The organism is Allobosea sp. TAF32, assembly GCF_052113585.1.
Taxonomy (GTDB): Bacteria; Pseudomonadota; Alphaproteobacteria; order Rhizobiales; family Beijerinckiaceae; genus Allobosea.
Genome location: NZ_JBFRDM010000004.1, coordinates 115344 through 171066 on the forward strand (window position 1 = coordinate 115344; position 55723 = coordinate 171066).

Annotated in this window: 54 protein-coding genes (3 of these 54 cut by a window edge); 32 read left to right on the forward strand and 22 right to left on the reverse strand. The window is 66.1% G+C overall.

The features are described from left to right. The 3 genes in view from AB4Z16_RS10510 to AB4Z16_RS10520 are tightly spaced (each overlapping or abutting the next) and all read left to right on the forward strand, a layout consistent with a single transcriptional unit that may run on beyond the window. Positions 1-78 carry the end of a phosphoadenylyl-sulfate reductase gene (locus AB4Z16_RS10510; protein ID WP_441511532.1) on the forward strand. Its footprint begins 693 nt before the window's first position, so the window shows 78 of its 771 coding nt (coding positions 694-771); its start codon lies beyond the left edge, outside the window; the stop codon is at positions 76-78. Next, entirely contained in the window at positions 75-977 is a 903-nt protein-coding gene (gene cysD, locus AB4Z16_RS10515; protein ID WP_441511291.1) for a sulfate adenylyltransferase subunit CysD, read from the forward strand. Before AB4Z16_RS10510 ends, cysD begins: the two co-directional genes overlap by 4 nt. Further along, positions 977-2632 (forward strand): sulfate adenylyltransferase subunit 1, encoded by a 1656-nt coding sequence (locus AB4Z16_RS10520; protein ID WP_441511292.1) that lies wholly within the window; start codon positions 977-979, stop codon positions 2630-2632. Before cysD ends, AB4Z16_RS10520 begins: the two co-directional genes overlap by 1 nt. Before the next feature lie 77 nt (positions 2633-2709). On the opposite strand, the gene AB4Z16_RS10525 is transcribed toward AB4Z16_RS10520, so the two are convergent. The 7 genes from AB4Z16_RS10525 to AB4Z16_RS10555 all read right to left on the reverse strand — a co-directional run bounded on the left by AB4Z16_RS10525 (position 2710) and on the right by AB4Z16_RS10555 (position 8925). Further along, positions 2710-3342: an EF-hand domain-containing protein gene (locus AB4Z16_RS10525; RefSeq protein ID WP_441511293.1), complete on the reverse strand. Its 633-nt coding sequence runs from the start codon at positions 3340-3342 to the stop codon at positions 2710-2712. Positions 3343-3479: 137 nt separating this feature from the next. Continuing rightward, positions 3480-3887: a RidA family protein gene (locus AB4Z16_RS10530; RefSeq protein ID WP_441511294.1), complete on the reverse strand. Its 408-nt coding sequence runs from the start codon at positions 3885-3887 to the stop codon at positions 3480-3482. A 47-nt stretch (positions 3888-3934) separates the two neighbouring features. Continuing rightward, positions 3935-5575 (reverse strand): benzoate-CoA ligase family protein, encoded by a 1641-nt coding sequence (locus tag AB4Z16_RS10535; protein ID WP_441511295.1) that lies wholly within the window; start codon positions 5573-5575, stop codon positions 3935-3937. After that, on the reverse strand, positions 5541-6785 hold the full coding sequence (locus tag AB4Z16_RS10540) for an acyl-CoA dehydrogenase family protein (protein ID WP_441511296.1): 1245 nt from the start codon (positions 6783-6785) through the stop codon (positions 5541-5543). Before AB4Z16_RS10540 ends, AB4Z16_RS10535 begins: the two co-directional genes overlap by 35 nt. Position 6786: 1 nt before the next feature. Further along, positions 6787-7620 carry an enoyl-CoA hydratase family protein gene (locus AB4Z16_RS10545; RefSeq protein ID WP_441511297.1) on the reverse strand — a complete coding sequence of 278 codons (834 nt, stop codon included), beginning with the start codon at positions 7618-7620 and terminating at the stop codon, positions 6787-6789. Then, positions 7620-8168, reverse strand: a complete 549-nt coding sequence (locus AB4Z16_RS10550; protein WP_441511298.1) for a MarR family winged helix-turn-helix transcriptional regulator — start codon at positions 8166-8168, stop codon at positions 7620-7622. The genes AB4Z16_RS10545 and AB4Z16_RS10550 overlap by 1 nt, the downstream gene beginning before the upstream one ends. Position 8169: 1 nt before the next feature. After that, positions 8170-8925, reverse strand: coding sequence for an SDR family NAD(P)-dependent oxidoreductase (locus AB4Z16_RS10555; protein ID WP_441511299.1), 756 nt, complete (start codon positions 8923-8925; stop codon positions 8170-8172). A 236-nt stretch (positions 8926-9161) separates the two neighbouring features. Here AB4Z16_RS10555 and AB4Z16_RS10560 point away from each other — a divergent pair, with 236 nt between their 5' ends. Continuing rightward, positions 9162-11486, forward strand: a complete 2325-nt coding sequence (locus tag AB4Z16_RS10560) for a bifunctional salicylyl-CoA 5-hydroxylase/oxidoreductase (protein WP_441511300.1) — start codon at positions 9162-9164, stop codon at positions 11484-11486. A gap of 101 nt (positions 11487-11587) precedes the next feature. Here the strand turns inward: AB4Z16_RS10560 and AB4Z16_RS10565 are convergent, their stop codons facing one another. Next, positions 11588-12847: an MFS transporter gene (locus AB4Z16_RS10565; protein WP_441511301.1), complete on the reverse strand. Its 1260-nt coding sequence runs from the start codon at positions 12845-12847 to the stop codon at positions 11588-11590. Positions 12848-13305: 458 nt separating this feature from the next. Between AB4Z16_RS10565 and AB4Z16_RS10570 the strand changes: the two genes are divergently transcribed. Further along, the gene (locus tag AB4Z16_RS10570; RefSeq protein WP_441511302.1) at positions 13306-14397 is read left to right on the forward strand and encodes a DUF2778 domain-containing protein; all 1092 of its coding nucleotides are present in this window, start codon (positions 13306-13308) and stop codon (positions 14395-14397) included. A 213-nt stretch (positions 14398-14610) separates the two neighbouring features. Here AB4Z16_RS10570 and AB4Z16_RS10575 read toward each other — a convergent pair whose 3' ends face one another. Both AB4Z16_RS10575 and topA read right to left on the reverse strand, forming a co-directional pair. Further along, positions 14611-15081 carry an aminoacyl-tRNA deacylase gene (locus AB4Z16_RS10575; RefSeq protein ID WP_441511303.1) on the reverse strand — a complete coding sequence of 157 codons (471 nt, stop codon included), beginning with the start codon at positions 15079-15081 and terminating at the stop codon, positions 14611-14613. A gap of 137 nt (positions 15082-15218) precedes the next feature. After that, positions 15219-17897, reverse strand: coding sequence for a type I DNA topoisomerase (topA, locus tag AB4Z16_RS10580; RefSeq protein WP_441511304.1), 2679 nt, complete (start codon positions 17895-17897; stop codon positions 15219-15221). A gap of 208 nt (positions 17898-18105) precedes the next feature. Between topA and panB the strand changes: the two genes are divergently transcribed. Then, positions 18106-18924, forward strand: coding sequence for a 3-methyl-2-oxobutanoate hydroxymethyltransferase (gene panB / locus AB4Z16_RS10585; RefSeq protein WP_441511305.1), 819 nt, complete (start codon positions 18106-18108; stop codon positions 18922-18924). 256 nt (positions 18925-19180) lie between these two features. On the opposite strand, the gene AB4Z16_RS10590 is transcribed toward panB, so the two are convergent. Beyond that, on the reverse strand, positions 19181-20305 hold the full coding sequence (locus AB4Z16_RS10590) for a serine hydrolase domain-containing protein (protein ID WP_441511306.1): 1125 nt from the start codon (positions 20303-20305) through the stop codon (positions 19181-19183). 138 nt (positions 20306-20443) lie between these two features. On the opposite strand from AB4Z16_RS10590, the gene AB4Z16_RS10595 reads away from it, so the two are divergent. Genes AB4Z16_RS10595 through dprA form a run of 4 tightly spaced genes read left to right on the forward strand, consistent with a single transcriptional unit; the run spans position 20444 to position 24597 of the window. Beyond that, the gene (locus tag AB4Z16_RS10595) at positions 20444-21388 is read left to right on the forward strand and encodes an aspartate carbamoyltransferase catalytic subunit (RefSeq protein WP_441511307.1); all 945 of its coding nucleotides are present in this window, start codon (positions 20444-20446) and stop codon (positions 21386-21388) included. 17 nt (positions 21389-21405) lie between these two features. Beyond that, positions 21406-22707 carry a dihydroorotase gene (gene pyrC / locus AB4Z16_RS10600; protein ID WP_441511308.1) on the forward strand — a complete coding sequence of 434 codons (1302 nt, stop codon included), beginning with the start codon at positions 21406-21408 and terminating at the stop codon, positions 22705-22707. A 31-nt stretch (positions 22708-22738) separates the two neighbouring features. Beyond that, positions 22739-23362: a glycerol-3-phosphate 1-O-acyltransferase PlsY gene (gene plsY, locus AB4Z16_RS10605; RefSeq protein ID WP_441511309.1), complete on the forward strand. Its 624-nt coding sequence runs from the start codon at positions 22739-22741 to the stop codon at positions 23360-23362. 5 nt (positions 23363-23367) lie between these two features. Beyond that, on the forward strand, positions 23368-24597 hold the full coding sequence (dprA, locus tag AB4Z16_RS10610; RefSeq protein WP_441511310.1) for a DNA-processing protein DprA: 1230 nt from the start codon (positions 23368-23370) through the stop codon (positions 24595-24597). A gap of 27 nt (positions 24598-24624) precedes the next feature. Here the strand turns inward: dprA and AB4Z16_RS10615 are convergent, their stop codons facing one another. Next, positions 24625-24894: a hypothetical protein gene (locus AB4Z16_RS10615; protein WP_441511311.1), complete on the reverse strand. Its 270-nt coding sequence runs from the start codon at positions 24892-24894 to the stop codon at positions 24625-24627. Between the two features lie 99 nt (positions 24895-24993). Further along, a complete protein-coding gene (locus tag AB4Z16_RS10620; protein ID WP_441511312.1) occupies positions 24994-25908 on the reverse strand; it encodes an AEC family transporter in 915 nt (304 codons plus the stop codon). A gap of 222 nt (positions 25909-26130) precedes the next feature. Between AB4Z16_RS10620 and AB4Z16_RS10625 the strand changes: the two genes are divergently transcribed. Together AB4Z16_RS10625 and AB4Z16_RS10630 are read left to right on the forward strand one after the other, a co-directional pair. Then, a complete protein-coding gene (locus tag AB4Z16_RS10625; protein ID WP_441511313.1) occupies positions 26131-26538 on the forward strand; it encodes a hypothetical protein in 408 nt (135 codons plus the stop codon). Positions 26539-26674: 136 nt separating this feature from the next. Then, positions 26675-27052, forward strand: coding sequence for a hypothetical protein (locus tag AB4Z16_RS10630; protein ID WP_441511314.1), 378 nt, complete (start codon positions 26675-26677; stop codon positions 27050-27052). Positions 27053-27090: 38 nt separating this feature from the next. Here AB4Z16_RS10630 and ruvX read toward each other — a convergent pair whose 3' ends face one another. After that, entirely contained in the window at positions 27091-27591 is a 501-nt protein-coding gene (gene ruvX, locus AB4Z16_RS10635; protein WP_441511315.1) for a Holliday junction resolvase RuvX, read from the reverse strand. A 171-nt stretch (positions 27592-27762) separates the two neighbouring features. Between ruvX and AB4Z16_RS10640 the strand changes: the two genes are divergently transcribed. Together AB4Z16_RS10640 and AB4Z16_RS10645 are read left to right on the forward strand one after the other, a co-directional pair. After that, positions 27763-28344, forward strand: coding sequence for a GNAT family N-acetyltransferase (locus AB4Z16_RS10640; RefSeq protein ID WP_441511316.1), 582 nt, complete (start codon positions 27763-27765; stop codon positions 28342-28344). Beyond that, complete coding sequence (locus AB4Z16_RS10645; protein ID WP_441511317.1) at positions 28341-29273, forward strand: hydroxyacid dehydrogenase; 933 nt, start codon at positions 28341-28343, stop codon at positions 29271-29273. Before AB4Z16_RS10640 ends, AB4Z16_RS10645 begins: the two co-directional genes overlap by 4 nt. Positions 29274-29677: 404 nt before the next feature. Here AB4Z16_RS10645 and ade read toward each other — a convergent pair whose 3' ends face one another. Then, positions 29678-31378, reverse strand: coding sequence for an adenine deaminase (gene ade, locus AB4Z16_RS10650; RefSeq protein WP_441511318.1), 1701 nt, complete (start codon positions 31376-31378; stop codon positions 29678-29680). Between the two features lie 122 nt (positions 31379-31500). On the opposite strand from ade, the gene AB4Z16_RS10655 reads away from it, so the two are divergent. The 3 genes from AB4Z16_RS10655 to gatA all read left to right on the forward strand — a co-directional run bounded on the left by AB4Z16_RS10655 (position 31501) and on the right by gatA (position 34256). Then, positions 31501-32199 (forward strand): metal-dependent hydrolase, encoded by a 699-nt coding sequence (locus AB4Z16_RS10655; protein WP_441511319.1) that lies wholly within the window; start codon positions 31501-31503, stop codon positions 32197-32199. Between the two features lie 113 nt (positions 32200-32312). Next, positions 32313-32600, forward strand: coding sequence for an Asp-tRNA(Asn)/Glu-tRNA(Gln) amidotransferase subunit GatC (gene gatC / locus AB4Z16_RS10660; protein ID WP_441511320.1), 288 nt, complete (start codon positions 32313-32315; stop codon positions 32598-32600). A gap of 141 nt (positions 32601-32741) precedes the next feature. Beyond that, complete coding sequence (gene gatA / locus AB4Z16_RS10665) at positions 32742-34256, forward strand: Asp-tRNA(Asn)/Glu-tRNA(Gln) amidotransferase subunit GatA (RefSeq protein ID WP_441511321.1); 1515 nt, start codon at positions 32742-32744, stop codon at positions 34254-34256. Positions 34257-34464: 208 nt separating this feature from the next. On the opposite strand, the gene AB4Z16_RS10670 is transcribed toward gatA, so the two are convergent. Both AB4Z16_RS10670 and AB4Z16_RS10675 read right to left on the reverse strand, forming a co-directional pair. Further along, entirely contained in the window at positions 34465-37668 is a 3204-nt protein-coding gene (locus AB4Z16_RS10670) for an efflux RND transporter permease subunit (RefSeq protein WP_441511322.1), read from the reverse strand. A gap of 118 nt (positions 37669-37786) precedes the next feature. Continuing rightward, positions 37787-38941, reverse strand: coding sequence for an efflux RND transporter periplasmic adaptor subunit (locus AB4Z16_RS10675; RefSeq protein WP_441511323.1), 1155 nt, complete (start codon positions 38939-38941; stop codon positions 37787-37789). Positions 38942-39216: 275 nt separating this feature from the next. Between AB4Z16_RS10675 and gatB the strand changes: the two genes are divergently transcribed. Beyond that, complete coding sequence (gene gatB, locus AB4Z16_RS10680) at positions 39217-40698, forward strand: Asp-tRNA(Asn)/Glu-tRNA(Gln) amidotransferase subunit GatB (RefSeq protein WP_441511324.1); 1482 nt, start codon at positions 39217-39219, stop codon at positions 40696-40698. Positions 40699-40740: 42 nt separating this feature from the next. Here gatB and AB4Z16_RS10685 read toward each other — a convergent pair whose 3' ends face one another. Continuing rightward, on the reverse strand, positions 40741-42051 hold the full coding sequence (locus AB4Z16_RS10685) for an amidohydrolase family protein (protein WP_441511325.1): 1311 nt from the start codon (positions 42049-42051) through the stop codon (positions 40741-40743). Between the two features lie 665 nt (positions 42052-42716). Between AB4Z16_RS10685 and AB4Z16_RS10690 the strand changes: the two genes are divergently transcribed. The 3 genes from AB4Z16_RS10690 to AB4Z16_RS10700 all read left to right on the forward strand — a co-directional run bounded on the left by AB4Z16_RS10690 (position 42717) and on the right by AB4Z16_RS10700 (position 44600). Beyond that, positions 42717-43223 carry a GNAT family N-acetyltransferase gene (locus tag AB4Z16_RS10690; protein ID WP_441511326.1) on the forward strand — a complete coding sequence of 169 codons (507 nt, stop codon included), beginning with the start codon at positions 42717-42719 and terminating at the stop codon, positions 43221-43223. Positions 43224-43275: 52 nt separating this feature from the next. Next, complete coding sequence (locus AB4Z16_RS10695) at positions 43276-43770, forward strand: GNAT family N-acetyltransferase (protein WP_441511327.1); 495 nt, start codon at positions 43276-43278, stop codon at positions 43768-43770. 122 nt (positions 43771-43892) lie between these two features. Next, positions 43893-44600 (forward strand): glutathione S-transferase N-terminal domain-containing protein, encoded by a 708-nt coding sequence (locus AB4Z16_RS10700; RefSeq protein WP_441511328.1) that lies wholly within the window; start codon positions 43893-43895, stop codon positions 44598-44600. 131 nt (positions 44601-44731) lie between these two features. Here the strand turns inward: AB4Z16_RS10700 and AB4Z16_RS10705 are convergent, their stop codons facing one another. Further along, positions 44732-45118 (reverse strand): DUF2147 domain-containing protein, encoded by a 387-nt coding sequence (locus tag AB4Z16_RS10705; protein ID WP_441511329.1) that lies wholly within the window; start codon positions 45116-45118, stop codon positions 44732-44734. Positions 45119-45162: 44 nt separating this feature from the next. Here AB4Z16_RS10705 and AB4Z16_RS10710 point away from each other — a divergent pair, with 44 nt between their 5' ends. From AB4Z16_RS10710 to ndk, 3 genes are all read left to right on the forward strand, one after another. After that, positions 45163-45318: a hypothetical protein gene (locus AB4Z16_RS10710; RefSeq protein WP_441511330.1), complete on the forward strand. Its 156-nt coding sequence runs from the start codon at positions 45163-45165 to the stop codon at positions 45316-45318. 150 nt (positions 45319-45468) lie between these two features. Then, positions 45469-45738: a sel1 repeat family protein gene (locus tag AB4Z16_RS10715; protein ID WP_441511331.1), complete on the forward strand. Its 270-nt coding sequence runs from the start codon at positions 45469-45471 to the stop codon at positions 45736-45738. Positions 45739-45831: 93 nt separating this feature from the next. Continuing rightward, positions 45832-46254 (forward strand): nucleoside-diphosphate kinase, encoded by a 423-nt coding sequence (ndk, locus tag AB4Z16_RS10720; protein ID WP_441511332.1) that lies wholly within the window; start codon positions 45832-45834, stop codon positions 46252-46254. 112 nt (positions 46255-46366) lie between these two features. Here the strand turns inward: ndk and AB4Z16_RS10725 are convergent, their stop codons facing one another. After that, positions 46367-47209 carry a MipA/OmpV family protein gene (locus tag AB4Z16_RS10725; RefSeq protein ID WP_441511333.1) on the reverse strand — a complete coding sequence of 281 codons (843 nt, stop codon included), beginning with the start codon at positions 47207-47209 and terminating at the stop codon, positions 46367-46369. A 284-nt stretch (positions 47210-47493) separates the two neighbouring features. Between AB4Z16_RS10725 and AB4Z16_RS10730 the strand changes: the two genes are divergently transcribed. The 3 genes from AB4Z16_RS10730 (at position 47494) to AB4Z16_RS10740 (ending at position 49189) form a co-directional block, all read left to right on the forward strand. After that, entirely contained in the window at positions 47494-47694 is a 201-nt protein-coding gene (locus tag AB4Z16_RS10730; protein WP_441511334.1) for a hypothetical protein, read from the forward strand. Positions 47695-47780: 86 nt separating this feature from the next. Further along, positions 47781-48143, forward strand: a complete 363-nt coding sequence (locus AB4Z16_RS10735; protein ID WP_441511335.1) for a hypothetical protein — start codon at positions 47781-47783, stop codon at positions 48141-48143. Positions 48144-48391: 248 nt separating this feature from the next. Beyond that, a complete protein-coding gene (locus tag AB4Z16_RS10740; protein WP_441511336.1) occupies positions 48392-49189 on the forward strand; it encodes a helix-turn-helix transcriptional regulator in 798 nt (265 codons plus the stop codon). On the opposite strand, the gene purN is transcribed toward AB4Z16_RS10740, so the two are convergent. Continuing rightward, positions 49117-49680 carry a phosphoribosylglycinamide formyltransferase gene (purN, locus tag AB4Z16_RS10745; RefSeq protein WP_441511533.1) on the reverse strand — a complete coding sequence of 188 codons (564 nt, stop codon included), beginning with the start codon at positions 49678-49680 and terminating at the stop codon, positions 49117-49119. The two genes, AB4Z16_RS10740 and purN, sit on opposite strands and share 73 nt — an antisense overlap. Before the next feature lie 56 nt (positions 49681-49736). Continuing rightward, positions 49737-50810 (reverse strand): phosphoribosylformylglycinamidine cyclo-ligase, encoded by a 1074-nt coding sequence (gene purM / locus AB4Z16_RS10750; RefSeq protein ID WP_441511337.1) that lies wholly within the window; start codon positions 50808-50810, stop codon positions 49737-49739. 207 nt (positions 50811-51017) lie between these two features. Between purM and AB4Z16_RS10755 the strand changes: the two genes are divergently transcribed. After that, the gene (locus AB4Z16_RS10755; protein WP_441511534.1) at positions 51018-51548 is read left to right on the forward strand and encodes a CDP-alcohol phosphatidyltransferase family protein; all 531 of its coding nucleotides are present in this window, start codon (positions 51018-51020) and stop codon (positions 51546-51548) included. A gap of 92 nt (positions 51549-51640) precedes the next feature. Then, on the forward strand, positions 51641-52750 hold the full coding sequence (locus AB4Z16_RS10760) for an AI-2E family transporter (RefSeq protein WP_441511338.1): 1110 nt from the start codon (positions 51641-51643) through the stop codon (positions 52748-52750). 7 nt (positions 52751-52757) lie between these two features. Next, a complete protein-coding gene (locus AB4Z16_RS10765; protein ID WP_441511339.1) occupies positions 52758-53456 on the forward strand; it encodes a P-loop NTPase family protein in 699 nt (232 codons plus the stop codon). A 127-nt stretch (positions 53457-53583) separates the two neighbouring features. Beyond that, positions 53584-55723, forward strand: the 5' portion of a protein-coding gene (locus AB4Z16_RS10770) for an RNA degradosome polyphosphate kinase (protein ID WP_441511340.1). Its footprint extends 56 nt past the window's final position; only the first 2140 of its 2196 coding nucleotides appear in the window; it begins with the start codon at positions 53584-53586; its stop codon lies beyond the right edge, outside the window. After that, positions 55715-55723: the start of an exopolyphosphatase gene (gene ppx, locus AB4Z16_RS10775; protein ID WP_441511341.1), read on the forward strand. 1566 nt of this gene lie beyond the right edge of the window; the window shows 9 of its 1575 coding nt (coding positions 1-9); its start codon is at positions 55715-55717; the stop codon falls past the right edge of the window. Before AB4Z16_RS10770 ends, ppx begins: the two co-directional genes overlap by 65 nt.

Genomic DNA, 55723 nt, shown 5'->3' on the forward strand with positions numbered 1-55723 from the left:
CATGTTGGAACGGACGGAAAGCTGGGGCGCGCTAAGTCTCCTTCGCAAGAAATTCGGCCAGTGGAGCCGCGCGCATGATTCAGCTCAGCCATCTCCAGAAGCTCGAGGCGGAGGCCATCTTCATCATCCGCGAGGTCGCGGCGACCTGCGACAAGCCGGTGCTGCTCTATTCGATCGGCAAGGACTCCGCCGTTCTGCTGCATCTGGCGATGAAGGCGTTCTACCCGGCCAAGCCGCCTTTCCCGCTGCTCCATGTCGATACGACCTGGAAGTTCCGCGACATGATCGCCTTCCGCAACGAGACGGCGGCACGGCTCGGGCTCGATCTCATCGTTCATATCAACCGGGAAGGCGTCGAGGCCGGCGTCAACCCCTTCGCCTCCGGTTCGCGCGTTCATACCGACGTCATGAAGACGCAAGGGTTGAAGCAGGCGCTCGACCTGCACAAATTCGACGCGGCCTTCGGCGGCGCCCGCCGCGACGAGGAGAAGAGCCGCGCCAAGGAACGCGTCTTCTCCCTGCGCAGCCCCGAGCATCGCTGGGATCCGAAAAACCAGCGCCCCGAGCCCTGGCAGCTCTTCAACACACGCAAGCACCGGGGCGAGAGCTTCCGCGTCTTCCCGCTCTCCAACTGGACCGAGCGGGACATCTGGGACTACGTCGCGCTGGAAAACATCCCGGTCGTGCCGCTTTATTTCGCGGCGCCGCGCCCGGTCGTGCAGCGCGACGGCGCCTGGATCATGCGCGACGACGAGCGCATGGCGCTGCGGCCCGGCGAGGTGGTCGAGACCCGCATGGTCCGCTTCCGCACGCTCGGCTGCTACCCGCTGACCGGCGCGGTCGAAAGCGAGGCGGCGAGCCTTACCGACATCATCGCCGAGATGCGCTCCTCTCGTTCTTCCGAGCGGCAGGGCCGCGTCATCGATCATGACGGCTCGGGTTCGATGGAGCAGAAGAAGCAGGAAGGCTATTTCTGATGGGCTTCGCCATCGCCAGGAATCTGGCCAAGAAGAACCTGAAGGCACTGAGGCCGGCCCAGAACCTTCTCCCTGCCAACGATGCGCCCGCCGCTTCCGAAACCGGCCGGCATTCGCTGCTGCGCTTCATCACTTGCGGCTCGGTCGATGACGGCAAGTCGACGCTGATCGGCCGCATGCTCTACGAGGCGGGCGCGGTCTTCGACGACCAGCTCGACGCGCTCGACAGCGATTCCCGCAAATTCGGCACGCAAGGCACGCAGCCTGATTTCGCCTTGCTCGTCGATGGTCTCTCGGCCGAGCGCGAGCAGGGCATCACCATCGATGTCGCCTACCGCTATTTCGCGACGGAGACGCGCAGCTTCATCGTCGCCGACACGCCCGGCCACGAGCAATATACCCGCAACATGGCGACGGGCGCCTCCACCGCCGACCTCGCCATCATCCTGGTCGACGCGCGCAAGGGCCTGCTGCCGCAAACGCGCCGCCACTCCTTCATCGTTTCGCTGGTCGGCGTTCGCCATGTCGTGGTCGCGATCAACAAGATGGACCTCGTCGGCTATGACGAGGCCGTCTTCGCAAAGATCGCGGCCGACTACCGTGCGGCGGTGAAGAGCCTCGGCTTCGCCTCGATCAGCTTCATCCCGGTCTCGGCCCGCGACGGCGAGAACGTCATGCGGCCTTCCTCGCTCATGGCCTGGTATGACGGACCGGCGCTGTTGCCCTATCTCGAAAGCGTTGCGATCACGCGCGCGGCGCCCGGCAGCGAAGGCTTCGTCCTGCCGGTGCAGTGGGTCAACCGCCCGGATCTCGATTTCCGCGGCTATGCCGGCACGCCGGTGGCGGGCCGCGCCCGTGTCGGCGATCCGGTCGTGGCGCTGCCCTCAGGACGCACCAGTCGCATTGCGCGGCTGATCGGCGCTGCGGGCGAGGCGAGCCAGATCGCAGCCGGGCAGGCCGCGACCATCACCCTCGAAGACGACATCGACGTTTCGCGCGGCGACGTCATCGCCGCTGCGGACACCGAGCTGCCGGTGAGCCGGGGGCTCACGGCGCGGCTGCTCTGGACGGGCGAGCGCGCGATGCTGGAGGGCGGCCAGTTTCTGCTGAAGCTGGCGACGCAAAGTGCCAGCGCCACGGTCGAGACCTTGCACCACAGCATCGATATCGAAGGCTTCCGGCCGCTGCCGGCACAAGCCCTGCGCATGAACGGCATCGGCCTGGTCACGCTCCGGCTCGACAGGCCGCTGGTCTCGCTGCCCTATGTGCGGAGCCATGAACTCGGTGGCTTCATCCTGATCGACCGGATCAGCAACGAGACCGTCGCATTCGGCTTCGTCGAGGCGGACGGAGACGCCAAGCAACCGGGCGCGATCGGCGAAGGCGGCGTGGTGGCCCGGCTCCGGCGCAATCTCATCCGCATCGTCGGCCGGCGCGGCACGCCGGATCGCCGGGCCTGGCTGGCCGCGGTGAGCTGGCGGGTCCTGAGCACGGCCGGGTTGTTCGCGGCGGCTTTTGCCTTGACGATGAATGCGCCGGCCTCGCTGGCGCTCGCCTTAGGCGACATCCTGCTGCGGCCTGGGCTGCGCGCGCTGCATATGCGGCTCTGGCGGAAGGCGCCGGCCGGGACCCTACAGGACGGGGCGGGGATCTGAGCAGCGGCGCCAGCGGCTTCTGCCGTCGGCGTCGAAAGTGTTGCGGTTGCCACGACGCGGCACCCGATTGGCAGAACTCACGCTGCCTTGGCGTAGTTCGTTTCGGTGGTCGCCTGCGACGAGAGCTGCGAGGAGCTGCCATAGGCCTGCGAAGCGTTCTGGAAGGCTTCGGGCGGCGGCCGGTGACGATGCCTCTCGCCGGACTGTTGCAGCGAGGACTGGAAGGTCTTCACCTCATCCTGCGAGACCGAGCCGTCGCCGTTCTGGTCGAGCGAGCTGAAGAGCTTGTTCAATTGGTCGCTGTTCAGGCGACCGTCCTTGAAGGCCGCGCTGAACTCGTCCTTGCTGATCCCACCATTGGCGTCGCTGTCGATCTGACCGAACGCCGAAACGCCGTCGCTGGTCGAGGCTGCCTGGGCGTTCTGAGACCCGTCGGCCTGGAGGGAGAACAGAAAGGACTGCAGCAGGCTGTCGGCCTTCTTGGCCTTCTCCTTGAACGCATCCGACTCGGCTTTGCTGATCGAGCCGTCGCCGTCCGCGTCGATCTTCTTGAAGAGCTCTTCGCTCTTGGCGCTGTCGGCGCCCTTTGGAGCGGCGCTCTCGAATTCGTCGAGGCTGATGCCGCCGTCGCTGTTGCTGTCGATCTGGTCGAAGCTGGGAGGTTTATGGTGTGGTCGGAAACCACCGCCCACACCGCTGACACTGGACATGGAGATACTCCGGAAGAACGTCGCGACCTGCGACGCCCCGGCAGTCTCCGCCCGGAATCTTGGTGAACACCTAATAAACGGTGCCGCGTGCCGGTATTTTCACGAGCCATTGAATGCGGCTGCTCGCGCTGCCGGGCTCAGCGTGCGACGACCGCCGTCGCCTCGATCTCCAGCAGCGCCTCCGGCTCCACCAGCGCCGTCACCGCGACCACCGCCATCGCCGGAAAGTGCCGGCCGAAAACTTCGCGATAGACCGGCCCTATCTCCTTGAGGCTGCTGCGATAGGTCGCGACATCGGTGACGTACCAGGTGAGGCGCACGATGTCCTCGACGCGCGCGCCGCCGGCCTCGACCACCGCCTTGATATTGAGGAAGGTCTGGCGGAGCTGACCGACGAAGCCTTGCGCGAAGACGCCCTCCGGGTTCCAACCGACGAGGCCGCCGGTCACCAGCACGCGGCCCTCAGCGACCATGCCGTTGGCATAGCCGCGCGGCTGCGGCCAGCCTTCCGGCAGGATGGCGCGGGATTGCGGAAGTTCGGACATGGGTTGTCGCCTCGATTTCGGCCGTTCGGCTCTGGTTTGAGAAGGGGTCAGGTCTCGCCGCGCGCGATCTGGCGCAGGGCGAAGCGTTGCAGCTTGCCGGTCGCCGTCTTCGGCAGGGCGTCGACGAATTCGATGGCGCGCGGATATTTGTAGGGCGCGATACTGGCCTTCACATGCTCCTGCAAGGTCTTGACCAGGGCCTCGTCGCCTTTGACGCCCTCGCGCAGCACCACATAGGCCTTCACGATCTGGCCGCGCTCGGGGCAGGGCGCGCCGACCACGCCGCATTCGGCCACCGCCTCATGCGTCAGCAGGCAGGCTTCCACCTCCGGCCCGGCGATGTTGTAGCCGGCGGAGATGATCATGTCGTCGGAGCGGGCCTGGTACCAGAAATAGCCGTCCGCATCGCGCAGATAGGTGTCGCCGGTGATGTTCCAGCCGTTCAGCACATAGACCGCCTGCCTCGGGTCGGCGAGATAGCGGCAGCCCGTCGGTCCGCGTACTGCGAGGCGTCCCGGTGTCCCGTCCGGCACCTCGCGGCCTTCCGCGTCGACGATCTTCGCCTCGTAGCCGGGCACCGGAATGCCGGTCGAGCCCGGCCGGATCTTGTCGCGCGGGGCGCCGATGAAGATGTGCAGCATCTCGGTTGCCCCGATGCCGTCGAGCAGCGCGAGCCCCGTGCGCGCCTGCCACGCGTCGAAGGTTGCCTTCGGGAGCGCCTCGCCGGCCGAGACGCAGATGCGCAGCGAGGAAATATCGCGCCCCTCGAGCTTGTCGAGGATGGCGCGATAGGCGGTTGGGGCCGTGAAGACGACACTGACCTTGTAGCGCTCGATGGCGTCGATCAGGTCGGCCGGGCCAGCTTTCTCGGGCAGGACCATCGCGGCGCCGATCCGCATCGGGAAGAGCACAAGCCCGCCGAGCCCGAAGGTGAAGGCGAGCGGCGGCGAGCCGGTGAAGCGATCGTCGGGAGAGGCCTTCAGCACCCGCGCGCCATAGGCATCACAGATCGCCAGCATGTCCTGGTGGAAATGCATCGTGCCTTTCGGCTCGCCGGTCGTGCCGGAGGTGAAGGCGATCAGGCAGACATCGTCGCGGGCGGTGTCGGCGGCCTCGAAATTTTCGTAGCCCGGTCGCGCCATGAGGACTTCGAGCTCGCTGTCGGACGAGCCGAAGGCGACGATGCGGGCAAGCTCCGGCGCCTGCGCTTTCGCGGCTTCCAGTTCGGCTGGGAGGCGGTGGTCGCAGAGCGCCAGCGCAATCTTCGCCTTGCGCAGGGGATACGCGAGCTCGCCGGCCCGCAGCATCGGCATGGTCGCGACGGCGACGCCCCCGGCTTTGATCACGGCGAGATAGGCGGCGACCATCATCGGCGTATTGCCGGCGCGCAGCAGCACGCGGTTGCCGCTGACCATGCCGAGATCGCGGGTCAGCACATTGGCGATGCGGTTCACCGTCGCGGCGAGGTCCGCATAGCTCCAGTGCAGATCAGCCGCCACCACGGCTGTGCGGCCACCGCGGCCTTCCGCGATGTGCTTGTCGAGCAATTCGGTGACGCAGTTCAGCCGCTCCGGGTAGCTCAGCCCTGCCTCTTCCAGTGTCAGATCGGGCCAGCTTTCGCGCGGCGGCAGATTGTCCCGCGCGAAGCTGTCCTTATGCCCCGATCTCGCGAATCCGGTTGCTGTCATCTCGTTCCCCTGCCTTTTCGGCATGTGCTTTCAAGAGGTCGCGCGCGATCACGACCTTCTGGACCTCGCTGGCACCCTCGTAGATGCGCAGCGCCCTGATCTCCCTGTAGAGTTCCTCCACCTTGACGCCCTTGGTGACGCCGAGTCCGCCATGGATCTGGACGGCCCGGTCGATCACGCTCTGGGCGTTCTCGGTCGCGACGAGTTTCGCCAGCGCCGCTTCGCGGGTGACGCGGGCCGCGCCCTGGTCTTTGGTCCAGGCGGCGCGATAGACGAGAAGGGCGGCGGCATCGACCTCGGCTGCGCTCTCGGCGATCGCCGCCTGCGAGAGCTGGAGGTCGCCGAGCGTGCCGCCGAAGAGCTTGCGGCCATTGGCATGGGCCAGCGTCTCGTGCAGCGCGCGTCTTGCGAAGCCGAGCGCGGCGGCACCGACCGTCGAGCGGAAGATGTCGAGCGTCGCCATCGCGACCTTGAAGCCGTCGCCGGGCCCGCCGATGCGGTTCTCGAGCGGCACGCGGCAGCCCTCGAAGCGGAGCGTCGCCAGCGGATGCGGCGCGATCACCTCGATGCGTTCCGCGATGGTGAGGCCGGGCGTGTCGGCCTCGACCAGGAAGGCGGAAAGCCCGCGCGCTCCGGGCGCCTCGCCCGTGCGGGCGAAGACGACGTAATGGTCGGCGATGCCGCCGTTGGAGATCCAGCTCTTCTCGCCGTCGATGCGGACATGGGTATTGCCGTCCGACGCCGCGGTCGTCGCCATAGCGGCGACATCCGAGCCGGCCTCCTTCTCGGAGAGAGCAAAGGCGGCGATGCGCTTGCCGGCCGCGACATCCGGCAGGATGCGCTGCTTCATCGCCTCGGAGCCTGCGATGCTTATCGAGCCCGTGCCGAGCCCCTGCATGGCGAAGGCGAAATCGGCGAGCCCGTCATGAGCAGCCAGGATCTCGCGGGCAAGGCAGAGCGTGCGGACATCGAGCTTGTCGGAAAGCCCACCATAGGCGGCCGGCACCACGGCTTTCAGAAAGCCCGCCGCACCCAAGGCCGCGACGCGCGCCCGGCAGGCTTCGTCGACATCGTCATGCGGCAGATCGGCGAGATAGGAATCGGCCCACCCGGAAAGCTCGGCGGCGAAGGTCCGGTGACGCTCCTCGAAGAACGGCCAGTCCAGCGTGTCGCCGAGGATGTCGAGGCCGAGACGAGGAGCGCCGCTCATGTCAGTTGCCCTCGAACACCGGCTTCTGTTTCGCGGCGAAGGCGTGATAGGCGCGGGCGAAATCCTCGGTCTGCATGCACAAAGCCTGCGCCACGGCCTCGGCCTCGATCGCGCTCTCGACCGACATCGCCCATTCCATTTCGAGCATGCGCTTGGTCATGGCGTTGGCGAAGGTCGGGCCATCAGCCAGCTCGGTAGCGAGCTCTTGCGCATCGGCCAGCACGGCGTCCGGCGCGCAGAGCCGGTTGAGGAAGCCCCAGCGCTCGGCTTCCTCCCCCTTGAGCACTCGCCCGGTGTAGAGCAGCTCGGCGGCGCGGCCTTGGCCGATGATGCGCGGCAGCATCGCGCAGGCCCCCATGTCGCAGCCGGCAAGGCCGACGCGGTTGAACAGGAAGGCGATCTTGCTGCCGGCCGTGCCGAGCCGGAGATCCGAAGCCATGGCCACGATCGCGCCGGCCCCGGCGCAGACGCCATCGATCGCCGCGACGATCGGCTGCGGGCAGGCCCGCATTGCCTTGACCAGCTCGCCCGTCATCCGGGTGAACTTCAGCAGGTCCTTGGTCTCCATTGCGACCAGCGGGCCGATGATCTCGAAGACGTCGCCGCCCGAGGAGAAATTGCCGCCGGCGCCGGTCACGACGATCGCCTTGACGCCTTCATCCTTCTGCGCGGCGAGGAAGAAATCCGTGAGTTCGCGGTAGCTTGCGAAGGTCAGTGGATTCTTTTTCTCAGGCCGGTTCAGCGTCACCGTCGCGACTTTGCCGGCGACGGAAAACGCGAAATGCTCGGGCGTGAAGCCCGCCAGCGGCAGCGTGGTGGCGTTGGCGATCGTCATCAGGCGTCTCCCTTCGCGGGCTCGTCGGCTGCGTCCTTCGCCCGTCTGGCGATGGCGCGATGCAGTGAGGTCTTGGTCTCTCCGAGCAGCCGGAAGAGCTGCCCGATCTCGGGCTGGTCGAGCCCCGCGAAAAGCTCGGCGATCCAGCTTTCGTGCCGCTCGGCCATGGCGCGGAAGGCCTTGCGCCCTTGCGCCGTCAAGGTGAGGATCTGCACCCGCCGGTCCTGCGGCGCCGCGCGCTTGTCGACGAGCCCGTCCGTGACGAGGCCGGCGACGACGGCGGTAACGTTGCCGTTCGAGACCATCAGTCGCTGCGAGACTTCGCCGACGGTCATCCCCACCACGCTCTTGTCCAACTGGGCCATCAGGTCAAAGCGCGGCAGCGTCGTCTTGAACTCCTCGCGCAGCCGGTTGCGGATTTCCGTCTCGATCAGGGTCGAGCAGGTCAGCATCCGCAGCCACAGGCGCAGCTCGTCCTTGTGGTCGCCGGGGCGTTCGCTCGCCTTGGTCTCGCGGTCGAGCATGAGTGCGGAGGAGGGCGTCTCCATCTCAGAACTCCCCGCCATTGATCAGGAGCGACTGGCCGGTGACGGCATCGCTGCCCGGCCCGCAAAGATAGAGTACGGCGGCCGCGACCTCTTCAGGCGCGATCAGGCGGCCCTGCGGATTGTCCTTGACCATTTCGGCCAGCGCCTGCTCGCGGCTTTTGCCGGTCTTGGCCGCGATGGTGTCGAGCCCGCTCGCGACCATGTCGGTATCGGCGTAAGCAGGGCAGACGGCATTGACGGTGACGCCGGAGCGGGCGGTTTCCAGGGCCAGCGATCTGGTGAGGCCGATCACCGCATGCTTTGCGGCGGCATAGGCGCTGACATAGGCGTAGCCGCGATGCCCTGCCGTGGAGGCGATGGCGATCAGCCGGCCGCTATGGCGCTCCAGCATGCCGGGCAGGACCGCATGGAACAGGTTGACCGTGCCGATCAGGTTGATCTCGACCATGCGGCGGAAGCGCTCGCTGTCGCTGCGCATGAACGGGCCGGTCTCGACCGCCCCGGCATTGGCGATCGCGATATCGAAGGCATGTGTGCTGGAAAGACGGTCGAGCGCGGCCGAGACCGAAGCCTCGTCGCGCACGTCGCAGGCGGCGAAATCGGCGGCGGCCCCGGCTGTGACAGCGTCCCGCAGCGCGGCCTCGTCACGGCCGAGAATGCTGACCTGCGCTCCCGCTTGCGTCAGTGCGGCAGCGATGGCGCGGCCGATGCCCCGTCCGCCTCCCGTCACCAGCGCGTGCCGTCCTTGCAGAGCCATGAGCGTTCGACCTCCAGCAACAAATATATTTTAAGTCTCAACGAATTTGCAAGCCCTCTCGGCGGGGCTTACCTTCACGACATCGATTTTGCGCGCTGCTGCAAACGTTTATCACAAAGGCGGCCGTGATGGCCGGCTTTCGATGCGGTGGGGGTGGAAGCCCCTTGAGTTCAAAATCATTTTAGGCTTAAAATATTTTCCAGACCGGATCGGCCGGTTCCCCGATGGAGGCGTCGATGCGTATCGCGGTTGTGGGCGGAGGGCCGGCGGGGCTCTATTTCGCGCTGCTGATGAAGCGGGATTGGCCGGAGATCGCGGTCGACGTCTTCGAGCGCAACCAGGCGGACGACACCTTCGGCTTCGGTGTGGTCTTCTCCGACCAGACGCTCGACACCTTCAAGACGGCGGATGTGAAGAGCTATGCCGCGATCCGCGACAACTTCGCCTATTGGGACGACATCGAGATCCACTTCAAGGGCGACAGCTACCGCGTGCCCGGCAACGGCTTCTGCGGCTGCTCGCGCCGCTCTCTGCTGATGCTGGTGCAGGCGCGGGCGCGCGAGCTCGGCGTCAACCTGCATTTCGCCAGCGAGATCGCCGATGTCGAAGCGTTGAGGCGCGATTACGACCTCGTCGTCGCCGCCGACGGCGTCAACAGCCGCCTGCGCGAGAACTGGCGCGAGCGCTTTCGGCCGGAAACCGATCTGCGCCCCAACAAATTCGCCTGGATGGGCTCGACCCGCCCCTTCGACGCCTTCACCTTCTTCTTCAAGGAAACCGAGCACGGCCTCTTCATCGCCCATTGCTACCAGTACGAGGCGGGGCGCTCGACCTGGGTGCTCGAGACCGACCCCGAGACCTTCGAGAAGGCCGGGCTCGATGCCATGGATGAGGCGCAGTCGGCCGCCTTCCTCGAAGGTGTCTTCGCCGAGGAGCTTCAGGGCCACAAGCTCATCGCCAACCGCTCGCTCTGGCGCAATTTCCCGATGATCCGCTGTCGCAACTGGGTGGTCGAGAACGTCGTGTTGATCGGCGACGCCAAGGCAACGGCGCATTTCTCGATCGGCTCCGGCACCAAGCTGGCGATGGAAGACGCCATCGCGCTGCACAAGGCGATGGGGCAGGCGAAGCTCGATGTCGCCGGCGGCCTGAAGCTGTTCGAGACGCAGCGCCGCGAGGAAGTCGAGAAGACCCAGCACGCTGCCGATGTCTCGCTGGCCTGGTTCGAGGAGTTGAAGCGGTTCTGGGATTTCGAGCCGCTGCGCTTCGCTTTCGGCCTGATGACCCGTTCAAAGGCGATTACCTATGACAATCTGGCGCTGCGCGCGCCGGAGATGGTCGCGGCCGTCGACGCGCTCGTCGCCGATGGGCTCGGGCCGCTGGCGAAGCGGCGCAAGGACGGCTCGCCGGTGCCGCCGGCCTTCCAGCCCTTCAAGCTGCGCGAGATGCAGGTCGAGAACCGCATGACCGTCTCGCCGATGTGCCAGTATTCCGCCGAGGAGGGCCTGCCGACCGATTGGCACCTGATGCATTACGGCTCGCGCGCCATCGGCGGCCCGGGGCTGATCTTCACCGAGATGACCTGCGTCGCGCCGGATGCCCGCATCACCCCCGGCTGCACCGGCCTCTGGAATGACGCCCAGGAAGCTGCCTGGAAGCGGATCGTCGATTTCGTTCACGGCCATTCGGCGGCGAAAATCTGCCTCCAGCTCGGCCATGCCGGGCGGAAAGGCGCGACCAAGCTGATGTGGGAGGGCATGGACCGCCCGCTGCCTGAGGGCGCCTGGCCGATCGTCTCAGCCTCAGCCTTGCCCTACTACCCGGAGAGCCAGGTGCCGCGCGAGATGACGCGCGTCGACATGGACAGGGTGACCGCCGAATTCGTTTCCGCTGCCGAGCGCGGCGAGCGTATCGGCTTCGACATGCTGGAACTGCACTGTGCCCATGGCTATCTGCTGGCGAGCTTTCTTTCGCCGCTGACCAACAAGCGCACGGACGAATATGGCGGATCGGTCGAGAACCGTTTGCGTTATCCGCTGGAAGTCTTCCGGGCGCTGCGCGAAGCTTGGCCGCGCGAGAAGCCGATGTCTGTGCGAATCTCGGCGACCGACTGGGCGGAAGGCGGTCTCTCGGCCGCAGATTCCGTCGCGATCGCCGAGGCTTTCGCCGCCGAGGGCTGCGATCTCGTCGACGTCTCGACCGGCCAGACCGCCAGGGAATCGCGCCCCATCTACGGCCGCATGTTCCAGACGCCGTTCTCCGACCGCATCCGCAACGAGGCCGAGGTTGCGACCATGTGCGTCGGCAACATCACCACGGCCGATCAGGTCAACACCATCATCGCTGCCGGCCGCGCCGATCTCGTCGCGCTTGGGCGCCCACACCTCGCCGATCCGTCATTCGTGCTGCGCGCGGCCGCCTGGTACGGCGTCGATGTCGCCCAGCCGGTGCAGTACCAGCCCGGCAAGGACCAACTGATGCGCAACACCCCGCGCGAGCGCGAGGAGCTGCAGGAACTCAAGCTGAAGGCCAAGCCGAGCCGCCACGCTGTCCAGGCGTAGCGTTCGCTCCGCCTCTCCCCAGAAAATGCCGAGCCATCCCGGCTCTCCGCTTCGCTGCGGCCGGGATGACCCGCGTTTCACCGAGGCTCTGGAACGCCGTCCTACTTGCCGCCCTGCGAGCGGCCGGAGGGCGAGACGTCGGGAATGGTCGGCGCCGTCGCTGGGCGCTCCCCGAAGGGATTGGCCGAAGGTGGATTGCGCCGCAGGCGGAAGGCGAGATAGGCGGCGGCCGCCGCCGAGAGCAGCCCGAGATAGGCCAGCAGCCCGTTCGGTCCGATGGCCTGCATGAAAGCCGTCGAGACCAGCGGGCCGATGGCCGAGCCCGTCGCCCAGAGGAACAGGAGCTGCGCCGAGAGGCCGAGCGCCCGTTCGCGCCCGAGCCGGAAATAGGCATGAGCGACGGCCACCGTGTAGATCGGCATCGAGCCGGCGCCAATCAGCGCGAACAGGCCGAAGAGCCAGAACCGGGCATGGGGCAGGGCGAACCAGAACACCGCGCCCAGCGCCAGCGAGCAGATCACCACCGAAAGCGTGGCGCTCAGCATGATGATGCGGCTCTCGACGCGGTCCGCCAGCAGCCCGAGCGGCCATTGCAGCACGAGCGCGCCGATCTGGATGCCGGCGGTGAGCAAGATCGCCCAGGCCTGGTCGAGCCCGATCAGGATGCCGTAGGCCGGCGCCACATTGGTGAGCGCGCCACCCATCAGGCCGACATACAGGCAGCCGATGACCGAGGCCGGCGCATATTGCCAGATCGTGTTGAGGCGAACCGAGACGACCTCGCCCGATTCCGGTCCCTTGGCCTTGGTCATGCCGACGGGGATCAGCGCGATCGAGAAGGCGGCGCTGGCGAGCAGGAAGATGTTGTTCGATTGCAGCGAGACGTAGCCGACACCGATCTGCGAGCCGATCAGGGCGAGGCGGTTGAGGATCTGGTAGAAGCCGAAGATGCGGCCGCGCTGGCCTGCTTTGGCCTGCCCGCTGATCCAGCTCTCGATGCAGATGGCGTGGCCGGCGCCGGCGAAGCCCATGCCCAGCCGCGAGATGCCCCAGATGTCGAGCGGCGTCGCCGAGAAGCTCAACGTCAGGACCGCCTGCAAGGCCGCGAAGACGGCGAAGGCGCGGATATGCCCCACGCGGCGGATGAAGGCGGGGATCACGAAGCAGCCGGCCAGGAAGCCGACGGAATAGGCCGAGCCGACGAGGCCGATCAGCAGCGGCGCCTTCTGCTCCAGCGCCATCTTCAGCGGCACGACGGTGTTCACGATCGTGGCGGCGATCTGAAGGATGAGCGCGCCGCTAACGATGGCCCCCAGCGCTGCGACAGAGCTCGTCCTCGGCTCGGTGGCTGCTTTGGTCACGTTGGTCCCGCCCCCTGCGCAGCCGCCATGAAGGCCTGAGATTCTCGAGGCGACAAGCCCTGCGGTTGCGATGCTTGCGACATATCCGATTCGAGCGCCGGGTGGGGAGAAATGGGCTGACATGCCAGCCTTGCCCGAAAAAGATGGGCCAATCGCGGCGGGCAGAGAAAAATCTCCGTCTCCGTTTCTCCATCGGCAGGCCTTGATCGCGCCGCCTTTGCATCGTCTTGCGGTGCTGCTGCTTGCCGTAATCCGCAGCTTCCTCATCCGCAAAAATTATCGATGCGGTTCACCGGCGATTAACCAACACAGCGCCTAATCGAAGCAGAACGAAGTTTGGGTTCTCCCGGCATTCTCGGTCACTACGCGACGTGTATCGCGCCTCTCTCGGCTGGGGCGCGAACGGCGAAGCCGTGTCCGCCGCCGGGCGTGGCGTAAGCGTATCGAGAGTGCGGCGGATGACCTATGCGACCTATGTGCGGGAAGGCGGTGCACCCTATGTGCGCTCCCGCCGACGCCGCAGGCCTTTGCTGAAAGGGTTCTTCCTCGCCGCCGCGCTGAGCTGTGGCGCGATGTCCGGCTTCTGGATGCTGGGGCAGGGCGCACCGGCGCCCGACACTGCCGACACCTCACCAGCCGCCGGCCGCAAGGCGTCCGCGGGCCGCGCCGCGCCGCAGCCGGTCCCGGCCTATGGCGGCCTGCTCGATCCGGCATTGTCCGGTGGCAAGGCCGCGTCCTTCGCACCGGGCGCTCCGGCCCGGTCCGCCTTCCAGCCCGCTGGCCCGGTTCCGCCGGCATCCTCGATTGCCGCAGCCGCTCCTGCCACCGAGCCCGCCTTGCCCTTGCGGCCGCAGCCGCCGGTCACGCTGGCCGAGAAGGCGATGCCGATGCCGGTGCCGCGGCCGCTCGATCTGCTTCCGAAGGCCGATCCCCAGCAGCCGCAGCAGCTCCAGCCGCGCGTCGCGCAGCCGACCCCGTCACGCCGCAACCGCACGGCGGCTGCCGCGCCGACGCCGGAAGATAACCGCAGCTTCTTCGAAAAGCTCTTCGGTGTGCAGAAGCAGCCGGCAGGCACGGCGCTCGCCTATGCCGCGCCGCAGGACGATGTCATCGATCGTGGCCGCGTCGCCCGGCTGAGCCCTTCCACCGGCACGCCGCCGCGTACCGCCGAGGCCGGCACCGCGATCTACGATATCAACGCCAAGATGGTCTACATGCCCAATGGCGAGCGGCTCGAGGCCCATTCCGGCCTGGGCGAGATGATGGACGATGCGCGCTATGCCCATGTCCGGATGAAGGGCGTGACCCCGCCGCATACCTATACGCTGACCGAGCGCGAGGCGCTTTTCCACGGCGTGCGCGCCATCCGCCTGAACCCAGTCGGCGGCAGCGGCGCCATCCATGGCCGCGCCGGGCTGCTCGCCCACACCTATCTGCTCGGGCCGCGCGGCGACTCGAACGGCTGCATTTCCTTCAAGGATTACGAGCGCTTCCTGCAGGCTTTCCTGCGCGGCGAGGTGAGGCGCATCGTGGTGGTGGCGAGCCTCTGAAAATGCCGGCTCGGCGCGTCCACGGCCGGCCCAGATCTTGAGTTTTCACCACACCGAATGCCGGAGGCGCTGGTCTCACGCCGTGCCGCCGATGACCCGGCCAGATCGCTTCGCATTCTGACGGCACCGTCAGAATGCGAAGAGCGCGATCGCTTCCAATGGTTTAGAGCATCGCTCCTGCGAAAACCGGTGCCCATCTTTTCGCGCAATGCTCTAGGACGGGTGGCTGAAGCTCGCGACCCGCGCATCCTTCATCAGGTTGAGGAAGTCGGCACCGCTGACATGCACCAGCGTCCGGTGGTCGCCACCTTCGAAATAGACCTCCTTGGCGTCGCCGAGGCTCTTGTCGAGAATCACAGGCACGTCATAGGCCGATCCGACCGGCGGAACGGCGCCGATATCGCAATCGAAGAAGAGCGAGCCGATCTCATCCTCGGAGGCGAGGCCGAGCCGTTTTTCCATCATATCCTGCAAGCGCGAAAGCTCGATCCGGTGCGTGCTCGGCACGACGGCGAGCACATAGCCGGTCTCGTGATGGACGACGACCGATTTGGCCAGCTTGCTGCCCGGAATATGGGCCGCCTGCGCAGCCTGGCTGCTGGTGGCAGTGCGATTATGGGCGACGGTGTCGTAGGCGATGCCTTTGCCGTCGATATAGCTCTGGAGCTTTTTGGCGATGGTCATGATCGGCGCCCCTCTCTTGCGTGGTGACGCATCAGAGCGGGTATCCTCCTCCCATCGCTAACGAAGTCAACGGCGGAGCAGGGCCGAGCGGGGGGCGTCGAGCCAGGCCCTGCCCGGGAGGTCGCGAGGGGCCGAGATCAGCCGCTCGCCGCCTTGGCCTTGCTCTTGGCCGGCGCCTTCTCCGCCTTCTCGCCCGTCGCCTTCTTGGCAGCTGGTTTTTTTGCAGCCGGCTTCTTCGCGGGGGCCTTGGCTTTTGCGGCGCTCGCGGCCTTGGCCTTGACCTTTGCTCCGCCCTTCGTCTCGGCCTTGGCGTTGACGAGCTCGATCGCTTGTTCGAGCGTGATGCTCTCCGGCGCCATCGTCTTGGGCAAGGTCGCGAAGATCTTGCCCCAGGCGACATAGGGGCCGTACTTGCCGGCCTTCACCTCGAGCCCGCCGCCCGCAGGATGGTCGCCCAACGCGCGGCCGGGTGTCGCCGCCGCGCCGCCGCGCCTGCCGCCGCCGCTCTCCTTGGCGACGATCAGGTCGATGGCGCGATTGGCGCCGAGTTCCAGCACGTCGTCGTCCTTGTCGATATTGGCGTAGGTCTTGCCGTGCTGGACATAGGGCCCGTAGCGGCCGATGCCGACGAGAATCGGCTCGCCCGATTCGGGGTGCTTCGCCACCTCGCGCGGCAGGGAGAGCAGGGCGAGCGCCTTCTCCAGCGTCACGGTGGCCGGGCTCATGCCCTTCGGCAGGCTGGAGCGCTTCGGCTTTTCGCCCTCGCCGAGCTGGATATAGGGGCCGAAGCGGCCATCGCGCAGCGTCACTTCGAGATTGGTGACAGGGTCGGTGCCCAGCACGCGCACGCCGGGCGTGCCCTGGCCGCCCTCGGCCGAGGCTTCGCCCTCGGCGGCCGGGACGGAGAGCGGACGGGTGTACCGGCATTCGGGGTAGTTCGAGCAGCCGACGAAAGCGCCGAACTTGCCGAGCTTCAGCGAGAGCTGGCCGTTGCCGCAATTCGGGCAGATGCGCGGATCGGTGCCATCAGCCTTGGCCGGGAAGATATAATCGCCGAGAATGCCGTTCAGCGCTTCCAGCACGTCGCCGACACGCAGATCCTTGGTCTCGCCGATGGAGGCGGTGAACTCTTCCCAGAACTGGCGCAGCAGCGCCTTCCAGTCGATCTCGGCGTTGGAGACGCGGTCGAGGTTTTCCTCGAGGTTCGCCGTGAAGTCGAACTCGACATAGCGCTTGAAGAAGCTCTCAAGGAAGGCCGTGACCAGCATGCCCTTGTCCTCGGGCACGAGGCGCTTCTTCTCGATGCGGACATATTCGCGGTCGCGCAAGGTCGAGAGGGTCGCGGCATAGGTCGAGGGCCGGCCGATGCCGAGCTCTTCCATGCGCTTGACGAGACTCGCTTCCGAGAAGCGGGGCGGCGGCTCGGTGAAGTGCTGGTCCGCGGCGATGGCGCGCTTCTCCAGCTTGTCGCCTGCCTTCATCGCCGGCAGCTTCTTCGAATCCTCGTCCTCGTCGTCGTCGCGACTTTCCTGATAGAGCGTCAGGAAGCCGTCGAAGAGCACGACCTGTCCGGTGGCGCGCAGGTCGAGGTTGCGGGCGCCGACCTTGGCCGCGATGTCGACCGTCGTGCGCTCCATCTCGGCCGATTCCATCTGGCTGGCGATGGTGCGCTTCCAGATCAGCTCGTAGAGCTTCGCCTGCTCGGGTTCGAGCTGGCGCGCGACCATGGCCGGCAGCCGGGCGAGATCGGTCGGGCGGATGGCCTCGTGGGCCTCCTGCGCGTTCTTGGCCTTGACCGTGTACTTGCGCGGCACGCTCGGCACATAGCGGTCACCGAATTCCTTGCCGATGACGCTGCGGGCGGCGGCGATGGCCGAGCCGTCCATATCGACGCCGTCGGTTCGCATATAGGTGATGAGGCCGACCGTCTCGCCGCCGATATCGACGCCTTCATAGAGCCGCTGCGCGAGCTGCATGGTCCGCGCCGGGGCGAGGCCGAGCTTGCGCGAGGCCTCCTGCTGCAGCGTCGAAGTCTGGAAGGGCGGCTGCGGATGGCGCTTGACCGGCTTGGCCTCGACCTCGCTGACGGTGAAGAGCGCGGTTTCCAGCGCCTCCTTGAAGGCCTTGGCCTCCTCGGCATTGCCGATGTCGAGCCGGGCGATCTTCTTGCCGTCGGCGCCAACGAGCCGAGCCTCGAAGGTCTGGCCGGATTCCGTCGCGAGCGTCGCCACCAGCGACCAGTATTCGCGGGCCCGGAAGGCCTCGATCTCGCGTTCGCGGTCGCAGACGAGGCGCAGCGCCACCGACTGGACACGGCCGGCCGAGCGGGCGCCGGGCAGCTTGCGCCACAGCACCGGCGACAGCGTGAAGCCGACGAGATAGTCGAGCGCGCGGCGGGCCAGATAGGCGTCGACCAGCGCCTGGTCGATGGCGCGCGGATTCGCCAATGCCTTCTGCACGGCGTCCTTGGTGACGGCGTTGAAGGTGACGCGCTCGACCGGGATGCCCTTCAGCACCTTCTTCTGGTTCAGCGCTTCCAGCACGTGCCAGGAAATCGCCTCGCCCTCGCGATCAGGGTCGGTGGCGAGGATCAGCTTCTCGGCGCCCTTCACGGCGCGCGCGATCTCGGCGACCTGCTTGGCGCCGCGGCCCTCGATCTCCCATTTCATGGAGAAGTCGTTGTCGGGCTCGACCGAGCCGTCCTTGGCCGGCAGGTCGCGGATATGCCCGAACGAGGCGATGACCTCGTAGTCGGAGCCCAGATATTTGTTGATCGTCTTGGCCTTGGCCGGCGACTCGACGACGAGGAGCTTCATGATCTGTTTGTCTCGATAACAGCCCTGTTCAGAGCGCGGAACCGGCCGTAACGGACGGTCTCGCGACCCGCAAGACCGCTGCGGTTCGGAATTGTGCGCGAAAGTGGTTCAGCGGGCGGGCCGTGTCAAACGGCGATTGAGCTTTGAGTGTCGCACGGGACGGTTTAGGGCCATTCTCCGGCTTGGGCTACGAAGTGGGGAGGCGAGCGTGTCTTCGCAAGCACAGATCAGACGCCAGACGGCGTTGGACATCCGCAGCCGCAAGGGAGCGGAGCCGATCGTGTCCCTGACCGCCTATACGGCGCCGATGGCGGCGTTGGCCGATCGTCATTGCGATTTCCTGTTGGTCGGGGATTCGCTCGGCATGGTCGTGCACGGCCTCGACAGCACCGTGCCGGTCACGCTGGAGATGATGATCCTGCACGGGCAGGCGGTGATGCGCGGTTCCCGGCGCGCGCTCGTCGTCATCGATATGCCCTTCGGCAGCTATGAGGAGAGCCCGGAGCAGGCCTTCCGCAACGCCGCCCGCATCATGCAGGAGACCGGCTGCGGCGCCGTCAAGCTCGAGGGCGGGCAGCGCATGGCCCCGACCATTCGCTTCCTGGTGGATAGGGGCATTCCGGTGATGGCGCATGTCGGGTTGACGCCGCAGGCGGTGAACGTGCTCGGCGGCTTCAAGGCGCAGGGGCGCAGCCGCGAGGAATGGCCCGCGATCACTGCCGATGCCGCATCGGTGGCCGAAGCCGGTGCCTTTGCCGTCGTCTTGGAAGCGATTGCTGAGCCGCTCGCGGCCGATATCACGGCCAGGATCGCGATCCCGACCATCGGCATCGGCGCCTCGGCCGCTTGCGATGGCCAGGTGCTCGTGCTCGACGACATGCTCGGCCTGACCGGCCGCGTGCCCAAATTTGTCAAGCTCTTCGGCAATCTCGCGGAGGGCGTCGACAAGGCCGTGGCGGATTATGCGGCAGAGGTTCGAGTCCGGAGCTTCCCAGGGCCCGAGCATGTCTATGCGGTGAAGGACTAAGTTCGAAATCACGCCGTCATTCAGGGGCTTCGCGCAGCGAAGAGCCCGGAACCCACGAACACGACACTTGCCGTCATGGTCGGGCTTGTCCCGACCATCCACGTCTTCATCGATACCATGCGGTGTTCAAGGCGTGGATGCTCGCCACAAGGGCGAGCATGACGAGCTGGAGCAAGGTCGTATTTAAGGCTTCCGGGCCCAAGCCTTCGGCTTGCCCCGGAATGACGGAGGTGGTTCCGGTCTGAAGCCGCCGTCGTTAGGCCTGCGCCGCCAGTAGCCGGTCGATGAAGCCCTCGGTCGCCGCTCCCGCGATCCAGCGCAGCACGGCGACGATGTCGCGCTCCGGCTCGACCCAGATCACGTTGCTCCCGGCGCCGAGCGCGGAGAAGGACGACGGGGGCAGACCTGGCCGCGCCGCCAGCCACCAGAGATAGCCGTAGTTCGCGAGAGTCGGGGAGGGTGAGAGCGAGCGCGCGATCCACTCGCGCGAAACGAGCTGCCGGCCGTTCCACTCGCCCTTACGGCCGATCAGCAGGCCGAAGCGGGCGTGGTCGCGTGCGCCGATGAACAGGCCGCCGCCCCAATGGCCGCCGCCGGGTACGGATTGAACCTCGCGCCCGTCGATCTCGACGAAGGAGCTGCTGTAGCCCTGCCATTGCCAGTCCTGCGAGGCGCCGATCGGGTCCATGATCCGCTCGCGCAGCACCTGCGGCAGCGGCCGGCGGAAGCGCTGGAGCAGGGCGTAGCCGAGCACGTTCACCCGCACATCGTTATATTCGTAGAAGCTGCCGGGCGCGTTGAGCTCGCGGCGCTGGCCCTTGCGGCTGTTGTCTGCGCCGGGGCCGATCTGGCGGTTGTGGTCGACCTGATCGGACTTGCCGAAAAGCTCGCCCTGCCATTCGCTCGACTGCTGCAGCAGGTGCCGCCAGGTGATCTTGCCGTTATGCGGGCCGGCGAAGATCGGATCGTCGACACTTTTGCAGACTGGCTCCTCGACATCTCCAATCAGCCCGTCGTCGAAGGCGATGCCGGCGAGTACCGACAGATAGCTCTTGGCGATCGAGAAGGTCATGTCGGTGCGGGCGGTGTCGCCCCATTCGGCAACGATGCGGCCGCCTTTCAGGATGAGACCGGCCGGGCCGCCGCGCTCGCGCACCGGGCCGACGATCTCGGTCCACGGACCTCTCTCGTTCCACTCGACGTTTCCGACATAGCTGCCGTCCGGATAGTAGAGGCTGCGCGGCCAGGGGCTTTCGTTCTCCTGTGCGAAAGCGATCGTGGCTGAAAGCCGCCCGGCATCGAAGCCGGCCTCGGCCGGTGCGATGGTTTCCCAGCCGGCGCTGTGGGGAGCGGGCACGAAGATGTCGGTCGGGCTGGGCACGGCTTGCGTCCTCTCAGGCGTGGGGGGCGAGAGGTAGCGCCGTTTTGCCGAAAGCTCCACGGCCCACAGGACATGGCGCCATCACGCCCGCGAGCGGCTTGCGCCGTGGGCGAGTCGCGCCTAAACAGCCTGCTTCAAATGACATCGCCAGCCCCGCTCTATCCGCATCGTCACCTGCTCGGCATCGAGGGGTTGTCCCATCTCGACATCGAAGGGCTATTGGACCGGGCCGAGGCCTATGTCGCCCTCTCGCGGCAGGTCGAGAAGAAGGCGGCTACCTTGCGCGGCCGCACCCAGATCAACCTGTTCTTCGAGCCCTCGACGCGGACGCAGGCCTCCTTCGAGCTCGCGGGAAAGCGGCTCGGCGCCGATGTGATGAATATGTCGGTCGCTTCGTCCTCGGTGAAGAAGGGCGAGACGCTCATCGACACCGCCGCGACGCTGAACGCCATGCGGCCGGACATCATCGTCGTCCGCCATCACGCGGCCGGTGCGGTCAACCTGCTCGCCCGCAAGGTCGACTGCTCGGTCGTCAATGCCGGCGACGGCGCGCATGAGCACCCGACGCAGGCACTGCTCGACGCGCTGACGATCCGCCGCAACAAGGGCCGCATCCAGGGGTTGACCGTGGCGATCTGCGGCGACATCCTGCATTCGCGCGTCGCCCGCTCCAACATTATTCTGCTGAATGCCCTCGGCGCGAAAGTTCGCCTCGTCGCACCTTCGACGCTGATGCCGCCGGGCATCGAGCGCATGGGCGTCGAGCTCTATACCGACATGAACAAGGGCCTCGAAGGCGCTGATATCGTAATGATGCTGCGCCTTCAGCTCGAACGGATGCACGGCGCCTTCGTGCCGTCCTCCAAGGAATATTTCCGCTATTACGGCCTCGACCGCGAGAAGCTCGAGCGCGCCCAGCCCGATGCGCTGGTGATGCATCCCGGCCCGATGAACCGCGGCGTCGAGATCTCCTCGGAAGTGGCTGATGGCGCGCAGTCGCTGATCCGCGAGCAGGTCGAGATGGGTGTCGCAGTCCGCATGGCGGTGCTCGATGCGCTCGCCCAGCATCTGCCGAATATCTGAGCGTGGCGGGACCGAACATGGCTGAAACGCAGGATATCGCGATCGTCAACGCACGCCTCGTCGACCCGGTGTCCGGGCGCGAGGGCAAGGGCTCCGTCTTGTTGCGGGGGGGCGATATCGCCTCGGTCGAATGGGGAGCGGCTCCTGCGACGGGCGACGACGTGCGCCGCATCGACGCCGGCGGGCAGGTGCTGACGCCGGGCCTGATCGACCTGCGCGCCTTTCTCGGTGAGCCAGGCGCCGAATTCCGTGAGACGCTGGGTTCCGGTTCGCAGGCGGCCGCCGCCGGTGGCGTCACCACCATCGTCTGCCGGCCGGACACCGACCCGCCGATCGACGATCCCGCGATCATCGATTTTCTGAAGCGCCGCGCACGCGACAAGGCGATCGTCAACGTGCTGCCCTGCGCCGCCCTGACCAAGGGGCTGGAAGGCAGGGAGATCACCGAATTCGGCCTGCTTCTGGAGGCAGGAGCGGTCGCGTTCGGCGACGGCGCCTGGGCCTTGCGCAACCCGCAGGTGATGCGCCGCGCCATGATCTACGCCCGCAATTTCGACGCGCTGATCATGAACCATGTCGAGGACCCTGAACTACGGGGCTCGGGCGTGATGAACGAGGGCGAGTTCGCCAGCCGCAAGGGCCTGCCCGGCATCCCGCTCGAGGCCGAGACGGTGATGCTGGAACGTGACATCCGCCTCGCCCGCGCCACCGGCGCCCGCTATCACGCCGCGATGATCTCCTGCGCCGAATCGGCTGAACTCGTTCGCCGCGCCAAGCAGGACGGTGCCCGCATCACCTGCGGCGTCTCGATCAACAACCTCACCCTCAACGAGAACGACGTCGGCGACTACCGGACCTTCTGCAAGGTCTCGCCGCCGCTGCGTCACGAGGACGACCGCCTCGCCTTGGTCGCAGCGCTCGCCGACGGAGTGATCGACGTCGTGGTCTCCGACCATGATCCGCAGGATGTCGAGACGAAGCGCCAGCCCTTCGCCGAGGCTGCGGACGGCGCCCTCGGCATCGAGACCTTGCTGTCGGCCGCGCAACGCCTTGTGCAGGCTGGCCAGATCGGTTTGCCCCAGCTTCTCGCCGCGCTGTCGGCGCGGCCGGCGGCCTTGCTCGGCCTGCCCTCGGGGCGTCTTGCTCCCGGCGCGCCGGCAGACCTCGTCCTGTTCGATCCGGAAGCGCCCTTCGTCGTCGACAAGCGTAAGCTCAAATCGCGCGCCAAGAACTCGCCCTTCGATGAGGCGCGGCTGGAAGGCATCGTCGCGGCGACGATCGTTGCCGGGCGGGTGGTGTATGAGGTCGAGCCGGGCTAGGCTGCGCGCGGACTGTGGGGAATAGGGCGGCATGACCGATGTTCTGAACTGGAGCCTCTCCGGCTCGGCAACGCTGATCGCGCTCGTCGTCGGCTATCTCTTCGGCTCCATCCCCTTCGGCATCATCCTGACGAAGCTCGCGGGTGGGCCCGATCTGCGCAGCATCGGCTCCGGCAATATCGGCGCGACCAACGTCCTGCGCACCGGCAACAAGAAGCTCGCGGCCGCCACCCTCGTAGGCGACATGCTGAAGGGCACGGTGGCGGTCATCGTCGGCTCGCGCCTGCTCGGCGGGCCGGAGGCGGCGCTGGCCGCGGGCATCGGCGCCTTCCTCGGCCATCTCTTTCCGGTCTGGGTCGGCTTCAAGGGCGGCAAGGGCGTCGCGACCTATCTCGGCGTGCTGATCGGCGTGAAGGCTTCGATCGCGCTTGTTTTCGCCGCGATCTGGCTGAGCGTCGCCTATCTCTCGCGCTACTCTTCGCTTTCGGCGCTGGTGGCCAGCCTGCTGACGCCGCTGCTGCTCTGGTTCTGGGCGGGCATGCACCAGGCTGCCATCGTCATGGCTATCCTGACGGTGCTGCTCTGGATCATGCACCGAACCAATATCGCCCGGCTGCTCTCCGGGAGCGAAGGCAAGATCGGCCAGAAGGGCTGAGCGATATGGCGGCTGGCATCGTCCTCTCCGATCGCCAGCGTCTCGATTGGTTGAGGCTGATCCGCAGCGAGAGCGTCGGCCCGCGGACCTTCCGTTCCCTGATGAACCGCTTCGGCGGAGTTGGTGCTGCGCTTGAGGCCCTGCCGGAGCTCGCCCGACGAGCTGGCCGTCCGATCCGCATCTGCCAGCCTGCGGAAGCGGAACGCGAGCTGGAAGGCTTGCGGCGTCTCGGCGGACGCCTGATCGCGCTCGGCGAAGCGGAGTACCCGGTGCCGCTGCAGGCGATCGATTCGGCGCCGCCGCTGATCGCGGTGCTCGGACAGGTGCAGATTCTCCAGAAGCCGGCGGTTGCTCTGGTCGGTTCCCGCAATGCCTCCGCGGCGGGGATGAAATTCACCGGCCGGCTGGCGCGCGAGCTCGGTGAGGCCGAATTCGCCGTCGTCTCCGGGCTGGCGCGCGGCATCGATACGGCCGCCCATCAGGCAAGCCTCGAAACCGGGACCGTCGCGGTGCTCGCCGGCGGGCTCGACGAGATCTATCCGCCGCAGAACATCTCCCTGGCGGAGCGCATCGCCGAGCGGGGCGCCGTCATCAGCGAGATGCCGCTCGGCTGGGTCGCCAGGGCCCGCGACTTTCCTCGGCGCAATCGACTCGTCTCCGGCCTTTCGCTGGGCACCGTGGTGGTCGAGGCGGCGCGCCGCTCCGGTTCGCTGATCACGGCGCGCTTCGCCAACGAGCAGGGGCGGCTGGTCTTCGCCGTGCCCGGCTCGCCGCTCGACCCTCGCGCCGAAGGCGGCAATCACCTGATCCGGGAGGGTGCGATGCTTTGCGCCGAGGCTGCGCATGTCATCGAGGCGCTCGCGCCGTTGCGTCGGCAGGACCCGGCCTCCTGGCTCGATCACTCGGCGCTGCGGGAGGCGCCCGGCGAGCCGGCGAGCGAGGCGATGTGGGACGAGCTCGATCTGCCGGAGGTGGCACCGGCACCGGGCTTCGTGCGACATCAGGGGGATTTCGATCCTCCGCCATCGACCGAGGAGGTCGGGGGGGCCGTCTTGCCGCCGGGCCTTGGTCGCCTCGTGCTGGACCTGCTCGGACCGACGCCGATCGCGCCCGATGACCTTGTCCGTGCGAGCGGTCATGCCGCGCGCGAGATCAGCCGGATTTTGGCCGAGCTGGAACTCGAAGGGCAAGTGCGCCGTCACCCCGGTGGAGCTTTGTCGCGGGCGCGCTTCTGATCTTCTCCTTGCTCGGAAGGCCGAGGCCTACTGGGCCTTGCCGTTCGATTTGGCCTGGCGCTCGACTTCGGCCGATGCCTCGATACGGGTCATCTCCAGGAAATAGGACAGGATCTCCAGCTTCGTTGCGCGCGCCATGGTCCGCAACTCGGCGGCCATGCTCTCGATGAACGCCGCCGCCTCCAGCGCGGTCATCGGCCGGTCGGGAGTGTCGCCGTCCCGCTCATCGCCGTCGGGTTCGGACGGAACCAGCTTCTGCGCCTGAACCAGCTTACGCGCTTTTGGCTTCATGCGCATGGATACCTCGTCTGGCAGGCGCGGAACGCGTCCGGAGGCGTCTCCTTCGGATATGCACCTATAAATTGTATTCTCGTAAAAATTTCAAGCTCAGGTCGCTCATCGTAGGAGGAGCACGGCGACGGGGAGCGTCGCGAGCGCCAGCAGGGTCTGAAGCGTTGTGATCTCCGCCATCAGCGGTGCGTCGCCGCCAAGGTCGCGGGCGAGGAAATAGGCGGCCGTGGCGGTCGGAACGGCGCCGGCGACGATCGTCATGGTCAGGGCCGGGCCGGTGACGCCGAACCAACCGGCATAGAGCCAGGCCGCAGCTGGCATCACCACGAGTTTCAATCCAACGGCGACCCAATGGGCGAGGCGAGGGCGCGCGAGCCGGTTCAGATCGAGCGCGGAGCCCACGACCAGCAGGCCGATGCCGAGGGAAGCCCGCCCCAATACGTCGAGATAGCCGGTGAAGGCCGAAGGCAGCATCCACTGGGCCTGGTTGAAGGCAAGGCCCACGGCGGATGACCAGATGAAGGGGTTATACAGGATCGAGCGCACGGTGGCGCCGACGCTCATCGGCTTGCCGTTGGCGAAGCGCGCGAGGATGAGGACGCACATGACGTTGAGCAGGGGGATCATCGCGGCGACCGCGATCGCCATCAGGGTCGCGCCGTTGCGGCCTTGCAGTCCGGCTGCCAGCGCCAGCGCGACGAAGGTGTTCCAGCGGACCGAGCCCTGGAAGATCGAGGTGAAGGCAGGCCCGTCGATGCCTGCTTGCGCCAGGAGAGGCCGGGTCAGCAGGAGACATGCTGCGACGCTGAGAATGGCGAGGACGAGGCTCGCCCCCATGGCAACGACCGGTACGCCACGCAGATCGGCCATGGCGAGCGTGTGGATGACGACGGCCGGAAACAGCACCTGGTAGGTCAGGCGCTCGACGCCGAGCCAATGCGAGGGCGAAACGAGGTTTCGGGCTTTCAGGACCCACCCGGTCGCGATGACGAGGAAAACGGCGATCAGGCTGTCGAGCATGGCAGACCGGCAAGATGGGCAGGAACAACGGTTCTCGCCGGCAGTTGATGCGGCGAGTATCGACCAGCCTGTTCCATGGCGGCCCGCCGCCGGCAAGGGCGTTGATGGAGACCCGTTGTGTCTCTGCCGCAATGCCGCCGCGATTGGTTCAGGTCGCATTCAACCGGATCGAGCGAACCTGCCGTCATGGTTCGGGACGGTCCCGACGAAGGAGATGCCGTCATGATCTCTCTGAGCAAGACATTCGCCATCGCGTTGACTGCCGCAGGTGTGGCGGTGGGCAGCTTCGCGGTTCCTGCCATGGCGCAGGAGCAGCGTCTGTTCGATGCAACCCGGCTCGACAAGGCGCAGGCCGGCTATACGCAATACTATCGCGGTTATCGTGGCGGTTATCGCGGCGGGTATTACCGCGGCTGGCGCGGCCCCTCGCGCGGCGCAGCGATCGCGGGGGCCGTCGGCCTCGGCATCCTCGGCGCGGCGGCCGTCGCGGCGAACAACCGCGCCTACGCGGCGCCGTACTACGATGAGTACTACGCGCCTCCGCCGCCGCCGGTCTATGCCTATCCGCAGCGCTACTATGCGCCCTATGGCGGCTATTATGCTCCGTATGATTTCCGCGATCATCGCTAAGGTCGCGGCTTGAAGCGCCTTGCAAGGCCCGCGCAATCTGCGCGGGCCTATTTTTGTGGGTTTGTCAGGGAAATCTTCGCGATTTGACGCCAGAAGATGGCGTCACTGATGTTTGGACGATTGAGGTATCACCGAAATGGCTCCCCTTCGAGATGTTCTGATCGCCGGGCTGGGATTGGCGATGGCCGGCTGGGGCAGCGTTCAGCCCGCCTCAGCGCAGTATTACGCCGGCCCCAACTACGATCGTTCCTATGAGCGTCGCCCCGGCGACGGCTATGAGAGTCGCGGCTACGGACGCAACGATGACCGCAGGGATTGGCGCGACGATCGGCGCGGTTACGGTCGCGACGATGCGCGGGGCGACCGGCGCGACGATCGTCGTCCCGGCTACGATGGCGGGCGTCGCCAGCAGGACCCGATGGCGGGCATGACGATGGAAGAGCGGAAGCGCGCCATCAAGAACGAGCGCGAAGCACAGAAGAAGGCGTTCAAGCGCGGGCTTCTGTTCAACTGAGCTTCTCGGAAAAGCGCCTCATATTTGAGGCGCTTCCTTCAGTCGAACGCGTCTTGCTCGCCTTCCAGCGGCGCGAGCCGGCCCAGCCTGTCGAGCGCACCCTGCAGGATGTAGGCGGCGGCCATCTTGTCGACGACCGCTGCGCGCTTGGCGCGCGACGCGTCGGCATCGAGCAAGGTGCGTGTTACGGCCATCGTGGACATTCGCTCGTCCCAGAACACGATCGGCAGGTCGGTCAGGGGGGCGAGGTTGCGCACGAAGGCGCGGGTGGACTGCACGCGCGGCCCCTCCGTGCCGTCCATGTTGAGCGGCAGGCCAATGACCAGCCCGGCCACCTGATGCTTCCCCGCGATCTTCAGCAGCGCCGCGGCGTCGAGCCCGAACTTCACCCGCTGGATCGTCTCAAGCGGCGTCGCGATCTGCCGCTCCAGATCCGACAGCGCGAGCCCGATCGTCTTGGTGCCGAGATCGAGGCCGAGCAGGCGCGCATGCGCCGGCAGGTCGAGGAAGGCTTCGAGCGGGACGACGGCGCTGGTCATGGCGTGGCGGTATCACGCGCAGCCCCATCTCGCGAGCGATACCTTTACCGATGGTCCCCGCGAATGCCGGTTTCCCGGCAGCTGTAGCGTCGATGCCATCGCCTATCTGCGATGATCGGGCTATATCGGCGCGCTCGGAGCGGCTCTGCCGCTATTGGAGGATTTTCTGCCGTGGCGGCGCGCATCTCGCTGCAAGTTCCCGACAAGGACCTGCTTGGCGCCTATGAGGCTGCGCTGCGCGCAGGCTGGTCGCCCAATACGACGCGCAACGTCGCGCCCGAGCAACTCGCCGCCATAGCCGCCGATCCCGACGCCTTCCTCGCCGAAATTCGTGGCGGCCCGGGACGTGTGAGGCTGCCGGATGGCCGCGAGGTCGATCGCATTCCCGGCCCGACGCGCTGGATCTTCGCCGAGGATCGGCCCGAGCGGCCCTTCATCGGCTCGATCAACCTGCGCTGGCAGGAGAAGGATGGACGGCCCATCCTGGCCTTGCCGGAACATGTGCTGGGCCATATCGGCTACACCATCCTGCCGGCATTCGCCGGCCACGGCTACGCCACAGCGGCGCTCGCCGGGATGCTTGGCGTCGCGCGCGAGGCCGGTCTGCCGGAGATCACCATCACCTGCGACGTCGAGAACCACGCCTCGCGCCGCATCATCGAGAAGAACGGCGGGCGATTGATCGAGACCTTCGTCGCGCCGCTCTACAGCCCCGATCCACGCCTTCGTTTCATCGTCAGCACGGCACCATGACCGACATCGTCATCACCGAATTCATGGACGACGCCGCCGTCGCCAATCTCAAGGCGCGCTTCGCTGTTCATTATGATCCCGAGCTCTATGCCGATTCGGATGAGATGGCGCGGCTCTTCGCCGATGTCCCGGCCGTGATCGTGCGCAACCAGACGCAACTGCGTGGCAAGGTGCTGGAGGCGGCCAAGGCGCTGAAGGTGATCGGGCGCCTGGGCGTCGGCCTCGACAATCTCGACATGGAGACTTGCGCCGCTCGTGGCATCCGCGTCTTCCCCGCGACCGGCGCCAACAGCCTCTCCGTCGTCGAATACGTCATCGGCACGACGATGACGTTGTTGCGCGGCGCCTATTTCGCCAATGCCGCGATGGTCGCCGGCGAATTCCCCAAGACGAAGCTGATTGGCCGCGAGATCGCCGGCAAGCTGATGGGCCTCGTCGGCTTCGGCTCCATCGCCCGCGACGTCGCCCATCATGCCCGCGCTATCGGCATGGAGGTGGCGGCCTACCATCCGCGCTTGGCCGTCGATGATCCCGCCTGGAGCGGCGTGCGGCGGCTGGAGTTCAATGAATTGCTGGCGCAAGCCGACGTCATCAGCCTGCACGTCCCGCTGACCTCGGAAACCCGCGGCATGATCGACGCGAAGGCCTTGGCCCGGATGAAGCCGGACGCGATCCTGATCAACACGGCGCGCGGCGGCATCATGGACGAGGCGGCCTTGGTCAAGGCGCTCAAGGCCGGCAAGCTCGGCGGCGCGGCGATCGACGTCTACGAGCAGGAGCCGCTTGGCAAGGACGCGGCCAAGGTTTTCGCTGGCGCACCCAACCTGATCCTGACCCCGCATATCGCCGGTAACACGGTCGAGTCGAACGGGCGCGTGTCTGGGCTCGTGGCCGAGAAGGTCATGGCGGCGCTGGAGGAGCGGATTTAGGGTGTAGATTGGAGCGAGTGGCCGCTTCCAACCCATAACGGCCTTCACCTATCTGGAAACGCGCATCCAAGATAACCGAGGCGGAACCAACGCAGAGGTCGTTATGATCGATTGGATGCCAGACGCCCTGAAGCGCCTACTCGATACTCTGTTGCGATCCTCAGCCCCAACTTCATCGGCAAAGAAGCCCGCAGAGCCTTACGTCGGAAGCGGAGGCCTCGTTTTCGGCTCTGATCTCTACAATCAAGTCAGGGAAGAGGATCGGAAAAGGAACCTCGCACAGCTAGCCGAGGACGCCGAGGCCGCACGGAAACTGCGTGATCTTCCCAATAGCTGAGGAGACCGATTTCGACCCAAAGCAGACGCTGTTTGGTCAGTGCGCCCTCAAACTTGCCACCATAACCTCACACAAAATCAAACCGATCGACATCGACCAGCCCCTTGTCGGTGATCTTGAGATGCGGGATCACCGGCAGGGTCAGGAAGGCGACCTGCAGGAAGGGCTCGGCCAGCACGACGCCGAGCGCCTTCGCCGCGGCACGCAAGCGCTCAAGATCGTGCCGCACCGCCTCGAAGGGCTGCTCGCTCATCAGCCCTGCGACCGGTAGCGCCAGTTCGGCCGTGACTTCGCCGCCATCGGCCACGGCGAAGCCGCCGCCGATCTCGATCAGGCGGTTCGCCGCCGCGGCCATCGAGGCCTCGTCGACGCCGACGACGCAGAGATTATGGCTGTCATGGCCGACCGAGGAAGCGATGGCGCCGCCCTTCATGCCGAAGCCATGGACGAAGCCTGTCGCGATTCCGCCGTTCTTGCCGTGACGCTCGATCACCGTGACCTTGATCGCATCCTGCGCGAGGTCGGGCAGGGCCTCGCCGTCGCGCGAGGGCAGGGCCATCGACAGTCGTTCGGTGATGATCCGCCCCGGCACCACGCCGATCACCGGCGTCGCGCCGTCGCGGGCCTTAACAGTGAAATCGGCGGGGGCGAGCTTGCGGCTCTTCACGCTGCCGAGCCCAACCGGGGGGATCGTCGCCCGACCCGCGAACAGTGCTTCCTCGACCAGCCGGCCCCCGGTCAGAACCTGCTTCACCGAGCAGGCAGCGAGGTCCTCAACCAGTACGATATCGGCGCGCTTGCCAGGCCCGATGAAGCCGCGATCGAACAGCCCGAAATTCCGCGCCGCCGAGAGCGAGGCGATGCGATAGGTCGCAAGCATATCGGCGCCCTCGGCGATGGCGGTGCGGATCATGTAGTCGAGATGGCCTTCCTCGCCGATGTCGAGCGGGTTGCGGTCATCGGTGCAGAAGGCCAGGAAGGGCGAGGCGTCGCGCGAGATCAGCGGGATCAGCTGATGCAAATCCTTCGAGACCGAGCCCTCGCGGATCAGGATCGCCATGCCCTTGGCGAGCTTCTCGCGGGCTTCGTCGGCCGTCGTCGTTTCGTGGTCGGTGCGGATGCCGGCGGCGAGATAGGCGTTGAGGTCAATCCCGCGCACCAGCGGGGCATGACCGTCGATATGGCGATGCGAGAAGGCTTCGAGCTTGGCGAGGCAGCCGGGGTCGCGATGGATCACACCCGGAAAGTTCATGAACTCGGCGAGCCCGATCACCTTGGGATGGTCCATCATCGGCGTGAGGTCGCCGGCCTCCAGCGCCGCCCCCGCCGTCTCCAGATGCGTCGCCGGCACGCAGCTCGACAGGTTGACGCGCAGGTCCATCCGCATCGCCTCGGCGCAGGCGAGGAAATAGCGGATGCCCTCGACGCCGAGCACGTTCGATATTTCGTGCGGGTCGCAAATCGCGGTGGTGACGCCATGGGGCAGCACGCAGCGCTCGAATTCGAGCGGCGTCACCAGCGAGGATTCGATGTGCAGATGCGTGTCGATGAAGCCGGGCACGGCGAACAGGCCCTTGGCGTCAATGACGCGCTTGCCCTCGTAGGTTCCGTAGGTCCCGACGATGGTATCGCCGCAGATCGCGATATCGCTCTCGACCAGCGTGCCGGTGACGAGGTCGAGGAGCCTTGCGCCCTTGATGACGAGATCGGCCGGCTCGTCGCCATGGCCCTGGGCGATCCGGCGGGCGAGCGTGGCGGCGTCCGTCATGGGGCGATTCCGTGGGTTCGTCATGGCGCCAGCCTGCCTCTCTCCGGCTAGATTGTCGACTTGGTCGGCGGCTCGGATCGGCCTAGATAGGGGCCGGCATCTCGAAAGCCCGGAGCCTTCGCATGAAACTCACCTGGTACGGCCACTCCGCCTTCCGCGTCGATATCGACGGCGCTGCCATCCTGATCGACCCGTTCTTCACCGGGAACCCAGCCTTTGAGGGCGACGTCGCGGCGATCTCCAAGGGCGTCAGCCATATCGTCGTCACCCACGGCCATGGCGACCACGTCGGCGACACGCTCGATATTGCCGGGAAGACCGGCGCGACGGTCATCACCAATTACGACCTCGCCATGCATCTGGCCTCGCAGGGGCTGAAGAACTTCAGCCCGATGAACACCGGCGGCACCGTCGATCTCGGCCCGTTCAGCCTCACGCTCGTCCGGGCCGATCACTCGGCCGGCATGGGCGAGGGCGGTGTCAACGTCCCCGTCGGCAACGCGAATGGCGCGATCATCAAGGCCAGGGGCGAGAAGACGCTCTGGCACATGGGCGACACCGACATCTTCTCCGACATGGCGCTGCTCAGCGAGATCCATGGCGTCGAGGCTTGCATCTGCCCGATCGGCGACCGCTTCACCATGGGCGGCAAGGTCGCCGCGCTCGCCATGACCCGCTTCGTCAAGCCTAAGGTGGCGATCCCCAGCCACTACGGCACCTTCCCGATCATCGACCAGAACGCCGACACCTTCGTTGCCGGCATGCGGGGCAGCGGCATCGAGGTCGTCCTGCCGAAGAAGGGCGAGGCTTTCGCGATCTGAGCCGGAGAAACCGGCCTGATCGCTCAATGCTGATTTACGTTTGCCCGTTCGCCGCGCTATAGCGCGGCGAACCGTTTTCCGCGCGTGATCCGCGCCCTGTCCAGGAGTCCGCCATGTCGGTCGATCTCGCCACCGTCAAACGCGTCGCGCATCTCGCGCGCATCGCTGTGCCGGAGGCCGATCTGCCCAAGCTGCAAGGGGAGCTGAACGCGATCCTCGGCTTCGTCGAGCAGTTGAACGAGGTGAATGTGGATGGCGTGGAGCCGATGACCTCGGTGACTCCGATGGCGATGAAGCAGCGCGAGGACGTGGTGAACGACGGCGAGATCGCCGATACGATCATCGCCAACGCCCCGGTTTCCGAGGACAACTATTTCATGGTGCCTAAAGTCATCGAGTAGCGCGCGTTATCGTTCCCCGTCATTGCGAGCGTAAGCGAAGCAATCCGGGGGGACCTCGAGTGCTGCCGCTCCTGGATTGCTTCGTCGCTGCGCTCCTCGCAATGACGGTTCCGCCGACTTGAATTCAATCGGATATCGACCGTGACCGATCTCACCCGCCTGACGCTGACCGAGGCCCGCGACGGCCTGAAAGCCAAGACCTTCTCCGCCACCGAGCTGACGAAGGCGCATATCGCCGCCGTCGAGAAGGCCCGCGCCCTCAACGCCTATGTGCTGGAGACGCCGGAGCACGCGCTGAAGCAGGCGGCCGCCTCCGACGAGAAGCTCGCCAAGGGCGAGGCGGGCCCGCTCGAAGGCCTGCCGCTCGGAATCAAGGATCTCTTTGCCACGGAGGGCGTGCGCACCACGGCCTGCTCGAACATCCTCGGCAATTTCGTGCCGGCCTATGAGTCGACCGTATCGAGCCAGCTCTGGCGCGACGGCGCGGTGATGCTCGGCAAGCTCAACAATGACGAGTTCGCCATGGGCTCGTCGAACGAGACCTCGGCGTTCGGCAATGTCGTGAACCCTTGGCGTCGTGAGGGCTCCAATGTCGGCGCGGGGCAGGGCGGGGCTGTCGAGGGCAATCACCTCGTGCCGGGCGGCTCCTCCGGCGGTTCGGCCGCCGCCGTTGCCGCCGATCTCTGCCTTGCCGCAACCGCGACCGACACCGGCGGCTCGATCCGCCAGCCCGCCGCCTTCACCGGCACGGTCGGCATCAAGCCGACCTATGGCCGCTGCTCGCGCTGGGGCATCGTCGCCTTCGCCTCCTCGCTGGATCAGGCCGGGCCGATCGGCAAGAGCGTGCGTGACTGCGCCGTGATGCTGCGCTCCATGGCTGGCCACGACCCGAAGGACACGACCTCGGTCGACGCGCCGGTGCCGGACTACGAGGCCGCCATCGGCCGCTCCGTGAAGGGCATGAAGATCGGCATTCCCAGGGAGTACCGGCTCGAGGGCCTGAACGCCGAGATCGATGCGCTCTGGCAGAAGGGCATCGAATGGCTCAAGGCCGCCGGCGCCGAGATCGTCGAGATCTCGCTGCCGCATACGAAATACGCCCTGCCGGCCTATTACATCGTCGCCCCGGCCGAGGCCTCCTCGAACCTCGCCCGCTATGACGGTGTCCGCTACGGCCTGCGCGAGCAGGGTAAGGACATTGTCGAGATGTATGAGAAGACCCGCGCTGCCGGCTTCGGCGCCGAGGTCAAGCGCCGCATCATGATCGGCACCTACGTCCTCTCCGCCGGCTACTACGACGCCTATTACCTGCGTGCCCAGAAGGTCCGCACTTTGATCAAGCGCGACTTCGAGACCGTCTATGCGCAGGGCATCGATGCGGTGCTGACCCCGGCGACCCCCTCGGCCGCCTTCGGTATCGGCGAGAAGGGCTCGGCCGATCCTGTCGAGATGTATCTCAACGACGTCTTCACCGTGACCGTGAACATGGCGGGCCTGCCCGGCATCGCCGTGCCTGCCGGCCTCGACGCTCAGGGCCTGCCGCTGGGCTTGCAGCTCATCGGCCGCCCCTTCGATGAGGAGACGCTGTTCTCGCTCGGCGAGGTCATCGAGCAGGCCGCCGGCCGCTTCCCGGTTTCGGAGCGCTGGTGGGGCTGAGGGGCGCCCGCGGTTATGCGCGGGCTTGACCCGAGCATCTCGGGCCGAAGGAGGCTCTTCGCCTTCTCATCGTGAGATTCTCGGGCCAGCGCTTCGCTCCGCCCGAGAATGATGCCTCAGGAAAAATAAAAAGGGCCGTGCGAGCGGCCCTTTTTCGTGTCTGCAGTCGGGGGCAGGGCGGCGGCTTGGAAAGCCGCCGCCGTCACCTTCAGCCATGCGCTCTGGTCGGCTGCTGCTGTGCAGCGGCTTGCGCCTTGCGCTTCTTGCCACCGAGTTCCGCCAGCCAGCGCACCATCACATAGAACACCGGCGTGAAGATCAGGCCGAAGAAGGTGACGCCCAGCATGCCGGAGAACACCGCGATGCCCATCGCCTGGCGCATCTCGGCACCGGCGCCAACCGAGATCGTCAGCGGCAGAACGCCGAGGATGAAGGCCATCGAGGTCATCAGGATCGGCCGCAGGCGGGTCCGGGCGGCGGCGATCGCCGCGTCGCGGCGGTGCATGCCTTCCTCCTCCGCCTGCTTCGCGAACTCGACGATCAGGATCGCGTTCTTGGCGGCGAGGCCGACGAGCACCACGAGGCCGATATCGACGAGAATGTTCCTGTCGAGATTGGCGTAGTTCACGCCGAACATCGCGGCCAGGATGCACATCGGCACGATAAGGATGACCGAGAGCGGCAGGAGCCAGCTTTCATAGAGCGCTGCCAGCAGCAGGAAGACGAACACCACGGCAAGCCCGAAGGCGATGATCGCCGTATTGCCCGCGAGCTTCTCCTGCAGCGCGATCTCGGTCCATTCGAAGCCGAAACCTGCCGGCAGCCGCTCCGCCGCGATCTTCTCGACCGCCGCGATACCCTGTCCCGTCGAGTAGCCATGCGCCATCGAGAGCTGCACTTCGGCTGCCGGATAGAGGTTGTAGCGCGGCACGCGATAGGCGCCGGTCGTGTCGTGGAAGGATGCGATCGAGCCGATCGGCACCATCTCGCCATCCGCGTTGCGGGTCTTGAGATTGGCGACGTCGCGCGTGGTCAGGCGGAAGGGGTTATCCGCCTGCGCGGTGACGCGATAAGTCCGGCCCAGCAGGTTGAAGTCGTTGATATAGGCGGAGCCCATATAGATCGACAGCGTCTCGAAGATGCGCGTGATCGGCACGCCGAGCATCTCCGCCTTGGTGCGGTCGATATCGGCGTAGATCTGCGGCGTCTTGGTCGAGAACAGCGTGAACGGCTGCTGGATGCCCGGAACCTGCCCGGCCGAGCCTGCGACGATCCAGGCCGCGCCTTCGAGCGCCGTAAGCCCGCGCCCGCCACGATCCTGCACATAGCCCTTCAGGCCGCCGCCGGTGCCGATGCCCGGGATGGCAGGCGGCTCGATCAGCAGGGTGAAGGCTTCCGAGATGCCGAACATCTGTTGCCGGAGATCGGCGAAGATGCCCTGCGTCGTCAGCCCCTGCTTCTCGCGGTCCTTGAACGGCGCGAGCGTTACGAAGGCGACGCCGGTATTCGGCGCGATGGTGAAGGTCGCGCCGTCGAGACCGGCGAAGGCGACGGTATGAGCCACGCCGGGGCGGGACAGCAGGATCTCGTTGGCCTTGCGCAGCACGGCGTCCGTACGCTGCAGCGAGGAGCCAGGCGGCAGCTGGAGCACGGCGATGAAATAGCCGCGATCGAGCTGCGGCACGAGGCCGGTCGGCGTCCTCCGGATGTCCCAGACCGTCGCCGCGATCAGGCCGGAATAGACGATCAGCAGGATCACGGCGATGCGGATGAGGCGCGAGGTGACGCGGCCATAGGTCCGCGACAGCCAGTCGAAGCCGGCGTTGAAATAGTGGAAGAACCAGCGGACCGGTGCACCCAGCTTGTAGAAGAAGCCGTGCTGCTCGTTCGGGTCATGCTTCTTGTGCGCCTTCAGGAGCACCGCCGACATCGCCGGCGAAAGCGTGAGCGAGACGAAGCACGAGATCGCCGTCGAGGCTGCGATTGTCACCGCGAACTGCTGGTAGAAGGTGCCCTGCAGGCCGCTGATGAAGGCCGTCGGGATGAACACCGCGCACAGCACGAGCGCGATCGCGAGCAGTGCGCCGCCGACCTCGTCCATGGTCTTGTGCGCAGCCTCCTTGGGCGTCAGGCCCTCGGCAAGGTAGCGCTCGACATTCTCCACTACCACGATCGCGTCGTCGACGACGATGCCGATGGCGAGAACCAACGCCAACAGCGAGATCGTGTTGAAGGAGATGCCGACCGCGCTCATCACCAGGAAGGTGCCGACCAGCGAGACCGGGATTGCGACGATCGGAATGATCGCGGCGCGCCAAGTCTGCAGGAACAGGATGACCACGATCACGACGAGCACGATCGCTTCGAGCAGGGTATGCACCACCGCGTCGACGGATTCGCCGATGAACTCGGTCGGGTTGTAGATGATGCGATGCTCGAGGCCGGTCGGGAACTGCTTGGCCATCTCGTTCATCGTCGAGATCAGCTTGTCCGAGGTCGCGAGCGCGTTCGAGCCCGGACGCTGGAAGACGCCGATGGCAACGGTGTTCCTGTTATCGAGATAGGCGTTGGTGGTGTAATCCTGCGAGCCGAGCTCGACGCGCGCGATGTCGCGGACCCGGATCGTGCCGCCATCGGCATCGGAGCGTACGACGATGTTCTCGAACTCGGAGACATCCGTCAGGCGGCCGAGGGTGTTGACGGAGAACTGGAAGGCTTCGTCCGACTTTGCCGGCGGCTGGTTGAGCGCGCCTGCCGCGACCTGGACGTTCGCTGCTCTGAGCGCTGCCACCACATCGCCTGCCGTCAGGTTGCGGGCCGCGACCTTGGCCGGATCGAGCCAGATGCGCATCGAGAAGTCGCGGGCACCGAAGACTTGCACGTCGCCGACGCCGTCGACGCGGGTGAGCACGTCCTTCACGTAGAGCGAGGCGTAGTTCGAGATGTACTGCGCGTCGCGCGACCCGTCCGGCGAGATCATGTTGATGACCATCAGGAAGTCGGGCGAGGCCTTGCGCACCTGCAGGCCGAGCTGGCGCACATCCTGCGGCAGGCGCGGCTCCGCTTGCGAGACGCGGTTCTGCACCAGAACCTGTGCCTGGTCGATGTCGACGCCGGCCTTGAACACGACGTTGATCGTCACCCGCCCGTCGCCGGTCGATTGCGAGGTGATGTAGAGCATGTCGTCGACGCCGTTCACCTCCTGCTCGATCGGCGTCGCCACCGTGGCGGCGACGACCTCGGCCGAGGCGCCCGGATAGGTCGCGGTGATCGAGACGGTCGGCGGGGCGATCTCGGGATATTCCGAGATCGGCAGGCCGCGCTGGGCGATGGCGCCGGCGATCGTCAGCAGCACCGAGAGCACGGTGGCGAAGATCGGCCGGTCGATGAAGAAATGGGCGAAGCGGAACATGGAAACGTCCTGTCCGGAAAAGGCGGGCGGACGCCCGGTGGCGCCCGTGTTTCAGTGCCGGGCCGTGACGGCCCGGGAAGCGGGGCACCGGCGTTGGAAGAGCCGGTGCAGGACGCGTTCAGTTCGTCGTCGCGACCTTGATCTCGCCCGGCTGAGGCGTGACGGCGACGCCGGGACGGACCATCGGATTGGCGTTGCCGCCGATGATGACCTTGTCTTCAGGCGTCAGACCGGAGCGGATGACCCTGAGGCCCTCGCTGATCGGCCCGAGCTCGACCGATTTCGGCACGACCTTGTTATCTGGCCCCACCGTCAGCACGATCTTGTGGGCCTGGTCCGAGGCGATCACGGTGTCGGGCACGAGCAGCGCATCGGCCTCGCCGGCGAAGAAGCGCAGGCGGCCGAACACGCCGGGCGTCAGGAACTGGTCCTTGTTGTCGAAAACGGCGCGGCCGCGGATCGTGGCCGAGCGTGCGTTCACGGCGTTGTCGACGAAGTTGACCTTGCCGCGGCGGCCCCATTTGGTCTCGTCCGACAGCTTCACTTCGACAGGCACGCCGGCATCCTTGTCCGAGCCGCTCCGCAGGCTGGCCATGCGGGAGTAGCGCAGGAAGTCGGCTTCCGAGACATCGAAGGTGAAGTAGATCGGCGAGACGGCGACGATGGTGGTCAGCAGCGTGGCGCCTGACTGGCCGCCGGCGATCAGGTTGCCCGGGTCGACGCGGCGGTTCGAGATGCGCCCGGCAAGCGGCGCGCGCACCTCGGTCCATTCGAGGTTGAGCTCGGCGTTCTTGAGATTGGCCTCGGCTCCCTGCAGGGAGCCGACCGCGCTGTTGAGGTTGGCGCGGCGCTGGTCGACGTCGCGGGCCGTGATCGTGCGGTTCTGGGTCAGGCCCTCGGCGCGATCGACCTCGTTCTGCGACAGCTCGACCTGCGCCTTTGCGCGAGCGACCTCGGCGCGCGCCACGTCGACGGCCAGTTTGTAAGGCCGCTGATCGATGGTAAAGAGCAGATCGCCCTTCTGGACGAGCGAGCCGTCGGGGAAGTGCACGCTGTCGATGAAGCCGGAGACGCGGGCGCGGACTTCCACCTGTTCGCTCGCTTCGAAACGCCCGGTGAACTCATCCCAGTTGGTGATGCGCTTGGCGAGAGGGGGCGCGACCTGAACCGGAGGGGCCGGCGGAGCTCCCTGGGCGGCAGCGTCGAACGAGGTCAGGCCGGTCGACGTGGCAACAGCGGTGAGCACCAGGCCGATGAAACGGCTGCGTGACATGACGGAACTCCGAATGACGGGCCTGCGCAACATAGCGGATTTTGCGGCCTTTGGCGCAAAAAGGGATGATGACTGACGAATGTCAAGATCCATCACCCGTCAATTTGCGCGATATTGCGCCACATAAATCATATTCCTGCCATTTGGTTGCAGGAGCGCAACGGCACTGCACCATGCAGCCGAGTTTCAGGGCAGGCCTGCGAAGCAACGGACGCTTGCCGCAAGCCCGCCGACATCGTAACGCGTAGGCGACCATTTCAGCCGGAAGATCACAGATGAATGCGCATGCCCGCCCCGCCGACCCGAAGAAGCTGATCAAGGGCGCGACTGGTGATTGGGAAGTCGTGATCGGCATGGAAATCCATGCCCAGGTCACCTCCAATGCCAAGCTGTTCTCCGGCGCCTCGACCGGTTTCGGTGCCGAGCCGAACGAGCATGTCAGCCTTGTCGACGCTGCCATGCCCGGCATGCTGCCGGTGATCAATGCCGAATGTGTTCGCCAGGCCGTGCGCACCGGCCTCGGCCTGAACGCGCAGATCAACAACCGCTCGGTCTTCGACCGCAAGAACTATTTCTATCCGGACCTGCCGCAGGGCTACCAGATCAGCCAGTACAAGAGCCCGATCGTGGGCGAGGGCGAGATCGTGGTCGATCTCTCGACGACCGAGCAGATCACCGTCGGCATCGAGCGGCTGCATCTCGAGCAGGATGCCGGCAAGTCGATCCACGATCAGCATCCGACGATGAGCTTCGTCGATCTCAACCGCTCGGGCGTGGCGCTGATGGAGATCGTCTCGAAGCCGGACCTGCGTTCGTCGGAAGAGGCGAAGGCCTATGTCTCGAAGCTGCGCACCATCCTGCGCTATCTCGGCACCTGCGACGGCGACATGGAGAAGGGCAACCTGCGTGCCGACGTGAACGTCTCCGTGCGCAAGCCGGGCGACGCTCTCGGCACGCGCTGCGAGATCAAGAACGTCAATTCGATCCGCTTCATCGGCCAGGCGGTCGAGACCGAGGCGCGCCGCCAGATCGGCATCATCGAGGATGGCGGCACCATCGACCAGGAGACACGCCTCTACGATCCCGGCAAGGGCGAGACGCGCTCGATGCGCTCCAAGGAGGAGGCGCATGACTACCGCTACTTCCCCGATCCGGACCTGCTGCCGCTCGAATTCGACGACGCCTTCGTCGAGAGCCTGAAGGGCGCGCTGCCCGAATTGCCCGACGCCAAGAAGGCCCGTTTCATCGCGGATTACGGGCTCTCGCCTTACGACGCCTCGGTGCTCGTCGCCGAGCGCGACCAGGCGGATTATTTCGAGGCGGTGGCGAAGGGACGCGACGGCAAGGCTGCGGCGAACTGGGTCATCAACGAGCTGTTCGGCCGCCTCAACAAGGAAGGCCAGGACGTCACGACCTCGCCGGTCTCGGCCGCCCAGCTCGGCGGCCTCGTCGACCTGATCGGAGAGGGCGTGATCTCGGGGCGCATCGCCAAGGATCTGTTCGAGATCCTCTGGACCGAGGGGGGCGAACCGCGCGCGATCGTCGAGGCTCGCGGCATGAAGCAGGTCACCGACACCGGCGCCATCGAGAAGGCGGTGGACGATCTGATCGCCGCCAATCCCGACAAGGTCGAGCAGGTCAAGGCCAAGCCGACCATGCTGGGCTGGTTCGTCGGTCAGGCGATGAAGGCCTCGGGCGGCAAGGCCAATCCGCAGGCGCTGAACGAGATCCTGAAGAAGAAGCTCGGCATCGAGTGAGTTGGATGCGGGAGCGCCTGTGGGCGCTCCCGCCTTTCCGGCTCAGCCGCAGTCCGGGCATGTCTGCAGCAGGACGCCGCCGGCCTGCTTGCGCAGCTTGCGGGCGGAGTCCTTCGCGTCGGCGACGATCTTGGCAACGTCATAGCCCACCAGGCGCCCGGCGCGCTTGACGATGCGTCCGTCGATCATGACCGTATCGACATTGGACGGATCGGCCGATTGCACGATCGTGGTCTCGATCTGGCCGAGCGGCGCCATGTTGAGGTCGCTCGTCCGCAGCAGGATGATGTCGGCCCGCTTTCCGGGGGTGAGGGAGCCCGTGACATCGCCCAGGCCGAGGCTGATCGCGCCGTTGATCGTGGCCATCCGGATCACCTCGGCAAACTCGATCGGCTTCTGGCCGGCCGATGGCGTGCCCTGCCAGGGAACGCCGAGATTCCAGGTCGTGCGCATGATCTCGAACATATTCGGCGCGCCGATCAGGCTCGCGTCGACCGAGAGCGACAGCATCACGCCGGCCTTGCGCATGAGCATGAGAGAAGCACGGTAGTCACCGGCGCGCCCCAGCCGCATTTCCGATATCGTCGCAAAGCTGAGAGGCGTTTTCGTCCGCGCCAGGACTTCGAAATCCGCCTCGGTGCCGGGCACATAATGGCAGAACAGGAAGTTGGGCCCGAGATAGCCGCGCTGCTCGAAATCGGCGGCATTGTTGAGGTTCGGCGGCGATTGGCCGGCATGGGTCGCTACGCGCAGGCCGTTCTTCAGCACCCATTGCATCTCTTCGTGGAAGGTCTCGGGCTTGCTCGGACCCATTCCGCGCAGGTTGACCGCGAAATGGACGAGCCCGTCCATCTGTGAGCCGGCGCCGAACCACTTGTCCCGCGTGCGCAGGATATCGTCATAGGCGAAGGGCTTGCTGGCATCCAGCAGATCGGCATGCCCGTAGGCGAAGCGCGCCCGAAGCAGCGAGTCGCGATGCGCCGTCAGCTCGGCATCGGCATGGGCGGCCGAGCGGGTATTGTTCGACCAGTTATGGACCGTGGTGACGCCGTTGTTGGCGAGCTCGGCCAGCCCGAGCATGACGCTGTTGTAGCCGTCCTGCGGCGAGAGGTATGGAGAAATGGCGTTCTTCGCGGGAAAGTAGCTGAAGCCGTTGTCACCCGGAAAGTTGCGACCGAGCGCGCTCCACATGTGGTAATGCGTATCGATCAGGCCGGGCATAACGATCATATCGCTGGCGTCGATGATCTCGGCTCCGGGTGCCTCGATCCCCTGGCCGATCCTTTCGATGACGCCCTCGCGGACCAGGACGTCTCCTTTCGGCAGCGTGCCGAGCGAGGGGTCGACGGTCATGACCGCGCCGTTGCGGATGAGGTACGTGCCGCGCCGGATATCCGGCCGGTTTGAGGAGATGCTTTGCGCTCGGGCGGACCCGATGATGGCAGGCGATACGATCTCGGTGCAGGTCAAAGCCCCGAGGGTCAGCCCCCGGGTGAATGTGCGTCTCGTCAGCTTCATATTGCGAAATCCCCTCTTCGGCCATTTGGCCTGTTGCTGTTTCCCTCCTCAGCGCCCTCCCGGCGTTGGATATCGGGGCGGCCGTCTCAAGCCGCTTCCGTGGTCTTGTCGACCATTTCTTGCCCGTCATCCCTGGGTGGAGTGGTTAGTGTTGCGGGCGGCTTCTGAGCAATTGACGATCTTGTGAAATCGATCAGGAGTTCGATTGCATCATCAACGCGCTGGCGCCCTCCAAAGATCAGAACCAAGTCGCTCTCTGCGGCCGCGTGTCGCCTGTCGCGCAGTCGGCCCTCTGACCTATGCGAGCGGGATTTCGGCCTGTTGCTGTTCCAGCGCGGGACGGTCCGCATGCGAAGAGCGCGATCGCTTGTCGACACTCCGTCCGTGCCCATGCGAAAAAGCTGGTTCGCACGTCTTCTCGCGATGCTCTAGGCTCCCGCTGCGCAGGCGATTCCCGCGACGTGGCGTGAAGGCCTGGCGCGTCTGCGAAGGAATGCCCCGTGACGCCCGCAGGTCTCGTCATTCGCGATACCGAAGCCGCCGATGTCCCGGCGGTCAGGGCGCTTTTGGTCGAGACCTGGCATGCCACCTATGACGGCATCTATGGCTGGCAGCGCGTCGCCGAGATCACCAATGCCTGGCATTCGCTGGAGAACCTGCGCAGCCAGCTCGGCCGCGACGAGGGGATCTTCCTCGTCGCGTTGATCGGCGAGGAGGTCGTCGCCACCGCCTCGGCACGGCAGGAGCGCGATGGCGCGGCCCTGCTGACGCGGCTCTACGTCCTGCCGGTCTGGCAAGGCGTCGGCATCGGGCGGACGCTGCTGCAGGTCGCGCTCGCCTGCTTTCCGAAGGCGCCGGTCGCGCGCCTGGAAGTCGAAAGCCAGAACGAGCCGGCCATCGCCTTCTACGAGCGCATGGGCTTCTTCCTGCAGCGGCAGGCGCGCTTCGACGGCCGCGACGACACGCCGAACACGCTGCTGATGGCGAAGCGCCTCTTCGTCGAGTAAGCCCATCCGCCGCCACGATTGACCGCCACAGCCTGAGCCGAAAGCCGAAGCGATGACCCGGACGCCTGTCTCCGCCGCCGAAATAACCATTCGCCGCGCCCTTGCGGCCGATGTGGCCCGCATTGCCGAACTCATCATGCTCGGTGCCGCCGCGCCGACGATGACACCGGAGGAAATCCGCGCCGAGGCGCAGCATCCCGGCTATGCCGAGGCCTTCGCCGAGATCGATGCCAGCAAGGACAATGCGCTCTTTGTCGCCGAGCGGGCGGGCGCGGTCGTCGGCACCTTCCAGGTCACACTGATCCCCGGGCTGATCGCGCGCGGACGCAGGCGCGGCAAGATCGAGAGCGTCCACGTCGCGCCGGAGAGCCGCGGCCTCGGCATCGGAGCCGTGATGATCAGGCACGCACTCGCCTTCGCCGAAGCAAGCGGTGTCGGGCTGATCGAGCTCAGCTCGAACAAGTCACGCATCGATGCCCATCGCTTCTACCGCAACCTCGGCTTTGACCAGAGCCATGAGGGTTTCAAGAAGCAGCTCGGAAGCTGAAAAGGTTACACGCCGACAGCACATGGCGCGGTCGCGTCGGGGGCAATCCCTTGCCCCTTCCGGGCGTGCGGTGCCGCCCCTAAATTCGCTTCCGAGGCCTCACGCCAGGAAGGAAGAGACTGATGTCCGAAGCGCCCGCCAAGCCGATCGACCTCTATTACTGGCCGACGCCGAACGGCTGGAAGATCACCATCATGCTCGAGGAATGCGGGCTACCCTACAACATCGTTCCCGTGAACATCGGCAAGGGCGACCAGTTCAAGCCGGAATTCCTCGCCATCTCCCCGAACAACCGCATGCCGGCGATCGTCGATCCCGACGGACCGGACGGCAAATCGATCTCCGTCTTCGAGTCGGGTGCCATCCTGCAATATCTCGCCCGCAAGACCGGCAAGTTCTATCCGAAGGATGAGCGCGCCCGCGTCGCGGTCGATGAATGGCTGTTCTGGCAGATGGGCGGCTTCGGCCCCATGCTCGGCCAGACCCATCATTTCCGCATCTATGCGCCGGAAAAGATTCCCTACGCGATCGAGCGCTATACCAACGAGGCCAACCGGCTCTATGGCGTCCTCAACAAGCGCCTCGAAGGCCGCGACTACATCTGCGGCGAATACTCCATCGCCGACATGGCCTGCATCGGCTGGGCGCGTGGCTGGGAGAAGCAAGGGCAGGATCTCAGGCAGTTTCCGAATGTCGCGCGTTGGCTGGAAACCATGCAGGCGCGTCCCGCCGTCCAGCGCGGGCTGAAAGCGGCGGAAGAGCTGCGGAACCCCGCGGGCATCAGCACCCCCGAAGAAAAGGCGATCCTCTTCGGTCAAAGAGCGCGCTGAGCCAAGTGCGCTCCTTTCGTTGAAGCGAAGGCGTCATGGTCGGGCTTGTCCCGGCCATCGACGTCTCGGCAGATCGAAAGCAGCGTTCAAGACGTGGATGCTCGCCACAAGGGCGAGCATGACGGCAGGGCTCAGTTCGCCCGATTCCACTTCACCGAGCGGCAGATCAGCCCGCCCATGACGCAGCCCGCAGTGGTGAGGGAATTGCCCGAGAGCGTCATCGTGCCGGAATAGGTCTTGCCGTCCTCCGGGTTGAAGGCGCTGCCGCTCCATTTGTTCTCGCCGTTCGGCTTCATGTCGTAGAAGATGCGCTGGCCGACCTTGGCCGGCCCGTTCTGGTCCTTGAGCCAGGAGAGCGAGCCGCAGAGCGCTTCGCCGCATTTGCTGAAGCGCACGCGCGAGGCGCCCGTATCACGCTCCCAGAGGCCGACGACTTCCTGGGCGTTTGCCGTCGCGACGCCTGCCAGCAAGCCGAGCGCGGCCAGCGCCGCGCGCTTCGATCCGGTCCCGTCCTTCATCCGATCCTCCTTCGTCCGACCAGCTATGACTGCATGGTTCAGATATGAACTATATCGGCGTTTCAGCATTGCTCAAGCTGCCGCTACGGAAAGCGGTTTCGGCGCTTGCTTCGCGCAAGGTGAATCGAATCTCAATACGGCGTGTGGAGATCGGTCGTCAGGTCTTTGAAATCGTTTCCGTTTTCGGGATTGCGAGGTGAATTTTCGGTTGCTTTAACCAGACGATTACGTCTCGTTGAGACTCGATTCATCGCAAAATTTAGCTCGCATTTTAAAGGTCGGGCCCAGTCTCGCAGTCATCGGCCGGGGCCCTGGAGGGGTGGCTGGCACAAAGACAAGAGGGTGGTGTCATGGCACGCATGGAGATGAGCGCAGTCCCCGCTTCCCTGGTGATCCCGGCGGAGGTTTCGGCCGAGGCCTATTGCGAGCTCGGCCTCATGCATGCGTCGGGGCGGGCAGGAGCCGTCGATCTCGTCGTGGCGCAGAAGTGGTTCAACGTCGCCTTTGCCCGTGGCTCTGCCCGGGCGGCGGCGCATCGGCAGGAGCTGGCGCTTGAGATGACGCGTGAGCAGATTGCCGAAGCGCTGCGGGAAGCCCGCGCCTTCCTCACGCGGCACTGAGAGCAGCACGGCCACGAGCCTTGTGGGGCCGGGAGGCGGCAGCTATAAGCGCGCCGCATTCCCCTTTTTTGCACCCCATCCAAGGATCTCTCGATGGCTGTCCAGCGTACCTTCTCCATTCTCAAGCCCGACGCGACGAAGCGCAATCTCACCGGCGCGGTCAACGCGGTCATCGAGAAGGCCGGCCTGCGCATCGTCGCGCAGAAGCGCATCCAGATGACCAAGGCTCAGGCCGAGACCTTCTACGCCGTGCACTCGGCGCGCCCCTTCTTCGGCGAGCTCGTCGAGTTCATGACCTCGGGTCCGGTCGTCGTGCAGGTGCTGGAAGGCGAGAATGCCATCGCCGCTTATCGCGACGTGATGGGCGCCACCAACCCGGCCAACGCCGCCGAGGGCACCATCCGCAAGCTCTTCGCCCTGTCGGTCGGCGAGAACACCGTGCATGGCTCGGACGCTCAGGAGACGGCGGCGGTCGAGATCGCCCAGTTCTTCTCGGGCAACGAGATCGTCGGCTGAGCGCAGCCGCCAGTCGATTGCGAAAGCAGAAAGGCGGCCCGGTCTTCGGGGCCGCCTTTTTCTTTGGAGCTGCCGGTCGGACCCGCCAGGCCGGCCCGACGCTCGCCGCCTATCAGAGACCGAAGGAGTAGTTCGTCCCGGTATCGAAGGAGTAGCTCGCGGACAGGCCGATGGTGATCGAGTCGCGCGAGCCGAACGGCCTGACGATCGGAGAGCGTGCGGCGTCGCCGACGAGGTGCTGGTACTCGACATAGGCCGTCGTCTTGAGCTGATCAGACCAGCTATAGGTCAGCTGTGCCAGCGCGCCCACGGTGTGGACGCCGGCGTTGAAGCGCTGCAGGAAGCCGCCCGTGCCGGGCATCGCGCCATAGGTGCCGAAATAGGTCCGCACGTAGTCGGCGGACGCGATCCGCATGCGCGGCCCGGCGCCCAGCGTCCAGGGGCCGATCGTCGAGAAGGCGTCGAGCTTGAAGTCGGCGACGACGCCGTCATGGGCGACGATGCCGCGGCGCACATCGACACGGCCGCGCAGCCAGGAGGTCGGGTAGAATTCGACGAAGCCGCCGGCCTCGGCGCCGAACTTGGTGGCAGGCACGGCGACGAGCGCAGGATTGACCTTGGCGTTGCGCTTCCAGAGCAGATCGCCCGAGAAGCCGATGCGCCAGCCCTGGCCGGAGAAGACGCCGATGCTCAGCATCGCATCGTCCTCGGCGCTCCACCATGTGCTCTTCAGGCCCTTGCCCAGCGAGATGATCGGCCGGGCGCGAAAGACGTAGTCGTCAGAGCCCGTGTAGTCCGGCTGATAGCGCACGCCGGCGCCGAGCGTCAGGTACCAGTTCTGGGCCGGCTGGGGCGAGGTGAGGGTCGAATAGTCTCTCGACTGTGCCTGGGCGCCGCCGGGCAGGGAGAGGGAAAGGCAGGTCGCCAGACCAGCCAGATACGCAACGCAACGCATAGTCCAGAACTCCGACGCGACAGTGCGTCCGAACGATTGAATGAGGGCAATCTGAGGGAAGGGGATTAATGCGCGGTTAAGGTGAGTTTTTCGTTATCTCAGGAATATCAACATGTTGGATCAAAGCTGGCTTTCTTTTTGCCGGTCTGGTCCCCAAGGGGCGCCTGCGGCCGGGCTGCGAAGCGGTCACGGTCCGAGGTCGGGAACCGGTCGTTAATCGATCGCCGCCAGAGTGGGCGCACGCATCGGAGGGCTCCGGTGCCCCGAGGTCGCAGGAGGCGGCGATGATTATGCAAGTGGCGATCGTCTGGCTGCTTTGCGCCGCTATTTTTCTCGAGCTGGCGGACCGGGCGCCGGTCATCGACGAGCCGGAATTCGGAATCGAACCCGGCGTCCGGTCGGTTACTGGCGACACTCAGTCGGAAAACGTCGCAGCGGAAGCACTATCCTTGAAAACCGCAGTAAACGACCGCGCGTCCTCTTGACGTTGACCTAGCTCTATGGCCATGCCGAAACATGGGCGCAGCATGGTGATCGCGACGTGCCCGGTTCTCGAAGGGCAGACGAAATCATGATGATGCGGCGGATGGGTGCGGTCGTGCTGGCCGGTGGATTGTCGCTCCTGGCAAGCGTCTCGGCCTATGCCGCTAGCAGCTCGACGGCGCTGCCGCCGCCGGATCCGACCGCGAAGAACCTCACCCCATACATGATCCAGCTGCGCGCCTTCGACGCCTGCCTGATCACGCAGTCGCAGCTCCTGGGCACGACCCGCGAAGCCGTGCATACCCCGTGCAGCTGCTATGCCAAGGGCACGGTCAGCGCCATGACCAAGGACGAGATCCAGGCGTTCCGAGATACCGGCTATTTCAACGATTCGGCCCGCGAGAAGGGCCTGCGTTTCATCGACCAGTGCAAGTTGAAGCGGCCGTTCTGAACGGCGGTCCGGCTTTCTAGTGGCGTCATTCTCGGGCGAAGCGAAGCGCAGACCCGGGAAACTCGATCTGAAGGAGGCGCAGGAGCCTCATCCGATGAGAGATGCTCGGGGCAAGCCCGAGCATGACGGCCGTCCCGTTCGGCGCTTGTTCCGTCTCCCGCCTTGCTGCTGACACGCTCCTGACAGAAGCTGTCACCGTGGCTGGGCCATGGTGCCTCAGCTACGAGGCCGGGTAGGGAGACGACGCCGTGCAGCGCGCCGAACGATTGCTCGACATGATTCAAAGCCTGCGTCGCCGCAGGCGCCCCGTGACGGCCGAGACGCTGGCTTCCGAGCTCGATGTCTCCGTGCGTACGGTCTATCGCGACATCGGCGCGCTGGTGCGCCAGGGCGTCCCCGTGCGCGGCGAGGCCGGCATCGGCTATGTGCTCGACGCCGGGTTCGACCTGCCGCCATTGATGCTCTCGCCAGACGAGATCGAGGCCGTGCTGGTCGGCATGCGCTGGCTGAGCGAGCGTGCCGACCCGGTGCTCGCGCGCGCTGCCGAGGACGTGGTCAGCAAGGTCGCGGCGGTGCTGCCGCCGCATCTGCGGCCGATCCTGCTCGATGGCGCCTTGTTCGCGGCGTCCTACCCGGGCGACGTGCCGGTCGATCAGGTCGATGTCGCCGCCGTGCGCGCCGCCATCCGCAACGGCCGCAAGCTCTCGATCCACTACAGCGACGAGAGCGGCCATGCGACACAGCGCATGATCTGGCCGATTGGCATGACCTTCTACGAGCGTGTGCGCATCGTCGTTGCCTGGTGCGAGCTCCGGCAGGCCTTCCGCCATTTCCGCACCGACCGCATGACTGGCCTCGTCGCATTGGAGGAGCGCTACCCCGCCCGCCGCGCCGACCTCTTCCGCCGCTGGCAGAAGGAGGAGGAGAGGGCGCGCGAGGAGTGGGAACGCTGCAAGCGCGAGGGCGGGGACGATCAGGCCCGGATGACGACGTCGCCCGCCAGCCTGGCGCGGCCGGACGCGACCTCCGCCAGCGCCGCCGGATAGAGCTTATGCTCTTCGACGAGGACGCGCTTGGACAGCGTCTCCTCGTCATCGTCGGGCAGGACCGGCACCTTCGCCTGCAGGATCACCGGCCCGGCGTCGAGTTCCGGCACGACGAAATGCACCGAGCAGCCATGCTCGCTGACGCCGGCTTCGAGGGCCTGTCGGTGCGTGTGCGTGCCCTTGAACAGCGGCAGCAGCGAAGGGTGGATATTGATCATCCGCCCTTCCCAGCGCGTCACGAACCAGGGCGTCAGGATGCGCATGAAGCCGGCGAGCACGACCAGATCGATCTGGTTGACGCGCAGGAGTTCGTCCATGGCGCGTTCGAACGCCTCGCGATCCCGGCCAAAGGGGCGATGGTCGATCGTCGCCGTGGCGATGCCGAAGCCGCGGGCCCGGTCGAGCCCGGCGACGTCGGCGATGTTGGAGATGACCAGCGCGATCTCGGCCGGATAGCCCGGCGCCTGCGCTGCTTCCGCAAGCGAAACCATGTTGGAGCCGCGCCCGGAGATCAGCACCCCGACGCGCTTGCGGGCGTTAGCCGTGCTCACAGCGAGAGCTTGCCGCGATAGCTGACCTGCTCCTCGCCGGCAGCGACCGGCACGATCTCGCCGAGCTTCACCGGCGCCTCACCGGCAGCCTTCAGCGCCGCGAGAACCTCATCGGCCTTGTCGGCCTGCGCGGCGACGATCATGCCGATGCCGCAGTTGAAGGTGCGCAGCATCTCGCGCTCGGCGACGCCGCCGATCTTGGCGAGCCAGCCGAAGACCGGCGGGACCGGGATCGCCGGCAGATCGAGCGCCACGCCGAGGCCTTCGGGCAGCACGCGGGGGATGTTGTCGGGGAAGCCGCCGCCGGTGATGTGGGCCAGCGCCTTGATGCCGTCGGTCGCCTTCAGTGCCTGCAGCAGCGGCTTCACATAGATGCGGGTCGGCTCGAGTAAGGCTTCTGCGAGTGTCTTGCTGCCGTCGAACGGGGCGGGGGCCTCCCAGCCGAGGCCGCTGAGCGCCACGATGCGGCGCACCAGCGAATAGCCATTGGAATGCACGCCGGAGGAGGGCAGGCCGAACACCACGTCGCCGGGCTTCAGGTCTTCGCGCGGCAGCAGCGTGCCGCGCTCGGCCGCACCGACCGCGAAGCCGGCGAGATCGTAATCCTTCTCGGCATACATGCCGGGCATTTCGGCCGTTTCGCCGCCGATCAGCGCGCAGCCGGACTGGCGGCAGCCATCGGCGATGCCGCGCACGATCTCGACGCCCACCTTCGGGTCGAGCTTGCCGGTGGCGTAGTAGTCGAGGAAGAGCAGCGGCTCGGCGCCCTGGACGATGAGGTCGTTGACGCACATCGCGACGAGGTCGATGCCGATGGTCGAATGCAGTCCGCTCTCGATTGCGATCTTCACCTTGGTGCCGACACCGTCATTGGCCGCGACCAGGATCGGATCGTTGAAGCCGGCGGCCTTGAGGTCGAACAGCCCGCCGAAGCCGCCGATCTCGGCGTCCGCGCCCGGCCGGCGCGTGGCGCGCACCAGCGGCTTGATCTCGTCGACCATGGCATTGCCGGCGTCGATATCGACGCCCGCCTGCGCATAGGTCAGTCCGTTTGCGCCGGGCTTGCTCATTGCGTTCCGCCTTCCTTGCATGCTCGCGGGAGCGATAGGCAAGCAAGCTGCGGCTGGCAAGGCGTTTGGGTGGTTTTGTCGCTTTCTCACCAGCAACTGCCGTCATCCCGGGTCGGCGCGGCTTCGGCACTTGTCCAGGATGACATCGGAGGTCGGGTGAACGACGCATGGCTGGCATCGTGTCGCGCCATGAGCGAAGCTGCCGCCATGACGATCCCGAACCTGATCACGGTTGCCCGGCTTTTCCTGGTGCCGCTCGTCATCGTCATGATCGTGAACGCGCGTTGGGAGGCGGCCTTCATCATCTTTGTCGTCGCCGGCATTTCCGACGCTGTCGACGGCTTTCTCGCCAAGCATTGCGGCATGGCGAGCGAGCTCGGCGCCTATCTCGACCCCATCGCGGACAAGGCACTGATCGTCTCGATCTACATCACGCTGGCGGTGGTCGGCGCGATCCCGGTCTGGCTCGTCATTCTCGTCGCGGCACGCGACATCATGATCGTGGCGGCGGTGCTGCTCTCGTGGCTGCTCGCCCGTCCGGTCGCGATGGCGCCGTTCCTCGTCAGCAAGCTCAACACGGCGGCGCAGATCGCCTTCGCGGCGCTGGCGCTCGGCTCGCGGGCCTTCGGGATCGATCTCGGTCCGGCGGCCGTGGTCGGCGAACTCGTCGTCGCCGTGTTGACGCTCGCCTCGATGGCGGCCTATCTCGCCTTCTGGCTGCGCCACATGGCGGGCTGACGAGATTTCACACGCGGCCGGCGCTTGGAACTGCGGCTTTCCGTGCACATTTGTCCCATTCCGCTGGTCCGATAGGCGAAAGAGGCTGATCGATGACGTTGCAGCGCCAGATCGGCTTTTGGCTGGGCTCCCTCCTGGTCTTCATCCTCCTGCTCGTGCTCCTGCGCGATATCCTGCTGCCCTTTATCGCGGCGCTGGCGCTCGCCTATCTGCTCGATCCCCTGGCAGACCGGCTGGAGCGGATGGGGATGAACCGGCTGACCGCGACGATCGTCATCCTGATCGTTTTCCTCATCATCTTCGTGCTGGCGCTGGTGCTGCTGGCGCCGCTGCTCGGCCGGCAGCTAGCCGGGCTGGTCGACAGGCTGCCTTCCGACGCGGCCAAGCTGCAGGCCCTGGTGATGGAGAAGGGTTTCCCCTGGCTTGAACGCCTCGGCGCCGGGAAGCTGCAACAGGAAGCGCAGAATTCGCTGGGCAACCTCGTCGGCGAGGCGACCAAATGGGTCGGTGGCCTGCTGCAATCGCTCTGGAGCGGCGGCACCGCCATCGTCGGCGTGTTCTCGCTGCTGGTCCTGACGCCGGTCATCGCCTTCTATCTGCTGGTCGATTGGGACCGGATGGTCGCGACCGTCGATAGCTGGCTGCCGCTCGATCACCGCGACACCATTCGCAGCCTGCTGCATGAGATGGATCGCGCCATCGCCGGCTTCCTGCGCGGCCAGGCTCTCGTCTGCCTGCTGCTCGGAACCTTCTATGCGATCGGGCTCAGCATCGTCGGCGTGAATTTCGGCGCGCTGATCGGCATCATCTCGGGCTTCCTGTCCTTCATTCCCTATGTCGGCTCGCTGACCGGGCTCGTGCTCTCGGTCGGTGTGGCGATCGTGCAGTTCTGGCCGGACTGGACCTGGCCGCTGGCAACGCTCGGCGTCTTCCTTGCCGGGCAGTTCCTCGAAGGGAACATCTTCCAGCCGAAATTCGTCGGTGACTCCATCGGCGTGCATCCGGTCTGGCTGATGTTCGCGCTGCTTGCCTTCGGCTCGCTCTTTGGCTTCGTCGGCCTGCTGCTGGCGGTGCCGCTTGCGGCCGTCATCGGCGTGCTCTGCCGCTTCGCGCTGCGGCAATATCTCGCCAGCAACCTCTATCACGGTGTCGGTGCCAGGCGTGCAGCCCGAGCGAAGTCCAGCGCCGACGCCGAACTCTGACATACGCATGAACGAAGTGCCCCCACGCCCGCGCCAGCTCGCTTTCGACCTGCCGGTCGACAGCCGTCACGGCGTCGAGGATTTCCTGATCGGCCCGTCCAACGAGGCCGCCTACGGCCTGGTCGAGCGCTGGCCGCAATGGCCCGATGCCTGGCTGCGTCTCACCGGGCCGGAAGGTGCGGGCAAGACCCATCTCGCCGCGATCTGGGCCCGCGTCGCCCATGCCTGGACGATTCGGGCCGCGGAGCTGACCGAGGCCAAGGTCCCGCACCTTGTCTCCGGCGGGGCTCTCGTCGTCGAGGATTGCGATGCCGGTCCGCTCGAAGAGGCCGCGCTCTTCCACCTGATGAACGCGATGAAGGCGCGCGACGGACATCTGCTGCTGACCGCGCGCAAGGAACCCGACTTCTGGGGCCTGCGCGTGCCGGATCTGCTGTCGCGCCTCAGATTGGCGCCGGGGGCCACGATCGAGCCGCCCGATGACGGGTTGCTGCGGGCGCTCCTCGTCAAGCTCTTCATTGATCGCCAGCTCGTGGTCGACACCGCGGTCATCGAGACGCTGGCGCTCAGGATGGAGCGCTCTTTCGCTGCCGCGCGGCAGGTGGTGGACCGCCTCGATCGCGTCGCGCTGGAGCGCGGCCGGCGCGTCACGCGCCCGCTGGCACAGGAGGTGCTGTCGGAATTGTTTCCGGATGAGCCCGGCTGAAAGAGAGCGTGCTTGCGGAGCGGCCGTGCCGTCATACGAAATCATGTCGCCCGTCATCGAAACGTCACGCTAGGATGGCTTCAACGGCGCTATGGGCGGAAAGACAATCAGGACACGGGTGAATCACATGACTCTCGAAGCCGTGACCGTCGAGCCGGAGAAGCTCTCCAGCGAGGCCGATGTTGCGCCGCTGCGTCAGCAGCCCGAGCGCTTCATCAACCGCGAGCTGTCCTGGCTGCAGTTCAACCGCCGTGTCATGGAGGAGGCCTCGAACCGCAGCCACCCGCTGCTGGAGCAGCTGCGTTTCCTTTCGATCTCGGCGAATAATCTCGACGAGTTCTTCATGGTCCGCGTCTCCGGCTTGCGCGAGCAGCTCAAGGCCGGCGTGGTCACGCCGAGCCAGGACGGTCTCACCCCGGCCGAGCAGCTCGTCGCGATCGGCCAAGCAGTTTCGGCCCTTACCGACGACCAGCAGGCGCGCTGGGCGGAACTCCGCCACGATCTGCATGAGAATCGTATCCACCTGCTGCAGCCGGGCGATATCGGCTCGCAGGACAGGATCTGGCTGGAAGACTATTTCCTCAACTACGTCTTCCCGGTGCTGACGCCGCTGGCGATCGATCCGGCGCATCCGTTCCCGTTCATCCCGAATCTCGGCTTCACCGTCGCGCTGGCGCTGGAGCGCAAGAGCGATGGGCGCCAGCTCGACGCGCTGATCCGCGTGCCTGTGAAGATCGACCGCTTCATCGAGCTGCCCGATCTTGCCCGCGAGGGGTTGCATCGCTTCATCACGCTTGAGGACGCGGTTTCGCTGTTCATCAGCAAGCTTTTCCCCGGCTACGAGGTCAAGGGCACCGGCTCCTTCCGCGTCATCCGCGACTCCGATCTCGACATCGAGGAGGAGGCGGAGGACCTCGTCCGCGTCTTCGAGACCATGCTGAAGCAGCGCCGGCTCGGCGTCGTCATCCGGCTCGAGGTCTCGACCGGTATGCCCGACCATCTGCGCCGGCTGATCGTGCGCGAACTCAAGGTCGATGCCGACGAGATCGTCGAGGTCAACGGCATGATCGGCCTGAACGAGCTCTCGCAGCTCGTCGGCGTCGACCGGTCGGACCTGAAGTTCAAGCCCTACAACGCCCGCTTCCCCGAGCGCATCCGTGAACATGGCGGCGACTGCCTCGCTGCGGTCCGCCAGAAGGACCTGCTCGTCCACCACCCCTATGAGAGCTTCGACGTCGTCGTGCAGTTCCTGCAGCAGGCGGCACGCGATCCCAATGTCGTCGCGATCAAGCAGACGCTCTACCGCACCTCGGCGAACTCGCCGATCGTCAAGGCGCTGACGGAAGCCGCAGAGGCCGGCAAGTCTGTGACGGCGCTGGTCGAGCTGAAGGCGCGCTTCGACGAAGAGGCCAACATTCGCTGGGCGAAGGAGATGGAGCGCGCCGGGGTCCAGGTCGTCTATGGCTTCATCGAGCTCAAGACCCATGCCAAGCTCTCGCTCGTTGTTCGGCGGGAAGCCGGGCAGCTCGTCAGCTACTGCCATATCGCGACCGGCAACTACCACCCGATCACGGCCCGCATCTACACCGACGTCTCCTTCTTCACCGCCGATCCGGTGATCGCGCAGGACGTCGCGCGCATCTTCAATTTCATCACCGGCTACGCTGAGCCGGCTGGGTTGGAGCGCATGGCGGTCTCGCCGACAAGCCTCAAGCAGCGCCTGCTCGACGACATCGCCGAGGAAGTCGCCCATGTAAAGGCCGGCCGCAAGGGCGCGATCTGGGGCAAGTGCAATTCGCTGGTCGATCCCGAGATCATCGACGCCCTCTATGACGCCAGCCAGGCAGGCGTGGAGATCGACTTCGTCGTGCGCGGCATCTGCTGCCTGCGGCCGGGCGTGCCCGGCCTGTCGGAGAAGATCCGCGTCAAGTCGATCATCGGCCGCTTCCTCGAGCACACGCGCGTCTACGCCTTCGGCGCTGGGCACGGCATGCCTTCGCCCAAGGCCAAGATCTACATTTCCTCGGCCGATCTGATGCCGCGCAACCTCGACCGCCGGGTCGAGGCGCTGACGCCGATCCTCAATCCGACCGTGCATCAGCAGTTGCTCGATCAGATCATGCTGGCCAACCTGCTCGACAACGAGCAGAGCTGGACGATATTGCCCGATGGCGGCTCGCGCCGCATTGTCCCCGCGCCGAACGAAGAGCCGTTCAACGCGCATAAGTACTTCATGACGAACCCGAGTCTGTCCGGACGTGGAAAAT

Coding starts and splice junctions, on each gene's coding strand:
- cysD (WP_441511291.1), top strand. CDS start 75: ATGATTCAGCTCAGCCATCTCCAGAAGCTCGAGGCGGAGGCCATCTTC.
- AB4Z16_RS10520 (WP_441511292.1), top strand. CDS start 977: ATGGGCTTCGCCATCGCCAGGAATCTGGCCAAGAAGAACCTGAAGGCA.
- AB4Z16_RS10525 (WP_441511293.1), bottom strand. CDS start 3,342: ATGTCCAGTGTCAGCGGTGTGGGCGGTGGTTTCCGACCACACCATAAA.
- AB4Z16_RS10530 (WP_441511294.1), bottom strand. CDS start 3,887: ATGTCCGAACTTCCGCAATCCCGCGCCATCCTGCCGGAAGGCTGGCCG.
- AB4Z16_RS10535 (WP_441511295.1), bottom strand. CDS start 5,575: ATGACAGCAACCGGATTCGCGAGATCGGGGCATAAGGACAGCTTCGCG.
- AB4Z16_RS10540 (WP_441511296.1), bottom strand. CDS start 6,785: ATGAGCGGCGCTCCTCGTCTCGGCCTCGACATCCTCGGCGACACGCTG.
- AB4Z16_RS10545 (WP_441511297.1), bottom strand. CDS start 7,620: ATGACGATCGCCAACGCCACCACGCTGCCGCTGGCGGGCTTCACGCCC.
- AB4Z16_RS10550 (WP_441511298.1), bottom strand. CDS start 8,168: ATGGAGACGCCCTCCTCCGCACTCATGCTCGACCGCGAGACCAAGGCG.
- AB4Z16_RS10555 (WP_441511299.1), bottom strand. CDS start 8,925: ATGGCTCTGCAAGGACGGCACGCGCTGGTGACGGGAGGCGGACGGGGC.
- AB4Z16_RS10560 (WP_441511300.1), top strand. CDS start 9,162: ATGCGTATCGCGGTTGTGGGCGGAGGGCCGGCGGGGCTCTATTTCGCG.
- AB4Z16_RS10570 (WP_441511302.1), top strand. CDS start 13,306: ATGACCTATGCGACCTATGTGCGGGAAGGCGGTGCACCCTATGTGCGC.
- AB4Z16_RS10575 (WP_441511303.1), bottom strand. CDS start 15,081: ATGACCATCGCCAAAAAGCTCCAGAGCTATATCGACGGCAAAGGCATC.
- topA (WP_441511304.1), bottom strand. CDS start 17,897: ATGAAGCTCCTCGTCGTCGAGTCGCCGGCCAAGGCCAAGACGATCAAC.
- AB4Z16_RS10595 (WP_441511307.1), top strand. CDS start 20,444: ATGACATCGCCAGCCCCGCTCTATCCGCATCGTCACCTGCTCGGCATC.
- pyrC (WP_441511308.1), top strand. CDS start 21,406: ATGGCTGAAACGCAGGATATCGCGATCGTCAACGCACGCCTCGTCGAC.
- plsY (WP_441511309.1), top strand. CDS start 22,739: ATGACCGATGTTCTGAACTGGAGCCTCTCCGGCTCGGCAACGCTGATC.
- dprA (WP_441511310.1), top strand. CDS start 23,368: ATGGCGGCTGGCATCGTCCTCTCCGATCGCCAGCGTCTCGATTGGTTG.
- AB4Z16_RS10615 (WP_441511311.1), bottom strand. CDS start 24,894: ATGCGCATGAAGCCAAAAGCGCGTAAGCTGGTTCAGGCGCAGAAGCTG.
- AB4Z16_RS10620 (WP_441511312.1), bottom strand. CDS start 25,908: ATGCTCGACAGCCTGATCGCCGTTTTCCTCGTCATCGCGACCGGGTGG.
- AB4Z16_RS10625 (WP_441511313.1), top strand. CDS start 26,131: ATGATCTCTCTGAGCAAGACATTCGCCATCGCGTTGACTGCCGCAGGT.
- AB4Z16_RS10630 (WP_441511314.1), top strand. CDS start 26,675: ATGGCTCCCCTTCGAGATGTTCTGATCGCCGGGCTGGGATTGGCGATG.
- ruvX (WP_441511315.1), bottom strand. CDS start 27,591: ATGACCAGCGCCGTCGTCCCGCTCGAAGCCTTCCTCGACCTGCCGGCG.
- AB4Z16_RS10645 (WP_441511317.1), top strand. CDS start 28,341: ATGACCGACATCGTCATCACCGAATTCATGGACGACGCCGCCGTCGCC.
- ade (WP_441511318.1), bottom strand. CDS start 31,378: ATGACGGACGCCGCCACGCTCGCCCGCCGGATCGCCCAGGGCCATGGC.
- AB4Z16_RS10655 (WP_441511319.1), top strand. CDS start 31,501: ATGAAACTCACCTGGTACGGCCACTCCGCCTTCCGCGTCGATATCGAC.
- gatC (WP_441511320.1), top strand. CDS start 32,313: ATGTCGGTCGATCTCGCCACCGTCAAACGCGTCGCGCATCTCGCGCGC.
- AB4Z16_RS10670 (WP_441511322.1), bottom strand. CDS start 37,668: ATGTTCCGCTTCGCCCATTTCTTCATCGACCGGCCGATCTTCGCCACC.
- AB4Z16_RS10675 (WP_441511323.1), bottom strand. CDS start 38,941: ATGTCACGCAGCCGTTTCATCGGCCTGGTGCTCACCGCTGTTGCCACG.
- gatB (WP_441511324.1), top strand. CDS start 39,217: ATGAATGCGCATGCCCGCCCCGCCGACCCGAAGAAGCTGATCAAGGGC.
- AB4Z16_RS10685 (WP_441511325.1), bottom strand. CDS start 42,051: ATGACCGTCGACCCCTCGCTCGGCACGCTGCCGAAAGGAGACGTCCTG.
- AB4Z16_RS10695 (WP_441511327.1), top strand. CDS start 43,276: ATGACCCGGACGCCTGTCTCCGCCGCCGAAATAACCATTCGCCGCGCC.
- AB4Z16_RS10700 (WP_441511328.1), top strand. CDS start 43,893: ATGTCCGAAGCGCCCGCCAAGCCGATCGACCTCTATTACTGGCCGACG.
- AB4Z16_RS10705 (WP_441511329.1), bottom strand. CDS start 45,118: ATGAAGGACGGGACCGGATCGAAGCGCGCGGCGCTGGCCGCGCTCGGC.
- AB4Z16_RS10710 (WP_441511330.1), top strand. CDS start 45,163: ATGAACTATATCGGCGTTTCAGCATTGCTCAAGCTGCCGCTACGGAAA.
- AB4Z16_RS10715 (WP_441511331.1), top strand. CDS start 45,469: ATGGCACGCATGGAGATGAGCGCAGTCCCCGCTTCCCTGGTGATCCCG.
- ndk (WP_441511332.1), top strand. CDS start 45,832: ATGGCTGTCCAGCGTACCTTCTCCATTCTCAAGCCCGACGCGACGAAG.
- AB4Z16_RS10725 (WP_441511333.1), bottom strand. CDS start 47,209: ATGCGTTGCGTTGCGTATCTGGCTGGTCTGGCGACCTGCCTTTCCCTC.
- AB4Z16_RS10730 (WP_441511334.1), top strand. CDS start 47,494: ATGATTATGCAAGTGGCGATCGTCTGGCTGCTTTGCGCCGCTATTTTT.
- AB4Z16_RS10735 (WP_441511335.1), top strand. CDS start 47,781: ATGATGATGCGGCGGATGGGTGCGGTCGTGCTGGCCGGTGGATTGTCG.
- purN (WP_441511533.1), bottom strand. CDS start 49,680: ATGGTTTCGCTTGCGGAAGCAGCGCAGGCGCCGGGCTATCCGGCCGAG.
- purM (WP_441511337.1), bottom strand. CDS start 50,810: ATGAGCAAGCCCGGCGCAAACGGACTGACCTATGCGCAGGCGGGCGTC.
- AB4Z16_RS10755 (WP_441511534.1), top strand. CDS start 51,018: ATGACGATCCCGAACCTGATCACGGTTGCCCGGCTTTTCCTGGTGCCG.
- AB4Z16_RS10760 (WP_441511338.1), top strand. CDS start 51,641: ATGACGTTGCAGCGCCAGATCGGCTTTTGGCTGGGCTCCCTCCTGGTC.
- AB4Z16_RS10765 (WP_441511339.1), top strand. CDS start 52,758: ATGAACGAAGTGCCCCCACGCCCGCGCCAGCTCGCTTTCGACCTGCCG.